38 protein-coding genes and 3 pseudogenes are annotated in these 43,358 nt (G+C 42.9%); 13 read left to right on the top strand and 28 right to left on the bottom strand.

Annotated features, from left to right (window positions below; genetic code table 11):
* Positions 1-174: 174 nt before the first annotated feature.
* The gene (aceA, locus tag AC1TPC_RS25595; protein ID WP_482069556.1) at positions 175-1,461 is read right to left on the bottom strand and encodes an isocitrate lyase; all 1,287 of its coding nucleotides are present in this window, start codon (positions 1,459-1,461) and stop codon (positions 175-177) included.
* Between the two features lie 580 nt (positions 1,462-2,041).
* Between aceA and AC1TPC_RS25590 the strand changes: the two genes are divergently transcribed.
* Positions 2,042-2,983 carry a serine O-acetyltransferase gene (locus AC1TPC_RS25590; RefSeq protein ID WP_482069555.1) on the top strand — a complete coding sequence of 314 codons (942 nt, stop codon included), beginning with the start codon at positions 2,042-2,044 and terminating at the stop codon, positions 2,981-2,983.
* Positions 2,984-3,077: 94 nt separating this feature from the next.
* Here the strand turns inward: AC1TPC_RS25590 and AC1TPC_RS25585 are convergent, their stop codons facing one another.
* The 6 genes from AC1TPC_RS25585 to zwf form a co-directional block, all read right to left on the bottom strand.
* On the bottom strand, positions 3,078-3,671 hold the full coding sequence (locus AC1TPC_RS25585; protein ID WP_482069554.1) for a TetR/AcrR family transcriptional regulator: 594 nt from the start codon (positions 3,669-3,671) through the stop codon (positions 3,078-3,080).
* Positions 3,672-3,710: 39 nt separating this feature from the next.
* Positions 3,711-4,190, bottom strand: a complete 480-nt coding sequence (locus AC1TPC_RS25580) for a DoxX family protein (protein WP_482069553.1) — start codon at positions 4,188-4,190, stop codon at positions 3,711-3,713.
* A gap of 195 nt (positions 4,191-4,385) precedes the next feature.
* Positions 4,386-5,795, bottom strand: a complete 1,410-nt coding sequence (gene gndA, locus AC1TPC_RS25575) for an NADP-dependent phosphogluconate dehydrogenase (RefSeq protein WP_482069552.1) — start codon at positions 5,793-5,795, stop codon at positions 4,386-4,388.
* A gap of 93 nt (positions 5,796-5,888) precedes the next feature.
* On the bottom strand, positions 5,889-6,551 hold the full coding sequence (fsa, locus tag AC1TPC_RS25570) for a fructose-6-phosphate aldolase (protein WP_482069551.1): 663 nt from the start codon (positions 6,549-6,551) through the stop codon (positions 5,889-5,891).
* A gap of 20 nt (positions 6,552-6,571) precedes the next feature.
* Entirely contained in the window at positions 6,572-8,566 is a 1,995-nt protein-coding gene (gene tkt, locus AC1TPC_RS25565) for a transketolase (protein WP_482069561.1), read from the bottom strand.
* The gene (zwf, locus tag AC1TPC_RS25560; protein WP_482069550.1) at positions 8,550-10,076 is read right to left on the bottom strand and encodes a glucose-6-phosphate dehydrogenase; all 1,527 of its coding nucleotides are present in this window, start codon (positions 10,074-10,076) and stop codon (positions 8,550-8,552) included. Before zwf ends, tkt begins: the two co-directional genes overlap by 17 nt.
* A 187-nt stretch (positions 10,077-10,263) precedes the next feature.
* Between zwf and AC1TPC_RS25555 the strand changes: the two genes are divergently transcribed.
* Positions 10,264-11,145, top strand: a complete 882-nt coding sequence (locus tag AC1TPC_RS25555) for a LysR family transcriptional regulator (protein ID WP_482069549.1) — start codon at positions 10,264-10,266, stop codon at positions 11,143-11,145.
* Between the two features lie 186 nt (positions 11,146-11,331).
* Positions 11,332-11,976, top strand: coding sequence for a transmembrane-type terpene cyclase (locus tag AC1TPC_RS25550; protein ID WP_482069548.1), 645 nt, complete (start codon positions 11,332-11,334; stop codon positions 11,974-11,976).
* A 72-nt stretch (positions 11,977-12,048) separates the two neighbouring features.
* On the opposite strand, the gene AC1TPC_RS25545 is transcribed toward AC1TPC_RS25550, so the two are convergent.
* The 4 genes from AC1TPC_RS25545 to AC1TPC_RS25530 all read right to left on the bottom strand — a co-directional run bounded on the left by AC1TPC_RS25545 (position 12,049) and on the right by AC1TPC_RS25530 (position 15,498).
* Positions 12,049-12,318: a DUF1292 domain-containing protein gene (locus AC1TPC_RS25545; RefSeq protein ID WP_482069547.1), complete on the bottom strand. Its 270-nt coding sequence runs from the start codon at positions 12,316-12,318 to the stop codon at positions 12,049-12,051.
* Positions 12,319-12,544: 226 nt separating this feature from the next.
* On the bottom strand, positions 12,545-13,531 hold the full coding sequence (locus AC1TPC_RS25540) for a cell wall hydrolase (protein ID WP_482069546.1): 987 nt from the start codon (positions 13,529-13,531) through the stop codon (positions 12,545-12,547).
* Positions 13,532-13,664: 133 nt separating this feature from the next.
* Positions 13,665-14,591: an NAD(P)-dependent alcohol dehydrogenase gene (locus AC1TPC_RS25535; protein ID WP_482069545.1), complete on the bottom strand. Its 927-nt coding sequence runs from the start codon at positions 14,589-14,591 to the stop codon at positions 13,665-13,667.
* Positions 14,592-14,760: 169 nt separating this feature from the next.
* Complete coding sequence (locus AC1TPC_RS25530) at positions 14,761-15,498, bottom strand: SDR family oxidoreductase (protein WP_482069544.1); 738 nt, start codon at positions 15,496-15,498, stop codon at positions 14,761-14,763.
* A 310-nt stretch (positions 15,499-15,808) separates the two neighbouring features.
* Here AC1TPC_RS25530 and AC1TPC_RS25525 point away from each other — a divergent pair, with 310 nt between their 5' ends.
* The 3 genes from AC1TPC_RS25525 to AC1TPC_RS25515 all read left to right on the top strand — a co-directional run bounded on the left by AC1TPC_RS25525 (position 15,809) and on the right by AC1TPC_RS25515 (position 19,412).
* Positions 15,809-16,729, top strand: a complete 921-nt coding sequence (locus AC1TPC_RS25525; protein WP_482069560.1) for an AraC family transcriptional regulator — start codon at positions 15,809-15,811, stop codon at positions 16,727-16,729.
* Between the two features lie 180 nt (positions 16,730-16,909).
* Complete coding sequence (locus AC1TPC_RS25520; protein WP_482069543.1) at positions 16,910-17,557, top strand: transcriptional regulator; 648 nt, start codon at positions 16,910-16,912, stop codon at positions 17,555-17,557.
* A gap of 394 nt (positions 17,558-17,951) precedes the next feature.
* Complete coding sequence (locus AC1TPC_RS25515; RefSeq protein WP_482069542.1) at positions 17,952-19,412, top strand: MFS transporter; 1,461 nt, start codon at positions 17,952-17,954, stop codon at positions 19,410-19,412.
* Positions 19,413-19,529: 117 nt separating this feature from the next.
* On the opposite strand, the gene AC1TPC_RS25510 is transcribed toward AC1TPC_RS25515, so the two are convergent.
* The 6 genes and pseudogenes from AC1TPC_RS25510 to AC1TPC_RS25485 form a co-directional block, all read right to left on the bottom strand.
* Positions 19,530-20,153, bottom strand: coding sequence for a hypothetical protein (locus AC1TPC_RS25510; protein WP_482069541.1), 624 nt, complete (start codon positions 20,151-20,153; stop codon positions 19,530-19,532).
* Positions 20,154-20,342: 189 nt separating this feature from the next.
* Positions 20,343-20,987 (bottom strand): formylglycine-generating enzyme family protein, encoded by a 645-nt coding sequence (locus AC1TPC_RS25505; protein ID WP_482069559.1) that lies wholly within the window; start codon positions 20,985-20,987, stop codon positions 20,343-20,345.
* A 59-nt stretch (positions 20,988-21,046) separates the two neighbouring features.
* Complete coding sequence (locus AC1TPC_RS25500; protein WP_482069540.1) at positions 21,047-21,415, bottom strand: DUF4180 domain-containing protein; 369 nt, start codon at positions 21,413-21,415, stop codon at positions 21,047-21,049.
* 17 nt (positions 21,416-21,432) lie between these two features.
* Positions 21,433-21,528, bottom strand: a pseudogene (locus tag AC1TPC_RS25495) (TetR/AcrR family transcriptional regulator); the annotation flags it as partial.
* A 13-nt stretch (positions 21,529-21,541) separates the two neighbouring features.
* Positions 21,542-21,748: pseudogene (locus AC1TPC_RS25490) on the bottom strand (response regulator); the annotation flags it as partial.
* A 206-nt stretch (positions 21,749-21,954) separates the two neighbouring features.
* Entirely contained in the window at positions 21,955-22,611 is a 657-nt protein-coding gene (locus AC1TPC_RS25485) for a DUF4386 domain-containing protein (protein ID WP_482069539.1), read from the bottom strand.
* 239 nt (positions 22,612-22,850) lie between these two features.
* Here AC1TPC_RS25485 and AC1TPC_RS25480 point away from each other — a divergent pair, with 239 nt between their 5' ends.
* Positions 22,851-23,468 (top strand): TetR/AcrR family transcriptional regulator, encoded by a 618-nt coding sequence (locus AC1TPC_RS25480; RefSeq protein ID WP_482069538.1) that lies wholly within the window; start codon positions 22,851-22,853, stop codon positions 23,466-23,468.
* A gap of 47 nt (positions 23,469-23,515) precedes the next feature.
* Positions 23,516-25,873 (top strand): MMPL family transporter, encoded by a 2,358-nt coding sequence (locus tag AC1TPC_RS25475; RefSeq protein ID WP_482069537.1) that lies wholly within the window; start codon positions 23,516-23,518, stop codon positions 25,871-25,873.
* Between the two features lie 99 nt (positions 25,874-25,972).
* Here AC1TPC_RS25475 and AC1TPC_RS25470 read toward each other — a convergent pair whose 3' ends face one another.
* The 3 genes from AC1TPC_RS25470 to AC1TPC_RS25460 form a co-directional block, all read right to left on the bottom strand.
* Positions 25,973-27,097: an NAD(P)/FAD-dependent oxidoreductase gene (locus AC1TPC_RS25470; RefSeq protein WP_482069558.1), complete on the bottom strand. Its 1,125-nt coding sequence runs from the start codon at positions 27,095-27,097 to the stop codon at positions 25,973-25,975.
* A 93-nt stretch (positions 27,098-27,190) separates the two neighbouring features.
* Positions 27,191-27,985: an SDR family NAD(P)-dependent oxidoreductase gene (locus tag AC1TPC_RS25465; RefSeq protein ID WP_482069536.1), complete on the bottom strand. Its 795-nt coding sequence runs from the start codon at positions 27,983-27,985 to the stop codon at positions 27,191-27,193.
* A gap of 162 nt (positions 27,986-28,147) precedes the next feature.
* Positions 28,148-29,197 (bottom strand): helix-turn-helix transcriptional regulator, encoded by a 1,050-nt coding sequence (locus tag AC1TPC_RS25460; protein WP_482069535.1) that lies wholly within the window; start codon positions 29,195-29,197, stop codon positions 28,148-28,150.
* Positions 29,198-29,562: 365 nt separating this feature from the next.
* On the opposite strand from AC1TPC_RS25460, the gene AC1TPC_RS25455 reads away from it, so the two are divergent.
* The gene (locus tag AC1TPC_RS25455; RefSeq protein WP_482069534.1) at positions 29,563-30,144 is read left to right on the top strand and encodes a TetR/AcrR family transcriptional regulator; all 582 of its coding nucleotides are present in this window, start codon (positions 29,563-29,565) and stop codon (positions 30,142-30,144) included.
* A 24-nt stretch (positions 30,145-30,168) separates the two neighbouring features.
* Positions 30,169-31,371, top strand: a complete 1,203-nt coding sequence (locus tag AC1TPC_RS25450; protein ID WP_482069533.1) for an MFS transporter — start codon at positions 30,169-30,171, stop codon at positions 31,369-31,371.
* Positions 31,372-31,849: 478 nt separating this feature from the next.
* On the opposite strand, the gene AC1TPC_RS25445 is transcribed toward AC1TPC_RS25450, so the two are convergent.
* From AC1TPC_RS25445 to AC1TPC_RS25435, 3 genes are all read right to left on the bottom strand, one after another.
* A complete protein-coding gene (locus AC1TPC_RS25445; RefSeq protein ID WP_482069532.1) occupies positions 31,850-32,083 on the bottom strand; it encodes a hypothetical protein in 234 nt (77 codons plus the stop codon).
* Positions 32,084-32,249: 166 nt separating this feature from the next.
* Positions 32,250-32,531: a DUF6602 domain-containing protein gene (locus AC1TPC_RS25440; RefSeq protein ID WP_482069557.1), complete on the bottom strand. Its 282-nt coding sequence runs from the start codon at positions 32,529-32,531 to the stop codon at positions 32,250-32,252.
* A gap of 42 nt (positions 32,532-32,573) precedes the next feature.
* Positions 32,574-36,737 (bottom strand): NACHT domain-containing protein, encoded by a 4,164-nt coding sequence (locus tag AC1TPC_RS25435; protein WP_482069531.1) that lies wholly within the window; start codon positions 36,735-36,737, stop codon positions 32,574-32,576.
* Between the two features lie 612 nt (positions 36,738-37,349).
* Between AC1TPC_RS25435 and AC1TPC_RS25430 the strand changes: the two genes are divergently transcribed.
* Genes AC1TPC_RS25430 through AC1TPC_RS25420 form a run of 3 tightly spaced genes read left to right on the top strand, consistent with a single transcriptional unit; the run spans position 37,350 to position 39,215 of the window.
* Positions 37,350-38,204, top strand: a complete 855-nt coding sequence (locus tag AC1TPC_RS25430) for an ABC transporter ATP-binding protein (protein WP_482069530.1) — start codon at positions 37,350-37,352, stop codon at positions 38,202-38,204.
* Positions 38,197-38,850: an ABC-2 transporter permease gene (locus AC1TPC_RS25425; protein WP_482069529.1), complete on the top strand. Its 654-nt coding sequence runs from the start codon at positions 38,197-38,199 to the stop codon at positions 38,848-38,850. The genes AC1TPC_RS25430 and AC1TPC_RS25425 overlap by 8 nt, the downstream gene beginning before the upstream one ends.
* Complete coding sequence (locus AC1TPC_RS25420; RefSeq protein ID WP_482069528.1) at positions 38,850-39,215, top strand: GntR family transcriptional regulator; 366 nt, start codon at positions 38,850-38,852, stop codon at positions 39,213-39,215. The genes AC1TPC_RS25425 and AC1TPC_RS25420 overlap by 1 nt, the downstream gene beginning before the upstream one ends.
* A 109-nt stretch (positions 39,216-39,324) precedes the next feature.
* Here AC1TPC_RS25420 and AC1TPC_RS25415 read toward each other — a convergent pair whose 3' ends face one another.
* The 5 genes and pseudogenes from AC1TPC_RS25415 to AC1TPC_RS25395 all read right to left on the bottom strand — a co-directional run.
* Positions 39,325-40,050, bottom strand: a complete 726-nt coding sequence (locus AC1TPC_RS25415) for a hypothetical protein (protein WP_482069527.1) — start codon at positions 40,048-40,050, stop codon at positions 39,325-39,327.
* Positions 40,051-40,324: 274 nt separating this feature from the next.
* Complete coding sequence (locus AC1TPC_RS25410; RefSeq protein WP_482069526.1) at positions 40,325-41,032, bottom strand: hypothetical protein; 708 nt, start codon at positions 41,030-41,032, stop codon at positions 40,325-40,327.
* Positions 41,033-41,543: 511 nt separating this feature from the next.
* A complete protein-coding gene (locus AC1TPC_RS25405; RefSeq protein WP_482069525.1) occupies positions 41,544-41,912 on the bottom strand; it encodes a DoxX family protein in 369 nt (122 codons plus the stop codon).
* Positions 41,913-42,150: 238 nt separating this feature from the next.
* Positions 42,151-42,696, bottom strand: coding sequence for a DUF4256 domain-containing protein (locus AC1TPC_RS25400; RefSeq protein ID WP_482069524.1), 546 nt, complete (start codon positions 42,694-42,696; stop codon positions 42,151-42,153).
* Between the two features lie 271 nt (positions 42,697-42,967).
* Positions 42,968-43,198, bottom strand: a pseudogene (locus tag AC1TPC_RS25395) (hypothetical protein); the annotation flags it as partial.
* Between the last annotated feature and the right edge of the window lie 160 nt (positions 43,199-43,358).

Here is a 43,358-nt window from a genome sequence, read left to right as displayed (position 1 = left end):
TAGTGAGTGCCTCTTTTCGTATGTGGGTTTAGTTCTTGCCGGAACGTTTCCCAGTATACTAGAGGCGCTTTTTTCTTTCAAAGCTCAAATTACTTCATTACAGGAATGGCTCCTTTTCCGTTTAACATTTGGGAAGATTGAGTATTAGCAACTGAATTACTAACAACTGAATTACTAGTAACTGAATTGATCCTGCTCCGTAGAACCTGTCAAAGCTTTCGTTGTTGAGGTGCCGCCTGAAATAACTTGCGTTACTTCATCAAAATATCCTGTGCCTACTTCCCTCTGGTGGCGAGTAGCCTCGTAACCGTCCGCTTCGATGGCAAATTCCGCTTGCTGAAGCTCGGAGTATGCAGACATCCCGCGTTCTTTATAGCTCTTCGCCAACGTGAACATACTATGGTTCAGCGCATGGAATCCAGCCAGGGTAACGAATTGGAACTTGTAGCCAAGTTGGCCTAATTGCTTCTGAAACGAAGCGATTTCCTCATCGCTCAGCTTCTTCTTCCAGTTGAATGATGGCGAACAATTATAAGCAAGCGGCTTGCCTGGGAATCTCTTATGGATCGCTTTCGCAAAACGCTCTGCTTCCTCCATATTAGGCTCCGAGGTTTCACACCAGATCATATCGGCATAAGGAGCATAAGCGAGACCTCTTGAGATGGCTTGATCCAATCCATCCTTAACATAGAAGAATCCTTCCGGCGTACGTTCACCCGTTAAGAACGGTTGATCATTCTCATCAACATCGCTCGTCAGCAAGCGCGCTGCATTGGCATCCGTTCTTGCAATCAATACCGTGTCTACTCCCATAACGTCTGCTGCAAGTCTAGCCGCCAACAGATTGCGAATCGCTTGCTGCGTCGGCAGGAGCACTTTCCCACCCAAGTGGCCGCACTTCTTCTCCGACGAGAGCTGATCTTCCAGATGGACAGCCGAGGCGCCAGCTTCGATCATCGCTTTCATCAGTTCAAATACATTTAAAGGACCACCGAAACCTGCTTCTGCATCGGCAACGATCGGTGCGAAGAAATCAATATCGCTCTTGCCTTCGGAGTGCTGGATTTGATCCGCCCTCTGCAAAGCTTGGTTAATACGTTTTACAACGTTAGGAACACTATTGGCCGGGTACAAGCTCTGGTCCGGATACATGTGGCCCGACAGATTCGCATCGGCAGCAACCTGCCAGCCGCTGAGATAAATCGCCTTCAAGCCTGCTTTAACTTGCTGTACCGCTTGATTTCCTGTTAGTGCGCCTAATGCGTGAACGTAATCCTCCTCCTGAATCAGCTCCCAAAACCGCTGCGCCCCGCGTTTGGCCAAAGTATGCTCCACCAGAACCGACCCGCGAATCCGAAGCACTTCCTCCGGCTTATAGGTACGAACAACACCCTCGTATCTTTTGGACTTCCAGTTTTCGAGCAATACTTGAACATCGTTGTTTGTCTGTTGCTGATTCATAAATATACCCCTCTCGGATGTTTGAATGTTTTCACTTAGAAATGAATGCGCTTACTTATTACACTTTCTCCAAACAGCCATTTCCTCCGCATCTGGTGCATGGGGTAATTTTCAACCCCTTGCACTTCACGCAATCCCGATCTTCCTCAAGATGCGAACTAGAACAACACATGCAATCAAGCTCTCCATTTCCGTTACATGTCGGACAATCCATTTGAAGCCCCTCCTTTGTGTTATATAACAATTAGTTGTTTATGTTGTTCATTATATAACTAAATAGGCTGTTATACAACAATTATTTTTTTGGCTATTTTAGTTATATAACAAAACGAAATGATTTCGATCTTGGGGTTGGAATTGTGATACGGTTTTGCATTTTTATAAGCTGGAAATTCCCCGGAATGATATATTTCTTGACAGAATATTGGTCTATAAATATAATTTAATTATTTTTTAAACCTATAAGAATAGTTTGTTATAATGATGAGAGATCATGCGCTTAGCACTGAGCGGATCTCTGTCCGCTCTGATCAGCCGCTACTATAGCATTTAAAGGATAACCGTTGAGGAGGAAGTACTAATGAGCAAAAATTTTCACAATCACATCAATAGCCTCGTCTCTGCGATTGCTTCCAGTCATCGAGAGGTTCCGCTGACGATATCACTGGACTCCCATCCACTTCCCAACGCAGATACCATTGTCGAAATCATCCATTTACTTAGAGAACTGCTGTTTCCCGGATACTTCGGCAAGCAAAACATCAGCAATGAAACAATGGAATATCGCATTGGCGATGTGCTGATTGAGATCCATGAAAAGATGTCGGAGCAAATCGGCCGTGTTTTAAGGCATCCGATCAACAAAAACAGAACTAACGTCGATATTGAACAAGAGACGGAGAGAATCGTTTACGAATTTCTAAGTACAATCCCGGAGCTGCGGAATGTACTTGCAACTGATGTGCAAGCTGCCTTTGACGGAGATCCTTCGGCTAACCATACGGATGAGATTATCTTCTCGTATCCCGGAATTTTCGCTGTGAGCATTTACCGATTGGCGCATGAGTTGTATTTATTGTCCGTTCCTCTCATACCGCGTATGATGACCGAATACGCCCATGGCGTTACGGGGATCGATATTCATGCTGGAGCAGCCATCGGCTCCTGGTTTTTTATTGATCATGGTACAGGGGTAGTGATCGGGGAGACGACAGTCATTGGGGACAGGGTGAAAATCTATCACGGCGTTACGCTTGGCGCGCTCTCTACACGAGGCGGACAGTTGCTGAACGGTGTGAAGCGACATCCTACGCTAGAGGAAGATGTGACAGTATACTCCGGCGCTTCTATACTTGGTGGAGATACGATTATCGGCAAAGGCGTCGTGATTGGCAGCAATGTCTTTATCTCAAAGCCAGTTCCAGCAGGAGCAAAAGTTACCGTAAAAAATCCCGAGCTCGTCATCAAGGGCCGCGCTCCGCAAGAATTTAATCAGGAGCCGTTTAACGACTGGGCCATCTGATCTTACTAAACCTATAAATCGAAAGTACGGCAGAACCTGAATATAATCAAAAAAAAAGAGCCTCTAGAAGTCGCTTCTAGGGCTCGATTTGCGTTTATTGGATTTTCAGCATACCGACCATAAATGAAGATAAATCTTGGGCAGTACATGCAATGGATGTAATAGGAAAGGAAGAGCGGGCACGCAGCCCAAGCGTTAGCAAAACGAACATTTCAGCTGTTTTGGCCGCATCAACCGATTCTAGAATAACACCGTGCTGCTGGCCGCTCTTAATCCATTGCTTGGATAAATACACGGAGCGCTCATAAAAGTTTTTCAGCACCTCCGCAACCGCAGGCTCATCCTGCTTGCCAAACAAATACATGAGAACCTTGTTCGTCACGTCCTGCTCGTCTTCCAGCTTCGCAACGTTTTCTGAAATTTTTTGCATCGGTCCGTCGAACGTTTTTGGAACCTGCTCCACTTCGTTCATAAATTTCTTGTTGGTCTCTTCGAGCTGTTCTTGCAGCACCCAGGCAAAAATTTCATTTTTACTCTTAACATAATGGAAAATAGCTCCCTTGGATAATCCCGATTTATCCATAATGTCTTTCATGGTGACTTCGTGACAGCCTTTTCCCGTTAACAGCTCTTTGGTTGCTTCAAGCAATTGCCGTATCGTTTGTGCCCTGCGTTCCTCTTGCTTCAAAATAATTCCTCCATCATCATCATACCGAATTATGACTAATTATATCTCTTTTGCTCTTCGTTGTATGGTTGTGCGACGGCGCATATGGAATATCAAGACTGCGATAGTCGCTGACAAGAAGACTAGCTGCATAAGCGTGCGCGGCACCAAAGTGTCTGCCGATTTATCCGCTATGCCAGCGAGCGCAGCATACACATTCGCCGGGAACATTGCGATGAGCAAGGCGGTTAGACCACCGGCTGCCCAAGGGGCAGTCCTCTGGTGCAGCAGTCCCGCAGCGCCAGCAAGCTCCAATATACCCGTAATGGTGACGATTAAGCCGGGACTAGGCAGCGCTGGCGGAACCATGCTGATGAGGTCCGCGCGCATAAAGACGAAGTGGACGACACCGGTCAATACAAACATAGCCGCTAGCCCGCCCCGCAATGCAACCGACCAATGACGCAACCGGCGCACCCCAGCGGCTCCAGCAACAAGAATCGCCAGCGTGACGGCAACAAGAACAATAAGTGGCTCCATTCGTGATCCCTCCTGCATTTCACTATTTATATGTTTATAATATATACCGACTAACGGTTTGTAAATAGGTGAAATTGAAAAGCACTCCTATATACGATAATGAAAGTTCGAAACTTCATTATCATTCATAAGAGTGCTGTGTTTGATGTTACATTAATCGACCAGATGAAATGATTGCATTAAAAAGGTTACTCGTTATTTCATCCATTGGAAATGAAAGCTGCCTTGTTGGTCAAGCCGCTCGAAAGTATGCGCTCCAAAATAATCCCTTTGCGCTTGCAGCAGGTTAGCCGGCAGCCTTTCAGAGCGATAGCTGTCATAATAAGCTAAAGCGGAAGAAAAAGCAGGAACCGGAATTCCCCTCGTTACAGCAATAGCTATTACATTTCTCCATGCTTCTTGGTAGCTTTCAACTACGCCTCTGAAATAATCGTCCAAGAACAGGTTTTTCAGAGCAGGATCCCGATCATAAGCATCCTTAATATTTTGCAGGAAGCCGGCGCGAATAATACAGCCTCCGCGGAATATCATCGCAATGCTGCCATAGTTCAATCCCCATTTGTACTCGTCGGAAGCGGCTCTCATCTGTGCAAAGCCTTGCGCATACGATGCGATTTTGCTCGTGTACAAAGCTTTGCGAACGGCCTCGATAAACGCCTTAGGATCGCCATCATAGCAAGGTGCCTCAGGGCCATTCAACCGCTTGCTTGCTGCCACGCGTTCTTCTTTCATGGCGGAGATAAACCGTGCAAACACGGATTCCGTAATAATGGACAATGGAACTCCCAAATCGAGTGCGCTTTGACTGGTCCATTTCCCGGTACCCTTTTGTCCAGCCGAATCAAGGATTACATCCACCATCGGCTTGCCTGTATCCGGATCTGTCTTGCCGAAAATGTCAGCCGTTATTTCGATTAAGTAACTATCCAGCTCGCCGTTGTTCCATTCCGTGAATATGTCATGCAGCTCGCTTGTATTTAAATGCAGTACATCCTTGAGCAAATGATACGCTTCGCCAATGAGCTGCATGTCGCCGTACTCGATGCCGTTGTGCACCATTTTAACATAATGACCGGCGCCGTCTTCACCGATGTAAGTGGAGCAAGCATCGCCGTTAACTTTGGCTGAAATTGCAGTCAAGATTGGCTCTACCAGCTCATAAGCGTCCTTTTGTCCGCCTGGCATAATGGAAGGACCATTCAGCGCTCCCTCTTCGCCGCCCGAAATACCGGCGCCGATAAAGCGGAAGCCTTTCGCTTGCAGATCTTTATTTCTTCTTTGCGTATCGGGGAAATGCGCGTTTCCGCCGTCAATGAGAATATCTCCTTGACTGAGGTAAGGCAAGAGCTGATTAATCGTATCGTCAGTCGGCTGTCCCGCTTTTACCATAATCAATATTTTACGCGGCGTCTCAAGCGCTTGGACAAACTCCTCGACACTGAAGGTGCCTGCGAAGTTTTTACCTGGCGCTTCCGCCAAAAGCTCGTTCGTTTTCTCAGGTGAACGATTATATATAGCAACCGAGAACCCCTTGCTTTCCATGTTCAAGGCAAGATTTTTGCCCATGACGGCTAAGCCGACCACGCCAATTTGCTGTTTTTGCATCGTATATACCTCCCTGATTATCGAGCAGAATGCGGAAAGCGATTGCCGGTGCCATAACCGTCACTATGCAATCCGCATTCTATGAATCCATTCTTAAAGTGTTTTTTTCCAATCGGCTGCGAATTTCTCCATCCCTTGATCCGTCAATGGATGCTTCGATATTTGTTCGATAACCGTAAACGGAATCGTTGCGATATGCGCGCCTGCCATCGCAACGCGAGTGACGTGATCCGGGTGGCGGACAGAAGCAGCGATAATTTGCGCGTCCAGGTTATGAATGCGGAATAATTCGGCTACCTTCACGATTAGTTGGACGCCATCCTCCGAGATGTCGTCCAAGCGGCCCAGAAACGGGGAGACATAGGTAGCGCCTGCACGAGCAGCAAGGAGCGCTTGGTTCACCGTGAAGATCAACGTAACATTTGTTTTTACGCCTTTTTTGGTTAAATAACGGCAAGCCTCTAAGCCTGCAAGCGTCATTGGAAGCTTGATCGTGATGTTTTTGTCATGGTTATTGATTTTGATCAACTCATTCGCTTGCGCGATCATTTCTTCTGCTGTAATCGCATCAGGCGTAACTTCAGCGGATACGGATTCAACTTCAGGCACCTCTCGCAAAATTTCTGCAATGCGGTCCTCGAACTTCACTCCTTCTTTGGCAACCAAAGATGGGTTCGTCGTTACGCCGGATAAAACGCCAATTTTGTACGCTTTTTTAATGTCTTCCACATTTGCCGTATCGATAAAAAATTTCATAATGTTCAACCTCCATTTTTTTAATTGCTGAGCAATTCTTTAGTCAGGCGAACCACATTATTTACTGAAAAACCGAAATACTCCATAACTTCATTGCCGGGTCCTGAAGCGCCGAACGTATCGATGGACAATACTTTTCCGGTTGGTCCCATGTAACGCTCCCAGCCAAGCGATATTCCGGCTTCAATAGCCATCCGCTTCGTGACGGAAGCAGGAAGGACAGTCTCCTTGTACGCTTCGGATTGCCGGTCGAACAGCTCTCTGCTCGGCATCGCAACTACGCGTACAGACAGGTTTTCCCGCTCCAGCTCCGCTTTGGCGCTAACCGCCAGAGAAACTTCTGATCCCGTTCCGATAAGGATCACATCCGGCTGATCGTTCGTTTCCGTCAGCACATAAGCTCCTTTGGCCACCCCGTCAACATTTGCTTTCGTCGCTTCATAAACGGGTAGGTTTTGGCGGCTCAGGACAAGCGCTACCGGGCCTTGTTTTTGCTGCAGCGCATACGCCCATGCGTTTGCCGTTTCATTGGCATCCGTTGGCCGGATGACCGTAAGTCCCGGAATCGTCCGAAGAGCTGCGAGGTGCTCGACTGGCTCATGAGTCGGGCCATCTTCCCCAACGGCAATCGAATCATGGGTAAAGACATAAATGACAGGCAGCTTTTGCAGAGCAGCCAAACGAATCGACGGTCGCAAATAATCGCTAAATACGAAGAAAGTGCTGACGAACGGTTTTACGCCGCCATGCAGTGCCATGCCGTTGCCGGCTGCGCCCATCGCATGCTCGCGAACGCCAAAGTAGATGTTGCGTCCCGCATAAGACTCCACCGCAAAGGTTTGCTCTCCGCTAATATCCGTCATCGTAGAATGCGATAAATCGGCGCTGCCTCCAAAAATCGATGGAACGGATTTGATGTAGTGATTGATTGCTGCACCGCTTGCTATACGGGTAGAAACGGTTTTGGACGCGTCAAACGTAAGGATGTCTTCCGCTTCAAACAAAACAGACCCGTCGATAACCTGCTCGAGCTCCTCGCCAAGCGAAGGATGCTGCGCTTTATAGGAAGCTAACAATCTGTTCCATTCTTCTTCTTTTGCCCCGCCTTTATGCTTAAGCTGTTCAAAGTGGGTTTTGACTTCATTTGGAACGGCAAACTCTTCCTCGTACTGCCAGCCATAAACCTCCTTGGTTGCCTTTGCCTCTTCCTTGCCAAGCGGATTGCCATGCGCTTTATTCGTTCCCGCTACCTTCTTGCTTCCATAGCCGATAATCGTCCGAATTTCGATAAGGGTTGGCTGCGAATCGTTTTGCTTAGCTGCTTCGATCGCTTTCGTAATTTGAGCTGCGTCGTTGCCGTCCTCGACTCTTATATATTGCCACTGAGCCGATTCCGCCCTTTTTTGCATATTTTCCCCAAAAGAAAGGCTCAGCTCTCCATCCAGCGAAATATCGTTGGAATCATACAATACAACTAATTTGCCCAGCTTCATATGACCCGCCATGGACATTGCCTCGTACGCGACGCCTTCCATCAAACATCCGTCTCCAACAAGAGCGTACGTATAATGATCGATTACCGGGAAACCGCTTTGGTTGAATTTCGAAGCAAGATGAGCTTCGGCCATAGCCATTCCGACAGCCATAGCAAGACCTTGACCTAAAGGTCCTGTCGTTGCTTCTACGCCATCCGTATGACCAAATTCAGGATGCCCTGGCGTTTTGCTGTTCAGCTTGCGAAACTGTTTTAAATCTTCAATCGACACGTTATATCCTGACAAATGCAGGAGACTATAAAGTAAAGCCGAGCCATGCCCCGCAGAGAGAACGAAGCGGTCGCGGTTAAACCATTTGGCGTGAGCCGGATTATGATTAAGCAGTTTGGACCAAAGGGCATAAGCCATTGGCGCAGCACCCATTGGCAAGCCTGGATGGCCTGAATTAGCGCTGTTTATGGCATCAATAGACAAAGTTCGGATCGTATCAATAGCTAGCTGGTCAATGGTTTGTGTGATAGGCATATTGTTCTCCTTTTATCGTTTCTATTTCTTGCTCTGGCTTGGAATCGAACCACCAATGATAGCCGTCTCTCGCGAGCAGTTCATCGGACTCGGCAGGACCGTAAGTGCCGGCAGCATAAAGGTGAAGCGGAACAAGATTTTCTTCAAAAGCGTGCAAGATCGGTTGAACCCATTTCCAGGACAATTCAACTTCATCCCAGTGCGCAAAGAACGTTGGGTCTCCGTGCAAAGCGTCGTACAGCAAATTTTCATAGGCTTCGGGCACATCATTGCGACTTGTGTGAAAATCGATTTGAATCGGTTTGAACTCCCCTTTTTGCTGCGGGTCCCTTGTATTTAATTGCAGCGTAATGCCTTCGTTTGGACTGATTTCAAATACCAACAGATTAGGAATTTGACTTTCGTCATTAGCCCGAGAATGCTGCTTTAAAGGTTCTTTGAATTCGATAACGATTCGCGTAGATTTCTCCATCATTCTTTTGCCGGTTCGAATATAAAAAGGGACGTCACGCCAAAACACATCGTCGATCTGAAGTCTAGCGGCTATAAATGTATCATTCATTGATGTTTGCGCAATACTTGGTTCGGAAGTATAACCGATAACGGGCTTTCCTTGGATCGTTCCCGCTTTGTACTGGCCGCGGATAACGCTCGCTTTCACATCCTCTTTTTGCAGCGGCTCGAGGGATTCCATCACCAGTTTCTTTTTAAAGCGCACATCCTCGGAGCTGCTGTTTTTCGGAAGGTGAATGGCCAGCATCATAAGCAGCTGCAGCATATGATTTTGGAACATATCTCTAACAGCACCTACATGATCGTAATAGCCCGCTCTTTCTTCAACGCCGACCGTTTCGTTTGCCGTTATCTGCACGTTGGCAATGTAACGATTGGACCATAAGGCCTGAAGAACCGGATTCGTCTGCTGCAATACTTCAAGCTTCTGTACCATCGGTTTGCCAAGATAATGATCGATGCGAAAAATTTCATGCTCCGCAAAAGCTTTGCTCAGCTTTTGATTCAAATCCCGGGCAGATTGCAAATCATGGCCAAACGGTTTCTCGATCATCAGCCGTTTCCAGCCATTCGCGGAACCTAGGCCGCTTTCTTTGATGTTTGCTGCTATCGTTTCAAAAAATTCAGGTCCAACGGATAAATAAAACATTCGGTTAGGCACGAGGTCCAGCTCTTGCTCCCTTTGTTCAACCAGTTGCAGAAGCTTCAAGTAATCCTCTTTATGTCCTACATCCAAAACGCTGTAACGGAATGCGCTTATAAAGCTTTTCACTAATGCAGGATTGCTCGCCTCGCGTCTAGAGAAGGTGCGAAGAGACTGCTCGACATTTGCCTGAAATGCTTCATCAGATAGCTCTCTTCTTCCAAGACCAATGACTGCGAATGATTGCGGCAGCTTTTGGTCAACAAATAAATTAAACAAGGCAGGGTAAATTTTTCTTTTGGCTAAATCCCCAGTTGCTCCAAACAAGACAAGCGTTGTTGCGTCCATTTTTATTTCTCCTTCCAGCATCGTTTCTCTCGGTATCCTTTGGGCATAGACCATGGCGATAGCGGCTGTAACAGCAATGCTTTCACCGTTGCCTCACCCTTATGCTCTGGTTTCTTTTTCTTAATTCCACTATAATACGAATATCACCTATACAAGTAATTAATATATTTCACAGGAGCTATAGACCATGTCTATGAACAATTATGAGCTGTATAAGGTTTTTTATTGGGCTGCCAAGACAGGCAGCTTAACTCAAGCTTCCAAATTTTTGTATATCACCCAACCGAGCGTCAGCCATGCCATCAAGCAGCTTGAAGAAAGCTTTGGCATCACGTTGTTTTACCGGAATTCCAAAGGCGTTGCTCTAACACAGGAAGGCGCCATCCTCTATTCCTATATTGAAAAGTCTCAAATCTTAATCTCGCTCGCAGAAGAAAAGCTGGCTGCACTAAAAAATCTCGACAGCGGCGAGCTTCGGATCGGCGGAAGCGATTCGCTGTTCAAGCATTATTTGCTGCCTTACTTAGAGGAATTTCATCAGAGCTTTCCCGGCGTCAAGCTTCAACTCATTCATGGAACGACGCCTGAAATCATTGCATTCTTAAAAGAGGGAAAAATCGATTTAGGCGTCGTTCGAATGCCTATCGTCGATCCGCAGCTTGAAGTCAAGGAAGGCATCCAGCTGCAGGATTGCTTTGTAGCGGGGGCCCGCTATGCCGAGCTTAAGGACACGGTGCTGTCGCTTGAGCTGCTGCTCCAATACCCCGTCATCCTATTTTCGCGCAATAGCCGGGCACGCATGGCCATTACGGAATTATTCCAAGGCTACAGCCTGGAGCTCAAACCTGAAATCGAGGTCGGAAGCGTAGATCTTCTCATCGAGTTTGCGCGGAAAGGACTCGGAATCTCTTATGTTACTAGAGAATTTGTTTCCAAGGAGCTGGATGATGGCTCCCTCTTCGAGATTCAATTAGACGTGGAGCTGCCGCCTTCTCAGGTAGGAACGATGATTATGCGCAACATGCCGCTTTCCAGTGCGGCAAGTCATTTTATTGAGCGTATTAGATAGCAACTAATCATGCGGCAATACAAAAATGGTTGAGCAGACGACAAGTCGGCTCAACCATTTCTTTTGTATTTAGTGCAGTCCACCGCTATTCTGCCTAAGGTCTACATAAATGGCTTGTTTCATATACATAGACAACCTATATTCATGTCCAACGACTATTTTCTGAAAGGATGCGAATGCCGCCGTATGGAAAATCTGTTGCCGCTAAACGTACAATTTTTGCTGCTGATTGGGGTAACCCTATTTTGGACTATCGTCTATATTCTCGTTATTTATAAAGGGTTTAAGGATAAGTCCTGCGGAATGCCCCTTGCCTGCATATGTGCAAACGTTACATGGGAGTTTCTATTTACGTTTATTATGCCGTTCCATCCGCTTCAGCAAGTCGTAACCTTCATATGGTTCTTATTGGACTGTATCATTCTGTATCAATATCTCATTTATTCCAAAGGTTTATATTCAAAAAGCACGCTTTATACCTCCGTCTTCTCCTTGCTCGTTATCGCTTTGCTGCTTCATTACGGAATGGCGGTGGAATTCCATGATAAAATGGGGGTTTATTCAGCCTTCGGCATCAACCTGATGATGTCTGTTCTCTTCATAAGAATGCTGCTGATCAAGGACCTTCGAGGCCAATCTTTATCTATTGCTTATTTCAAAATGATAGGTACCGTATGCGCTTCCGTCTTCTGCTTCATGCTTTATCCGCAATCCTTGTTATTGATGATTATGTATGTGTTGATCTTTATACTGGACATCGCGTACATTTTGCTCGTTTACAACCATTCAACTCAAGTAATAATAGTCGCTTCGGGTTCGGAATTCCGTTAACACAACGAGGCTGCCATTTAAATAATGTCAGCCTCATCCTAAAGTTTATTGCGCTATATTGCATTCTTCTCCTTATCTTTCCTCTAAAGCTGCTTCAAAAGCCGAAGAAACTTTTTCAAATTCCTCATCTTTTTCGATCACCGAAAGCTCATCATTCTCATTGACTTGCAGGAAGAAAACATCTATATCCTCTTTTTCATTCTCTCCAACCTCAAGCTCGTCCAAGTATGCGACTGCTATATAATGTTGGTTCTCCAAATCTAGTGAACCCAATACCTCAACCTCTTGTTCAACTCCCTCATCGTCCACTAACGTGAGAACTTCACCGTTTTCAATCTCCATATTAACCCTCCCTAAATCATATTATTTCTGAAGTATTGTTCCACAAAGCATTAAAAAAATTCATTAATTATCAATCCTATATCTTAGTGCCGGAGAAGCAGCCGATTAGCATTAGAGTCATGATCCACATTTTGATATCCCACTTCTATATGTATATATATGCGCGCGAGGCCACTCAAAAAAAAAAAAAAAAAACCGCTATGGCCAATGGCCATAACGGACTTTCCTATTTCGCAAAACTATGATGGCCGATCGTCGTAATGACGTCCAGGCTGGACCAAAACGATCCTTTGGAAACCTCGGGATTGAAGAAGTAAACAGCGTTCCCGACGTTATTTTTTCCATTTAAGGCATCCTTAGCCGCGCGCAGAACGCTTGCGTTAGGTTTGCTTTTGTCAAGAGTACCATTATGGGCCGGAGGAAACTGCTTCCCTGAATAAATTACGTCGCGTACCGAATCCGGGAAGCTTGCACTTTTCACTCTATTCAATATTACGTTCGCTAAGCCAAGCTGCCCCTCATAGGATTCATATCCGGCTTCAACCATAGTAATTTTGGCGAGCAGCATGAGGTCCGATTGCGTGAACGGTTCTGCTGCTTTATCGTAAATCGTAGGTATAACGACCTTAAGCTTCGTTCCCGGTTTGATCACCGCTTTGCTGTCCAGTCCGTTTCGCTTCAATAGCTCAGTCTTGGTGCCGCCAAATTCCTTGCTGATGTGATCCAATCCGTACTCTTCCGTTATGACGGCTGGCTGTACCATTACTAGCTCGACAACATCTAGCTCCGTATTCAAATTCACGTTTGCATGCAGCAATTCCGCCAATTGGCGCATAGGAGCATACAGCCTGCCCTCTGTTAGTAAAGGTACCGTTTCAAGCTGGTAGCGTGCTTCATTGAAATAAACAACCGGCACTCCATTTCCCAGCACGATCGAATCGCCCAATACGGTATGTATCGTTACTTCTTCATTGACGTTATCCCAGCTTGACTTCGCGCCAAACATTTCAGCTATGCGAGCTACAGGCGCGTACAATCTTCCATCCTGCATAAAAAAAGGGTCTTTCATCTTTACGGTTTCGCCATTAAGCTTTATCTTCATATTATTAGCTTCCCCAGCGGATACGGTGGACATTGGTCCGATATAAAGCAGTAGCAATCCTAAAACCATTGCCATAATAAGCCTTCTAACTGGCTTGTTTTCTCTGATCATACGTACCTCCCAGCACTTGAAGTTGGTGTAATCTGCCAACGTTAAGCTTCTGGGCAAAATTATATCACAGCTTAATAGGTCTTTAGGATTAACATTTTCACAGAATTGAACGAGAATGACAAAATAGTGCGTGTTAGACTTTGTTACCTTGCACCACAGTAATGACTACATTTCCTCTTTTGTGCCCTTTCTCTACGTATCTGTGAGCTTCAGGAATTTGTTCCAGCGTATAGCGCCGATCAATAACTGACTTTAATTTTCCTGCTTCAATAAGCTCTTTGAGAAAATTTAAATCTCCAGTAAGCACCTTTGCTATTCCCTGCCCTTCAACGGACACAAATTTCCCGTTCGCAGTCAGTGCTTTCTTGCAAGCTGATTTCGAAATTTTCCCAACTGCATCAAAGATGAGATCATAATGCTCTCCATTTTGCGTAAAATCCTCTTTCGTGTAATCGATTGCCTTATCGGCTCCCAGCGATTTCACCAGCTCAAAATTTGCGGAACTGCATACCCCGGTAACCTCTGCCCCATAATACTTGGCAAGCTGTACCGCGGAAGTTCCTACCGCTCCAGAAGCTCCATAGATAAGAACCTTTTGTCCGTTTTGGATATGAGCTTTTCTAAAAAAGTGCAAGGCTGTCGTTCCGCCAAAAGGAACGGCAGCTGCTTCCTCATAGGTCACATTAGCCGGTTTTATGGCCATAAATCCGGTTTCAGGCTGACAGGTGTACTCGGCATAACAACCAAAATTCATTTCTGTTATTGCAAAAACCTGATCACCCTTTTTAAATCGTTTTACATTTTTGCCTACTGCTTCGATTTCTCCGGATAACTCTACCCCAAGTATAGGCTTTCTCGGTTTTCTGATTCCTAAAAATAATCGCATGGGGATCCAGAACAAGAGAGGGCTGTTGAAACCACGAACTCTACAGTCACCTGATGTTACTGTCGTCGCATGAACTTTTACCAGTACCTCATTGTCTTTGGGAGCAGCTTTTTCTACCTCTTTGAGTTGAAGAACATCCGGTGATCCATACTTTGTGCATACAATCGCTTTCATGCGCTTCCTCCATACCTCAATTTGGCATTAGTATAACGCATCACGGGTTTGACATCTAGATCCTAAAGTGTTGTTTTGAGCATACTTTAGGCAATTGTAACGCTGCTTCAAAAAAAAAACCGTTTACCCCGTAATGGAATGGGTAAACGATTGATTGGCTATTTAATGTTTAAGCAAGACTTGCCGTTGGCCTTACAATGATTTCATTCACATCCACATCGGCTGGCTGCTCAATAGCGTATAACATTGCGCGAGCAATAGCTGACGCTGGAATTGAAATTCGCCTAAACTCCTTCATGACCTGCCTTGCTTCATCATTTGTGATACTCTCTGCAAGCTCAGATTCCGTAACACCCGGTGATACTAGCGTCACGCGAATATCACCTCCCACCTCTTGGCGCAAGCCTTCAGAGATGGCGCGTACAGCATACTTCGTAGCACAGTACACTGCTGCAGTTGGAGATACTGAATATGCGCCAATAGAACCCATGTTAATAAACTGACCAAACCCTTGTTTCTTCATAATTGGAAGGCCAGCAGCAATGCCATGTAGAACGCCTCGAATATTTACATCGATCATGCGATCCCATTCTTCAACGTTGAGAGCATCCAAGGGCGAAAGAGGCATAATGCCGGCATTATTAATCACGACATCGAGACGTCCGAAACGGCTTTGCGCAAAGTCAATAAATGACTCCATTTGTTCATGCTTGGTCACATCCAAGGTTTTATATTCAACTGAACCTCCTTCTGAGCGAAGCGAGGATGCAAGGGCCTCCAATTTTTCTGTTCGTCTTGCGCCAATGACGAGATGAGCACCATTTTGAGCGAGCAGACGCGCAGCAGCCTCACCAATACCGCTGCTTCCTCCTGTAATGACTACAACTTTACCTTTAATGTTAGACATTATATTCTCTCCTTTGATTATCTTATTATTTCCAACTTTACTTGACTGTTTCTGCAACCATTAGGATAATAAATTGGAATGAATGGTCTGAATGGCTTACATTCGTTTCTCTCGAAACAGGATCATACCAGCATGGTAGAGAACCCCTTCTCGGAAATCTCCCTCGCATAGATTTTTTCTTTTATTTGAGTCACATTCATTATGTAACAATTAGAATTTCAGGAGATAGCATAATTGCACATAATTATTGCCTAATCCTCCAAATAGCCATAAAATGAAGCAATCAGAGGTCAGAAATGGAGGAGTTATGATGACAAGTGAAATGAGGCAGGAAGAAGAGGTGATGAAGCAGCAAAAGGAATTGGCACTGCTCATAGACCGTTTTACTAAAAATGACGGCACTTACTCGACAGCCATTCCTTCCATGCATTTCATTCGAGTGTCCAAACAATCAGAACCTATACATTCGATCCATAAACCAGCATTGTGTATTGTAGCGAATGGATCGAAGCTGGTTATGCTGGCTGAGGAATGCTATCAATATGATCCAGCTTCTTACCTTGTCGTCTCCGTTGATTTGCCTATTTCCGGACAAGTCATTCAAGCGACTTCAGATTCCCCTTACTTGTGTCTCCGGCTTGATTTTGAACCGGATCAAATTTTTGACATCATCAGAGAGTCCAATCAAGCATGGGACAAAAAAGGCGACTCCGGTCGCGGATTGTTTATAAGTAAAACAAAGCTCTCGCTTCTTGAGGCCGTATTGAGGCTCGTTCGCCTATTGGAAACGCCGCAGGATATTCCCGTACTTGCACCTTTGGTCATACGTGAAATTTTTTACCGGATCCTAAAAGATGAACATGGCGATTCCGTCAAACAGTTCGCCCAAATGGGCAGCCGTGCACAACGTATCGCGAAAGTCATTGATCTAATCAAGTATGATTTCGTCAAGCCGCTGCGTATCGACCAATTAGCAATGGCAGTAAACATGAGTCCTTCATCCCTACATCATCATTTCAAGGACATTACGGCCATGAGCCCTTTGCAGTATCAAAAACAGATCCGATTGCAGGAAGCTCGCCGTCTACTGCTTTCTGAGACTATGGACGCTGCCGATGCTGGATTCCAAGTTGGCTATGAAAGTCCATCTCATTTTAGCCGCGAATATGCTCGAATGTTCGGCCTTCCCCCTATGAGCGATATCAAACGTCTCCGCGACTCCTTAACTTAACTACTTCTATTTGACTAATTGTTGATTTGAATTGTACGATATTTAAATAAGTAATGTTGAGGTCGTGAAGAACACGCCGCTTCCATGCAATGGACTTCCTAATCATGTAATAGGGGGGGATTGTATAGGGGCGGCTTTTTCTTTTCTTTTCTCATTTAAAAATTCAAGAGGAAAATCCCAATGTCGCGGTTTGAGCAGCAATATGAGGAATGGATACAGGAAAATCTTTGCCATGAAAAAAATCCTAGAAGACTTGAACTCCTTCATAAAGGACTGGGGCACGGAACGGTCGAGTTTCTACGGTCTGTTTGGTTTCCTGCTGTCGGAAATTTTAACTGCTTGTATCCAGAGTGGGAAGTACGTGATTTCAGCAATGGCTATCGTTATTTGGATCTTGCCTACATGCCTGGCGGCGCCAAAGGCGGAATAGAAATTCAGGGTTACGGGCCTCATGCGCGAGATCTTGATGTGAGAAGATTTAAGGATTTATGTCGACGTCATTGCCTGTTGTCATTAGATGGGTGGACATTTATCCCAATTGCTTATCTGTCTATCGTCGATGAACCAACACAATGCCAGCAGCTAATCCTGTCTTTTATCGGAAAGTTTGTCGCTTCGGACGTCCCATCAACACTGTCTTGGCTTGAGGCCGAAACCGTTCGGTTTGCGCGTCGGCTTTTGCGGCCCATCACTCCACTAGAACTCACCAATCATCTAAGAATAAGTGATCGACATACAAGACGTATATTGCATGAGCTAGTAAAATTACAAATACTAGACATAGCTAGCGGCCAGGAACGGGCTCGCACTTTTAAGCTACGGTTGTAATTCCAAAATGGTTAATAAGCACAAACGTTACCCATCTTTTCGCGGACACAGAATCCGTTGATAGTAAATTCAAATTGGAAAATAAACTCAAAGCGTTATCCATCAGAATTTTCCGGACACAGAATCCGTTATTTGCTCAGTTCTGCTGTTTTTCTACATACTTTCGGACTCAGAATCCGTTATTCACTCAAAATAACGTAAGTTGGTCCCGATTAAACGGACGGATCTCCTGTCCGCTAAATTCACTTATTTAGACACAAAAAGCAGAGTAAAATAACCCGTTTCGAAGACCTATGCTTCCCATTCCAATTCATCCTATTTTACTCGCCTCATAAAGTGTTAGAATAGAGTAATCAGTTAGGTTAAATCACATAATGAATTAGGAGCATATCAATTGCGGAAACATCCAATCTACTTATTGCGTATTACAGGTCTTTTTGATGGTATTTCATTATTAGTACTGCTTGGCATAGCCATGCCCTTGAAATATATTTGGGGGATAGAAAAGGCAGTAACGATTGTAGGAAGCATACACGGCGGGATTTTCAGTTTATATGCACTAGCTATCCTTTATGCTGCCATTCGCGTACAGTGGAATCTTCTCTGGTCGGCAGCAGCACTAACCGCAGCTTTTATACCGTTTGGCAACTTTTTGCTGGATTGGAAGCTGAAGAAGGCACAAGCCAACTATCGTGTAAAGCCTTTCAACTATGCCCTGCTCGTGTACAGCATCGTGTTCTTTTCTTTTTTTGATTTATTCTCACAGCTGCCGGTCATGAGTACTTTTGCAACGTCCATTGGCGCCAGCTCGTTTCTCGTAGGCTTTGTCATTGGGCTGTATTCGCTATCCAATACGATTGGCAATATTATATCTGGCATTATGACTGATAAGGTCGGGCCTTTCAAAATACTTATGGTCGGATTGCTGCTATCAAGCAGTGCTCTGCTGCTTTATCATTTCGTCGAGCAGCCCTTATTTTTGATAATCGTTCGAATCATTCATGGATTTGTCGCAGGTTTAATTGTCCCAGCTGCTTTTACCTTCTCTGCGAATACGACGATAAATGATCAGCAAGGAAAAAAAGTCGCCTTCACCGGCACATTTGTGGGACTAGCCGCTATTATTGGCCCAGCTTTCAGCGGTATCATGGCTAGCAAAACCTCCGTGCCATTCGTTTTTACATGCGTAGCTATAATGGGGTTTTTACTAGCCATCCTGTCTGCCATTTTTCTAAGCAAGTACAAATTATCGAAGAAAGAGAAGGACGCTGCTGTCGTTCAATCATCAAGGTCGATCTTCAATGCGGGTGTGTTAAAAGCTTACGGCGGCGCTTTTTTCTTAATGTTCTCACAAGGCGTCATCGCTTATTTGTTACCTTTGCATGTTCAAACGCTTGGATATGATTCGAGATTAAGCGGCACCTTAATGAGCACCTTCGGGATCATTGCCGTTCTCATATTTGTACTGCCTACTAATCGGATATTCGATCGTGTCGCCTCAACAAGAACGATGGCGATTGGAATTGGTTTAATGGGATCAAGCCAGTTGCTGATTAGCCAATCAACGACAACATTAGCGCTTTACTTCGTTTTAGGACTATATGGGGTGGGATTTGCCTTCTTGTTCCCATCTATTAATACGATGCTCATAAAAGCTACGCCAGCGGAGCTGCGGGGTAAAGCCTATGGTTACTTCTACGCCTTCTTCTCTCTAGGTGTTGTTGCCGGATCTTCCGTGTTAGGCTGGCTGCCCTTCAACATAAACGAAGGGTTTATATTCACAGGAATTATCCTGCTGCTGTTTGCTGCTTTCGTAGCTCTCAACAAGCAAAGAGAGCAAGCTTTGAATCCGTAGTGGTGCGAACAAGCTGCTCTGGGAATTAATCTAGGAATGCTTTCCTGTCGTTTAAACAAAACAGCCACGTCCTATGGACGTGGCTGTTTTATGTCGCTTTTTAAGGTGGCTTGAAAATTATTCCATACCATGTTCATTTCGAATGTCGTACAAGCCTTGAATCAGCAGCTCCCCAGGATCCCGGTTCAACTGCAAATAGGTTAACAATAAATGCAAAGGAATCGCGCATACGTTATTTCCATCAGTAATCGTTGGAAATCCGGCTTCAAAGACCGGACCGTGTTGTTCATTCCAAGCTAGACCCGCATGGACCTGCTCCGGAGCAAACTCTTCATTTACTGCTTTTATACATTGCGGTACGAGTATTTTGTCTATAATCGCTTTTGCCTCGTCTTCGCTTGAAGCCGGTTTTGGGAGAGCTTTCCCACCCTGAATCTCCATAAGATCAACGAAGAAAGAAGACATCCACAGTGCAGGATCATTGCCCGATTGGAATCTGGCGATCAACTCGCGCAGAAAAAAACCGCAGGAATATACACTATCCATTTCATCCTTCACATGAAATACAAAAACAGGGCCGTACCCTTCGAAATTCAACACTTGTCCTTCAACATCGTTAAAATGCATTTTTAAAGCTACGAGACCGTTATGGTGAACAGCTTTTATAAGCTCAGCCCATTGCTCCTCAGACATAGCGGCTTCTCTGCTGTTTGTTTCCTCATTTGTTGTCTCATTGTTCATTTTCATAGTCCCCCTGTCTCTTAACATACCACCATTTAGTTAAGCAGGCTATTTTACGTGCTTATCGCACCGCAAGCTTTCTGCAAATCTATTGTGGATTACTAGAATAGTTTACATCTATTATAGGCATGTGTCTGTCAGAGTAGCAATCACCATACTGTAGCAAATCGTTTTCGATTTCTCAGTACCCTACAATGACCTAGCAAGACGAAAGCCGAGATCATCAATTCGAAACGTTGGGTGACTTCGGCGACGGCACGTCGCTCCGCAGCCCCTAGCCTCTTCCGCCCAGCTTCCACCGCGAAAAACTCTATAGGAGCCGTATACGTTAACATCGTATAGATCCCAGCACCATTCCCAAACATTTCCCAACATATCATAAAGCCCCCATGCATTCGGCAGCTTTTTTCCAACCTCATGGATTAAGCCCTCTGCGTTTTCATTATACCAAGCTATTTCATCAAGCTCGCCATACCGATAGCCAGCCGTTCCAGCTTTACATGCGTACTGCCACTCCGCTTCTGTAGGAAGACGATAGCCATCCGCTTCCCAATTACAGATGACATTCTCGCCATCCTTCTCTATCGAGTAGCATTCCTTAAGTCCCGACTGCTGAGATAGCAAATTACAAAATGTGATCGCATCAATCCATGAGACATCCACAACCGGGGTCTGAGATTCGTCATGAGGTCCAACTGTCTTTTGCAAAATCGAGTCGTATAATTCTTTCGTGACAGGAACCGGAGCAAGCAAAAAAGAGTTCAACTCTACCGTCCATGCAGTCTTTATTCGATCGTCCCTTAATTCAATTTGTCCTGCAGCCATTTTCACCATTGGATACTCAGCATGACTATGCTGTACATTTGACACCTATCTCCCTCCCGTTCCAGCTTCTACTTCAACATGCTTAGCTTTTTAATGGCTTGTTGTTCGGACGGCAAGAAAAAGAAATCGTTCCCGCTATTACATTCATAGATGAAATCTTGAAAGCTTTGGCTTGGATATGCAGAAAAATCCCCAACAAAAGCAACCTTCACACGGTAAGTAATGAACTTCTGAAGGATTTCGCCTGCAAGCCGTGTTTTCAAATCAAAAAAGCTTTCGCTTAGCAGGGACTTGTTTATCACGATACGATCACAGCCTGCTTCATAATGTACGGTTGCCATAAGATCCAAGGCTGACTGCACATCCTCAATCAATATCTCGCTGCCGCTCACCACAGCAATACTTCCCCCACCCACTTCTACCTTCGTTATATTCATAATCATCCTCCGTATACTCATCCTCTATCGGTAAACCTTTCCACATAATCCTCACCAATGTATCGGTTATCCTCGCCATTTATTGGCGGAATGTTCGCTACTCGAAAGAAGCTCCTGCGTCTTCCTCGCAATCTTGCTTAATTCCAAACCATTCATCATAGGCATTTTTACATCCGTAATGAGAATATCTATCGATTTCCTATTTAGAATGCCTTCGGTCATTAGACCGTTCTCTGCTTCCAGTACTTTGAAAGGAAATTTGTATTGTGCGATTAAATTTTTTATGCCTTCCCGTTCGATCTGTTCATCGTCAACAATAAGAACATTAAACATGTTTACATCTCCTCTGTTGAAATGATTTCTAAAGTGCAGTTCATTATAGCACAACTTTAGAAAGGGCTTTCAATAGTAAAAAAGCGACATGCAACTAGCTAAACTTCTCACATTTCTGCAAATGACATTAATAAAAAAAAACCCTTGATTATCCAGGGTTTTGGCAGCTAGCATCGGTGGAGCTTCGGGGGATCGGACCACTGACCTCACTTCATCTTAAATCCTTTGGTGATCAGCCATATTGGAAAAACAATTTCAAATATCGCCCCTGGAATAAACAGAATGAATCCGAAGTCCAACCCAATAATCGATATACAACTGCTTGCAAACAACGCTATATAACCGATAATGCCCAAAAAAGACAATGCTCGCGGAACCAGCTTCGTTCGATACATCAAATAACAGAACATCACGCTTCCCAAGCTAAGCACTAGCATCGCCAGCTCAAAAGCCATTTCTTGTCCTCTCACAGCTAAATTTCCTATAGTAAGAAAATAAGAGTCACCTACGGCGCCTTCAGCGATATATTGTTCACTACATGCAAGGAGTATTAGCGGGCAGATGAGACTAACGATGAGCAGCGTGGACTCTATGATCCTCGAGCCAAAGTATCCAAGAGCAATAGATTCGTTATGCTGCTTCAAAATTGGAAACATTAGTATGGCTATGCCAACCACTGCAGCGGAGTTGATTAACTCTAGAAACAATCCAATAATCACTTTTAATCTGTCTGGATAGAGTTCAGAGAGGAATGTCGGTTGGTTTAAAACAGTGCCTATAAGCATGCTTCCAACCATGAACGCAGCTGTTGCTAATAGAAATAATACGCCTACTACCCTTGCAGTACCTTTGTTAGATTTCATGTCCTTCCCCTTTTCGAATGCATAATTTACATGCAGTATATCCACAACGGAGAAAGACGTATAGACACTTAAGTGTTCTCGTGCGTATACACACTTCGATTGCAACTTGATCAACGCCACAATTCCGCAACAACTTGCCTATTGTGCATCTTTGCCCATTGGGCAATAATATTAATATGGATTTATTTTAGAAGAAACCTTCCAGTCTATCTGAAATGAGGTGAACGTTTAGGCGTTATATGATGAACAAACAAAGCCTGCGCCATATCAAAAGGGAAGCAACCGCGAATGCGCTTGCCGATGCAGCGTTCTCTCTTGCTCTGGAAAGGGGAATGGACGGCTTCGTCGTCGAAGATGTCGTGCAGCGCGCCGGTTACTCAAGAAGAACGTTCGCGAACCACTACTCCTGCAAGGAAGAAGCGGTTGCGGCTGCGGCTATTATTTTTAAAGGCGCCGATGAAGTTGAGAATTGGATCGCAAGCATAAACGAGGACATTTCTCCGACCGACATCCTGTATCAATTGATGAAGATGCAGCTGACAGCAGAACATATCTATAAATTGCGACAGCTTGTATCGCTCTCGAAGCAGTTTCCGTCACTTGAGCCACACCTCCTTAGCGGAATGCATCGTTTGCAAATATCCGCCCAGGAGACATTGAGCGAGTTATCACATGGACTTTATCCCGAGGGGTATACTCACCTTCTCACCGGCGCTGTTTATGGAGCCGTGCTGCCAGTATTGGACGGCAGCTTGAACGTACTGCTTCCAGGTCAATCAGCAAACGAAAGCCCAGATGCCATAACGTTCGATCATTATTTAGACACCATGTTCGGTTACTTGCGAAACGGATTCTAGTTCCTTGCCTCACGTTATTTCTATTTGCAAAGGAGAAACATTAACGTATGTCAACATTTCTGTACAAATTGGGCAAATCGGCCTATACCAGACCATGGTATTTCATTATAAGTTGGATCGCGATTCTCGGAGTCGTGCTCGCCATACTTGGGGTCAATGGAATACATGTCACTTCCGATATGAAAATTGAGGGCACGGAATCGCAGAAGGTGTTAGACCAGTTGTCTGAAGAACTGCCGGAGGCTTCGGGCGGACAAGCCAGCATCGTATTTACGGTACCAAAGGGCGAACGTCTGGATTCACCTGAGCGTTTGATCTCCATAAGCGATGCCGTTAATGATGTATACAGTCTTGACTATGTCATTAACCCCGCCGAATTGGCTGCGAAAGCCGGCGCTTCGATGTCTGGCAACACTCAAGGGAATGAAGCTGCACAAGGTAGTGCATCTGAACAAGGGAACGGATCACCCCAAGCATCCACAGGCGAAATACCCCCATACGGCCCTCTGATGGTGAACGGTGTTCCGGTACCTGGCGTAATGCTTGCATCTGACGGCAGCGTCGCCCTGTTCCAATTCCAATTCACCGTTCAGCAAATGTCGCTGCCCGAATCGGTCCCCGATTCCGTAATCGATGCTGTCATGGCCGTGGAGCAGACGGGTATTACCGCATTACCTAGCGACTCGCTATCGACCAAGCCTTCAATTGGTTCGACTGAAGCAATCGGTATTGCCGTCGCCGCCGTAGTTCTTTTCATGACGCTCGGTTCGGTAGTTGCAGCAGGCTTGCCGCTTCTGACCGCTCTAATGGGAGTTGGCATAAGCGTAGGAGGGGCTTTTGCCTTCTCGAAAGTGTTCCATATGACCGATCTCACGCCTGTTCTGGCGCTTATGGTCGGGCTGGCCGTCGGTATCGACTACTCCCTGTTCATCGTGAACCGTCAGCGCCGTATGATTCTCGATCAGGGACTAACCGCTAAGGAAGCCGCGAGCAGAGCGGTCGGCACCGCCGGGAGCGCCGTATTTTTCGCAGGCTTGACCGTTATCATTGCTTTGTGCGGCATGCTTGTAATTGGGATTGGCTTTTTGTCCGCGATGGCGCTTGTTGCTGCTTTGGCCGTCCTCGTCAACGTTCTGGTTGCCCTAACCCTGCTGCCGGCTCTGCTCGGTCTGCTAGGTGAACGCATCTGCTCGGCAAAAGCGCGCACGAAGAGCAGTCTCCAAACGAATAAAAATTCTCAAGGATTCGCACACCGCTGGGTAACTGGCGTATCGAAGGGCCGTTGGCTTATTATTGTTGGCGTTATTGTTATACTTGGCGCAGCGGCGCTCCCGGTCGCAAAGATGGAAATGGGCATTCCTTCGGGTGCCACGGCGAACTTGGACACCGCATCAAGACAGAGCTACGACGCCATTTCAAACGGTTTCGGCGAGGGCTTCAATGGCCCGCTGCTTCTGGTCGCCAAAGCTAAAGGCGCTTCAGACAAAATGACACCTGAAACGCTAAATCAACTTATTCAGGATCTCGGACAGCATAAGAACGTTTCACTCGTGACACCTATGGGCGTAAACAAAACCGGGGATATGGCGATTATTAGCCTCATCCCGAAAACAGGGCCGACGGACACCGAAACCAAAAACCTGGTGCATGAGATTCGTGCCTCCGATTCGGGCATGGCGACGACGTCTGATGTCACGATTGGCGTTACTGGTTTCACCGCGATCAACATCGATATGTCGTCGAAGCTGGCAGAGGTATTCCCGCTCTACGTCGGCATTATAGTCATCCTCTCGCTAATTATTTTGCTGCTCGTATTTAGATCAATCATCGTTCCGCTCAAAGCTACGGTCGGCTTTCTTCTCAGCGTGCTCGCTACGTTCGGGATTACTACGGCCGTGTTCCAATGGGGATGGCTTCACTCCCTCTTCGGCTTTGATACCGGCGGTCCGTTGCTCAGCTTTATGCCGATTATGGTTACCGGCATTCTTTACGGGCTGGCGATGGATTATCAGGTCTTCCTTGTCAGCTCCATGCGCGAGGCTTACGTCCATGGTCATCGTGGAAAGGAGAGCGTCGTTCACGGATACAATCAAGCCAGCCGCGTTGTTGTAGCTGCAGCCGTGATTATGGTTTCCGTCTTCGCCGGCTTTATTTTCGCTCATGATATTATGATCAAACAGATCGGTTTTGCGCTGGCGATCGGTATCCTAATTGACGCCTTCATCGTCCGCATGGCGCTCGTCCCAGCAGTTATGGCGGTCTTCGGGGATAAAGCTTGGTGGCTGCCGAAATGGTTGGACCGCATGCTGCCGAACCTGGATGTCGAAGGCGATAAGCTCCTTGCAGAGCTGAAGGAGAAGGAAGGCTCTGCCGACATCATCGTTAAACCACGTAAGGCATACTAATTTCATTTCACGCAAACTTGTTTAGTCGTAGAAAAAGAAGGCCAACCAGATCATGTGGTTGGCCTTCTTTTCATATATGATCCCGAAATGGGCAACATGTCAGCTAATGGCTTTACGAATGTCATAATCGGTTAGATCGATATCTAATTCCATTCCTAGTGCTAACTTGGCCATCTGGACTCCGATATAAGGTCCCATCGTCAACCCGGAGGCACCAAGTCCGTTTACTGCAAGAAGTCCTTTCCAATCTGGAATGGCGCCTATGACTGGAAGAAAATCGGCTGTATAAGGGCGAAAGCCCACCCTTACTTCCTGGAACGTGCTATCTGCCAGACCAGGTGCAAATGTAAGACATTTGCTTAAAATTTCGTGCATTCCACCAGGTGTGATCCTCGTATCGTAGCCTTCGATATTATTTTCATGAGTCGCCCCTATCACGATTTTCTGCTGTTCAAAGGCGATCAGATATTGATCGGAAGGCGGCATAACGACCGGCCAGCTGCCCGTATTTTGTTTGGTGTCTGCAACCTGCAAGTGCATAATTTGTGCTTTTTGATAGCTTACTTGAAAATCAATGCCTAAAGGCTGCAGCAACGGCCCAGCCCAAGCTCCTGCACAAACGATAACGATGTCAGCCGAGTAACGATTTGCCCCAACCGCAACACCCGTTACACGGTTGGATTGAAATTCAAGCTTGGCATCTCCATATATAAGCTCAGCCCCGTTTCTTTGTGCAGATCGAAGCAAAGCATCACGCAGCGCCCGGCCATCGACACGGGCTGCCCCGCTAATATGAATGGAAGAATATCCTTCCACGATCAGAGGGAAGAGCTCACGGGTTCTATGTTCATCAAGCCGGGTAATCTCACCGATTTCACTCGCGTCTTCTTTACGCTTGTAAGCTCGCTCTTCCATTTTGCCGATCTTCTCCGGATCCGTATGTATGCTGAGAGCCCCGACCTTGGCATAGCCGGTTTCGCTTTCCCCTTCGCTCTCAAGCTCTTCTATTAGCATAGGGTAATAACGCGCTCCGGCTTTCGCAAGCCGATACCAAGCCTTATTGCGCCGCTGCGACAGCCAGGGACAAATAATGCCGGCAGCTGCATATGTAGCCTGGCCTTCATCTTTCCGATCGATGATGAGGACATCTGCTCCCTGCTTAGCCAATTGGTACGCCGTTGATGCTCCAGCAATTCCCGCTCCAATGACAATTGCCTTCATGATGATTTCACTCCTTTCTATAATCGCTCTTCTCATTATAACGAGATCCCTAAACATAATGGATAAAGGCGAAATTGCACCTCAACTCTAATAAATTTAAAAAATAGTCGGAACCATTCCCCCATCCATACGGATCGGAGAACCTCTAAATGCGGTTGCATAAGGACTACATACAAATGTAGTGAGTCTACCTATTTCAATAGGCTTGATAAATCGCTGTAATTCAGATTGAGGCAGGTTTGTAGTCATAAATTTTTTCTCTTTTTCTGAAAAAGTCATATTTTCATTAGGGTACATACCCTCAATGATTTGATGCACATTTTCAGAGAGTGTTGGCCCTGGCAGGATCGTATTGACTGTAACTTCTGTTCCTATTGTTAATTTAGATAAGCTTTTTGACAATGATAACAGCATTGATTTAGTCATACCATACTGAGGCATTTGTCCTGAAGGCATAATGGCTTCCTCACTTGCAATAAAAATAATGCGGCCAAAATCATTTTTCAACATTTTAGGCAAATAAAATTTACATAATCCATTCGCAGCAAGAACATTAGTCCGGAAATATTTTTCCCATACCTCATCGTCAACGTCCTCATATCGCATAATTTCATATATCCCCATATTGTTAACTAAAATATCAATTTGGGGGAATTTCTCAAATAAAGCTTCTCTTTGCCCAATATCCACAATATCGGCTGTAGCATTTTGAGGAGAGGTAGCCGGGAAATTTAACTTTATTTCATTTACAGTTCGTTCTACTTCTTCATCATTTCGTCCATTAATTAATACATGAACACCTTCTTTGGCAAGTTCTATGGCAATTGCTTTTCCAATACCTTTCGTTGATCCTGTAACTAAAGCGGTTTTATTATTTAATCCCATATCCACGTTACATTTCTCCTTTTAATCTAGCTGTTCTCCGGATAGCGATTATATTACCTTGTCAGGATCGTTCAGTAACTAGCATATTGCGCCAAAGTTCTTGTAGAACACGCCAAATGATAGAACTCAGTAAATACGAGCTCTCTGTAGAATTGGTTAGGCTCACTATTAATGAATAGTCGGCATTCCTTGCCGTCCTTCAGATATCGCGCTTGCACCTAAATGTTCAGAACGCCAATTTGAAGGCGTATCACCTTCCCAAAGGCGGAAGGCACGGTAGAACGAGTTCTGGTCTTCATATCCAATCAAGAAAGCCACTTCTTTAATTTCTAGCGAAGGGTCTGCCAAGTACTCTATTGCCTGCTCGTGTTTAGCTTGCGTCAACAGCTGCTTGAAGCTTGTGTTTTCGTCAGTAAGCCGGCGCTGCAAGGTTCGATCGCTCATACGAAGCTCCTTTGCGACAGCCTGAATGTCGGGGCGCCCTCCTGTGAGGCTCCGTTTCATGATCCATTTGACCTTCTCGGAGATTGAGCGGCTATGCTTCTGTTCATCCAACGATCGGTCTAGAGCAGGAGTCAGGATCTCCAGCAATTCCTCGTTATACGATTCGAATGGGCGGTCCAGATCTCTTCGATGCAGCGTCAACCGGTTGCATTTTGCACCAATCTTGATACGGCAGCCGAAGTAAGCTTCAAGAGCCTGTACATCGCCCATTGCGTGCGCAAATTCGACGTACTGCGCCTTCAAAGGTTGACCCGTGCCCCGGCGTCCAAGCTCCAGAAGAAATGCAAGCGTGATACCTACCAGCAGCGGCGGACCGGGTTGCTCCGTATGCAGCCATTCCAGCTCGATTGTACAGTGCTCTCCCTCCTCGGTGATACGTAAGCTTTCGGGGGGACACAGTTGTTTGTAACGAGCCATTCGGTTTAAAGCATCACGGTAGTCACGAGCATGGTAAGTCGCTAACACGGTCGGTGGGTACTTCGCTGTTTCAAAGGCGGTCGCAAGCTTGATGATTGCTTTGGCAGTGTCACCAATGAGATCGGAATAAGCCTGCCAGATCGCAAAATATTGGGCGGTGGTGACTACCGGTTCAGTAATAATGGTGAGCGGCAGTTGTGCTTTGCGAGCTACGTCGCGGGCGGCAATCCCTAATTCATGTAATCCTGCCCAAAATCCTGGCGGGATTTTAATATGGTCAGAGGTATGAGACTTCATATATATGGGCCTCCTTTAGCAGCTTGCCTATTCATTAGCTTTGGTTGTAATTGGGTTTTCTGCCTTGTTGATGGGAGAGCTATTATAGTACCTTCCCAATATCGCTCTGTAACTAGCAGAAAGTGTCATTGGTGAGTTACGGCGAATTTTAAGTACACATAAGAATACTCTTAAGTCCGTTAAAGTGTCTATATTAACTAAAAAAAACAGCCACAATAGCCAGCTGCCTTTATGTCAATAATATAGATGAGAGTAGCCAAACACAAACTCTCGACCTAAATCACTGAAAGGAATTTACATTTGCATTAAAAAATTAAATTTGATAATATAACTGACGAACGTTCGTTAATACTGAGGTGATTATATTGAAAAGTAAAGAAATTAAAGACATAGCTGTTAAATTTTTCACTATACATGGGTATGAGGGAGCATCTTTGTCTCAAATTGCCGAGAATGTCGGTATGAAAAAACAATCACTCTATGCTCATTTCAAAGGAAAAGATGATCTATTTCTACAAGTTTTACAAGATGCCAAAGAGACAGAAATCTCATCGAAACTCAAATATTTGAGTAAAGTGGATACCCAAAATCCTAAAGCAGATTTATTTGGATATCTTCAATTGGTCATTGATTTGTTTCAACAGAGCGAGCAGCTAAAGTTTTGGTTGCGTATGTCTTTTTATCCACCTCAACATCTGGCAACAGCGATTAATGAGGAAGTAATGGATACGGAATTGAAGATTCAAACCGTACTAGAAAGCAAATTTCAAGCTTGGGTCGATGCCAAAGTCATCATGTCAGATGCAGCATCTATCCCTACTCTTGCTTTCTTAGGTGTAGTTGATTCAATCATGTTAGAGCTTGCATATGGGAATAATGAAAAACGTTTAAATGATAAATTAAATGCCTCTTGGACTGTATTTTGGAGAGGTATTTCACAGTTATGATTTTGCAGAGAGAGGTATCGCTTCATGAAGAAACCATTGAAAGAACAAAAAACAGTCTTGCTCATTCTATTAAGTAATATATTCATTGTTTTTCTAGGAGTCGGACTAATCGTCCCTGTTATGCCATCCTTTATGAATATTATGCATTTATCAGGCCAAACGATGGGCTATCTAATGGCGGCCTTTGCATTCGCACAATTACTCACCTCTCCCTTCACTGGACGATGGATTGACACTTATGGCAGAAAAAAAATGATCGTTATCGGCTTATTCCTCTTCAGTGTATCCGAGTTGATCTTTGGTTTAGGTACACATGTATCCGTTCTTTATGTATCCAGAATTTTAGGAGGCATTAGCGGTGCATTTATTATGCCAGCTGTAACAGCCTTTGTTGCTGATATTACCTCAGTAGAGGAAAGGCCCAAAGCAATGGGCTATGTTTCTGCCGCCATTAGTATCGGATTTATCATTGGCCCAGGTATCGGAGGTTTTATTGCTGAGATGGGTGTGCGTGCCCCGTTCTATTTTGCTGCTGGCTTCGCATTAATAACTTGTATTTCATCCCTATTTATTTTAAAAGAGCCGCTAACCAAACAGGAGCTTCTGGAAATCACTCAGCTAAAAAAAGATACGAGCTTTGCAAGTGACCTCAAACGATCACTTCATCCATTATACTTTATAGCCTTTATTATTGTGTTTGTACTGGCCTTTGGTTTATCAGCATATGAAACTGTATTTAGTCTGTATTCTGATCATAAATTTGGTTTCACTCCACGAGATATTGCTGCCATTATTACCATAAGTTCCATTTTCGGGGTTGTCGTTCAGATCTTTATGTTTGGTAAAATGGTAGATAAACTCGGAGAAAAGAAACTCATCCAGATATGCTTAATTGCAGGCGTTGTATTAGCGGTAGCATCCACGATGATCTCAAGCTTTTTAGCCATTTTGCTAATAACTAGCTTCATCTTTCTCGCATTTGACTTGCTGCGACCAGCATTAACGACCTATTTGTCAAAAACTGCCGAAAAAGAACAAGGATTTGTCGCAGGAATGAACTCGACCTATACAAGCTTGGGGAATATCGTCGGGCCCGCGTTAGGCGGTATATTATTTGATGTAAACATTAACTATCCGTATCTCTTTGCTGCTGTCATTATGTTTATTGGTCTTATCATTACAATGATGTGGAAAGAAAAACAATCAGCAAGCAGCTTGGCAAAATAATACGAAGAACATTCTCGATTCTGGAGAACCCCATAAATTCGTAGTAAAAGTAAAGGTAATGGTAATGGTACGGTTAACAACGCAAAGCAGCTCACTCACTAATAAGGAACGACCTGTATGAATAGGTTTCGAATGAACAGCATGTTCATTCGAAACGGGGAAACAAGGTGATGGAGGTCTAATCCACCTCCATTCTTCGCTATGCACACCGTAAACAAAAGAGAAAAAGGATGTCTTTGAAAAAGAAGTGGGTTTCTCTACAATCTGAAAACCTCTTTCTATAAAGTGATTTGAGTTTATGATTTGGTGGTGCCTAGGTGAATTACCCCCTGATCGCATGAGTCAGTTTCACTACCCAAAATCAGAGTCGGCACTACTTCACATTCAACCTCGAGTGCGAAAATCTGACATATTAATTGAATACGATCCCGTTTACTGAGTCGAATAGTTCACCACTAACTTTATAGATTGCCCATTATTAATCTAATTTTATTCGCTCTACTAGATGCGCCTCTTTTCCATCTGGAATAGGATAAAAGAAAGCTTGTAATTCATTCGGTAGCTTTTTAATATATTGACCGGTCATCATTCTGAGAATCCTTTTTTGTAAATTCGAAAGAAGATAAGAAAAGGCCAGCCCCTCTTTCATATTATAGATACTATAGTGAGAAGGTTCTCCATTACATTCACTGTAGCCCATTTCTTGACTCATGCCATTGATCCATAATTTTATAAAATACTTATTCCCCAGTGCAATATGATTGACACATGAGTGCAATCTATGAGAATTTATTTGATTAAAGTGTTGTTTTTCTAATAATGGCTTGAAGTCAAATTCATTTAGTTTTTGAATATATGAACTTATCTTTTTCCTGCTGTTAAACGAAAGACTCCATTGAACAATCCCCCGGTTCGATGTTAGTTTTCACTTCTAAAATACCAATAACATTTTCAGGAACAGCAATGATGAAATCTCCTTCAGAGAACAATAAGGGATATGACTGGTCGTAAATAATAGTATCGATTTGGGACGTTATAGCATCTTGATTTCGAATAAAACCAGTACCTACCGAAATGTTTTTGTGTAGAACACGTTTTAAATAATTTCTTATAATGATCTCCTTATATCGTCCTTCTTCTCCCCAATTCGCATCAACAATTAAGTGCCTAACTCTTTTTTCATAAGCCGATTGTTTAACCCCCTATAAACCAGCATTAACTACAATCGATCGCACGTTATAAGCCAGGTCACTTAACTCTCTTGTTTGGTTATCCAAAGCCTCACGAGTTTTTTCAATTCCTGTTTTGGGTATTTTCTTTTTACGTGTATCTTCATCATCCCAGTGTTCTCCTTCAAACCATCCAACTAAGTAAATCCCATATTCACATTTTCCTTCTTTCATATATCGGTGAGCAAGTTGTCGCCTCATCGAAGTCATAAGATCTTTATTCCAATTGGCCTTTACTTCAATAATAACTGTCAACACTTGTATTGATTTGCTTGTTCGATCGGTAACTACTGCGTTGACGTATATATCAGTTCGTTCTCCTGGTGTATCACCAAAACCATTTCGAATCTCGACTTCACGGTTAATAATGATCCCTCTACCAACGAGATCATCGTCTAGCTTTTGTTTAATAAAATCCGAAAATTCATTTTCCGTGCAAGGTCGATATTTTTTATTACCAAGATCATTCCAAAGCCAGCGAACTTCTGGAGTAATTCCACTAAGCCTTTTTTGTATTCTTAATAATGATTCCAATAATAATTCGACCAACTGATCACCGTTGTGTACTAACCTGTTGTACTGGCCGTTAACCAGTTCTAGTAATTGGCGTGGGGATATTGGCGACCAAAGGCGTTTACGTGTATTATCCTGTGCATCTAATAAAATCCACTTAAGCCATCTATGATGTGGAAACTCCCTAATTATCCGTTTTATTTGAAAACATGCTTCCTCTGTTCCTCTATTTGTAAGTTGCCGCAACAGCCCATCTCGAAATTCTGCCAGATTTTCGCGCGGACCAACCCAGTGAGCCATTACTTCATCATCATAATTAGGATCTTCTTCAAACGGAAATAGCTTTAATAGTTTAATATAAAGAGAAGCTTGAGTGATTTCGGATAGATTGTTAATTTTCATTTTTCCTTCCCAATCATCTGTGCTTTTAAGAAATACAGCTTTTACAAATTCCAAATAAGAAATGGATTTATGTGAGAGTGAAATAATATCATCCCAACCACTTGGAGAAAAGATACACAGTGCGCATCCAGCATTAATTGCATTCTCTCTATTTTCTTCTTTGAGAAAAAAATGTGGCATTAAAAAAGATTTTGCAAAAGTTAATGTTTCGCTTGAATTGTCATGTTTCAATAACGCATAGATTATTTGTTTAAATGCTTGATCTTTTAGTTTAATATCGTGAAGCTTTTCAATAATAGCTCTTACAAGATAAACATCCCAACAATATACCATTTTATCAATTACAAATGCATATGAATTTCTTTCGTTTTCTTTATCAATTAATATCAACAAATCAGAAATGACTTGTTCTTTAGCATAGTGATATGCAAGCCCTATTAACTCATTACGAATTTCATCTTCACCTTGTTCTGATGATGCCCATTGTTCAAGCAAAACAGGTGACCAGTTTTCCCATCTTTCTTTACTCAATGTTTCTAAAAAGGGATACTCATCTGAATAAATTAACCTTAGTGCCTTATAACCGGCCATTGCGGGCCTGTGATAAGTAGTGGTTCCCAGCCATTGTGATTTTAAAGAGCTTTTAACAGAAACGTAATTTTTAGCAGCAGAAAGTGTCCGCTCTTTTGTTAGTTCATCTATGAGATTCCAAGCAGGGTATACTTTCAAGTTTGGCTCAGTCTCGGCGTGCCTAGAATCATCATCTATGGAAAATTCAAAGACCAACCGCCACCAAGCATCCAAATTCCCTGACTCAAACTCATCTAGCCTTTTCTGAATTCTTTGCGTTAGCGGTGGAATTTCCCTTGTTTTCTTTTCATCACTGCAATGTAACCGTGCTTGCATTTCCGCATACTGTAACTTTAACTTCTCAGCTTGTTCGGATTCCAGAACAACACTCTGAAACCACGGCGTAAATTTCTCATCTAAATATCTATTATCTCTCATAGCCTTAAAAACAATCTCAACTTCTGAGGTATTTAAGCCGTTAAACGCTCCTGATATAATTTCAACCCATTTTTTCGCTTTTATTTCCGATTGTTCTAGTAATAGTTGTTCAACCAACCACGGGAAATCTGCTGCAGTTACAAATCGTAGATATGAATAAATAAAATTTTCATCATGTACTTCATCCAATAATCCATTTAGAAGCAGTCGTCTTTTATAATCATCACTCTGTATTTCTGTTATATAGGACAAATGATCATAACATTTCAGACGTAAAACGACATACCGAATAAACTTTGTCCGAACCTCTTCCTGATCAAGTTTCTGCCAAGCCTGATTCATCACGAGATGGACTAATTCCTTTATTGTATAGTCTAAATGCTGATGGTTAGCAAATTGAATAGCCCATTCCAAGGCATAGATAGTGTTTACCTCATTTAATCTTTCCTCCATATTCCGTAAAAAGATACGATATGCCCCTGTATAATTTCTTCGCTTGGGCAATGTGAGATACTGAAAAAGTTCCCTGTCTGTTAGAAGTTCCGGCCATAGTGCCGTTAATGCGGCTCCCTTCAACTGGTCATCGCTGTCTTCACCTGCCTCACCTCGAGCTAGTGGCAATAATTCGACCAGCCTTTCTTTACTGCATAGTCCAATAAGCGCATAACCAGCCTTCTCACGAATTGTACTGTCCTCGGTCACATCCAAAGTAATTAAAATTAGCTCATCTGTTAGCTGATGTAGTTTGCAAGCCTCAGCCATTTTAATCGCAACCCTGCGAACTAAAAATCCTTTTGTCCGATCTACTATATACGGTCGTACTTGCTGTTCCATATGTGCATGTTTGAGTTTATGAAATCGACTTTGCAATTCGTAGTTACTGTCAACAATTTGTTCTTGATCGAACTGAATTAATATTTCTGCGACCAACAATGTCTTGTTTTCTGTAGACAAACTCTCTACATCACTACGTAGAATTACTTCAGGCTCAATTTTTATTATTGTTTTAAACACTTCGGGCTTTAATGATGACAGCCAGGCTGAAACTTCATGTAACTGGGGTACCAATTTCTCTTCGGGATCACTTGGATGAAAAATAATACTTTTTATTTGAGCAAGAGACAAACCGCTTTCACATACAAACAAAGCAGCTAAAAATTCAGCGAATGTTTGGTGAGCCCAGCCCATTCTATTAGGTCCGCGGGAGGTAAAAAGTCCTGTCGATAGCGCTTCCTCAACATCAAGTCGCTGTATATTTAATATTTCTTCACTCTCTTGAGCACAGATCTGTTTTATTGTCATATCCTCGTCAGGGATATCTCCATAGTCAATCCCAGTCCATACTGCATATTTATTTGAGAATATAGTTAGGGCGGCAATGCGACTTGCTAGCTTAAGACGCTCACTGGCACCAAGTCTTTCCCCCTTCTGTGAACTATTTCTATGTAAATTTATTTCTTCACATAGCAATTCGCAGCCTTTTAGATATAATTCCTTTTGACTATCGGGGAAGACACCATATTTTCTAAACTGATTCAGTAACAGTTTCAACGTAATTGGTTTAATAGCAAATGGAACAACTTCCTTTTGTATAACATCAACAATAAATTTGTTTGCGTCTACGCCATTGACCAGTGCTGCATAATGAACATCTTTCTGTCTAAGCGGTGTCAACTCAAAGATCCCTACATTATCAGGTTCATATAAATCACACAACTCATATTCCAATGCTGAAGGCCATTCAGCAGTGCGACAAGCAATTCGCAAAAAAAGGCGATCTAAATTGCGATATTTTAACTCGTCAGCCAATATGGCAGCTGCATAATCGACTCTTAAAAGGCATTCATCCAAACTATCTAAAAATAAAGTGAGCTTCTTTACTCCTTTTTCCCACTGAAGAAAATTGGGATGTTCGAATATCGCTCGAACTATTCGATCCTCTGTTCCGCACGAACGCAAATCAACATGAATAAATAAATTATCCGAATTTAAAGATTTCAATATATTAGAAAAAGCTTCTGTTTTTCCAATTCCAGGTTCACCTAAAAAAACTAAACATTTAGTAGGTTCGATATCTTCATATGAAACAACATTGGGATTTAATATCCTCCCAAATTCCATTTCAGGATCTCTTAAAAACCCGTCCCCATCTAAGTGGAAAAATTCCGTCCTTGGGCACCAGTATCTTTTCCATTGATAATTTAAAGGCTTCATGTTCACTCACCTCGAGCTATTAGTTAAGATTACTGAGTGTACTTATTATACTATATTTTTACATTCTTTCGCCTACGATTGTGTTACTTAGAAACCATGTGTGACTTGAATTCTAAGCTATTTCTTTCGAGTAGATATGAAATAATCTAAAAATTTAACTGTTCAATAATCTCAAACCTTCAATCTGGGAAATCCTTACAACGCCCCAACCTATATATGCCCGCGAACTGAACCCGATATGTTTACCTGAGCTGATGGGAGAGTGTGATAAAGGGCTCTAACAACCTTAATGAAGGTTACGGTGCAACAATTCGTCTTTTGGGATGAAATTGCTCTAAAATAAGGGTAGCCAGCTAAATAAACCGTCTACGTAATCAGTTCCGCTCACGCTTCCCATGGATAGCTAGTGTTGATAGTTCCATGATTGTAACCAACGATGCTTCCGTTTGGGGGGATTCTTAAATATTGAGAGCCGGATTCGTTCCCCATAAGCCCGTACAGGAAGCAACCTTTTGAGTAAATATGGATTTGATAAAAATAATTGACATAAGATTTGTCTCAATGATATATTGTGTATGCACAACATACACAATTTAAAAGGAGGTTGGCTATATGCTTGCGTTAGAAATTAAAAATTTAAATAAAAAATATGAGCATTTTCATTTGAAAAACATATCATTTCAGCTGGAAAAGGGTTATATTATGGGATTTATCGGAGCCAACGGTGCGGGAAAAACAACCACAATAAAATCAATTTTAAATTTGATTCGTATGGATAGCGGCGAGATCCGTATTTTGGGCAAAGAGATGATCGAACACGAAGTCGAATTGAAGCAAGAAATTGGCTTTGCATTTGGAGGCATCGATTTCTATACTCGAAGCAAAATTAAGACGCTAACTAACGTAATCAAAAAGTTCTATCATCATTGGGATGATGAAGCCTACTTCAATTATTTGAAAAGATTTAATTTGAATGAAAACAAAAAAATAGCTGAATTATCAACCGGAATGAGAGTAAAATACAGCTTGGCCCTTGCCTTGTCACACGGTGCAAAGCTTCTTATTCTTGATGAGCCGACAAGCGGACTTGATCCGGTTGCAAGAGACAATCTGCTAGATATTTTTCAGGAACTGGTGGAAGATGGAGAAATCAGCATCCTGTTTTCGACTCATATCACAACCGACTTGGAAAAATGCGCAGATTATATTACTTTTATCGATAACGGACAAATTATCAACAGCTCTGAGAAAGAACAATTTATTGATACGTATCGCTTAGTGAATGGGAAAGAAGAGCAATTGTATTTAATAAAAGACCAGTTAATTGCCTACAAAATGAATTCATTTGGCTTTACAGGCTTGATCCATGCTAGAGACTTTGATCCATCTTTGGATATAAAGTCAACCGTGCCTAATCTTGAAGAGATCATGATCTATTTCTCGAAAAAGGAGAATATGTATGTTTAACTTACTGGTGAAAGAATTAAAGCTCGGCGTAAATCCTTTCTTTTATATCCTGCCCTTCTTGACAGGCGCCTTAATGCTAATCCCCGCATGGTTATATTTCCTTGTCATCCTTTACTTTTGTTTTCTCACGTTACCGAATATGTTTGCAGGGTATAAAACGCAGAATGATTTGATATTTACAAGCATGCTGCCAGTAACAAAAAAAGACATTGTAAAAGCAAAGATATCCGTTATTGTTATCCTGGAATTACTGCACATTGTTGTTGCAATGATATATGGCATGATTAGTATTCGCTTATACCCAAATCTGACCTACTACTTCTTCGAACCAACATTAGGTTTTTGGGGATTATGTTTCGTCATGGTTGCGATCTTCAATATGATCTTTATATCCATGTATTATAAGACAGCCTATAAATACGGCGCAGCAGCGATTGTTTCCATTACAGCAGCAATTCTGTTTGCTGTAGGCGCAGAATGGCTCGGAATACAAAATTCGTTCGTGTTTAAGCTTTTCAAAGGAACGGGTGCTGAACATTTGGCAACGCAATTATCCATCCTGGTCATGGGCATCGTGATATTTGCGATTTTTACGATTATCGCTTATCATATTGCCATCAAAAGGTTTGAGAAAGTGGAAATATAATGAACATTGCGATTTCGAATACCTCTGATAAACCCATTTATCAGCAGCTTTTTGAACAAATCAGCGCACAAATCCTCAAGGGCGAACTAGAAAATGGGTATAGTTTGCCACCCATACGACAAGCGGCCACGGAGCTTCGAGTTAGTATTATTACTGTAAAAAAAGCGTGGGAAGAACTCGAACGACTTGGTTTGATATACACCGTAACCGGCAAAGGATGTTTTATCGCCGAACTCTCGTCCGACGAGATGCTTCAAAAACGCAATGAAATGATCTTGAAGCAGATGGTTATTGACACTTCCTATTACAAATCGTTTGGCCTCACAATAGAAGAGGTTTTTGAGCTTTTGAAGGAAGCTTATTGAAAATGTAGATATGAACAGACAACCACGTCCAGAGGACGTGGTTGATTTGTTTTATTGGTGGAGCTTGGGGGGCACGTACTAACTTGCTTATCCCACATCCTTCTCTCTATTACTTTTTTAGTCTTCTCTCATATTCAGCTTCTACTGTATCAATATTAAATTCTCCCTCGGATGGCGAAATATTCTCAAAATATTCATCTACATCAAAAGTTATATCTACATTAAGGTGTTGAATCCGGACGTGTCTCATTACATAATGATTTGATTTTAATTCATTCAGTAATCCATAGAGCATATTAGCCTCATTTGCAATGTCTTTCTCCTCCACCTTACTTTGTGTAGTGACTATAATTGAATAAGATAACTTTGCCTGATTGTTGGAGCGCAGCTCGTTGTAACTCAGATACTGGTCTCTCATTGAAACATTACCTACGTGTACTGTCGGGATCGTACCAGCGTTTTGCCCATAAAATTGCTGTATAATGGGCAAAAGGTTCTTCTCAGCATCTTCATTTAAAATACTTAAGTAATATGAAGTGAAATATTGAAGTCCATCTAGATCTTTATCTGTCGATATTGAAAATATTGCTTCTTTATTTCTGTTTAAATATCCCTCAACTACAATGGGTCCTCCATATATTTTCACATAGTACATATCTGTCACCGTTATTTCATCATGTAGAACACTTTCCATCACTTCTTCTGCCTTTTTCATAAATACCTTTTCTTCTTCACTATAATTACTAGTAAATAACCGGGTTATCCCCACTATGATTACCACAATAATGACCGCCGAAAGAATAAAATAAGAACTTATTTTAAATGTTCTTTTCATACATTCAACCTCTCGAGTTTATTCATTACTCATTTATTTTTATGGCACACCGACAATTTTAAATTAGCTACTTTTCAATTGAATTTGTGATGATGACAAAGATTCACATAATCTTCGTCATCAATAAACGCTGGATTAACGAACACCTGTACAAGCTAGAAGTACCCCGCTGGATCCGTAAAAATAAGGGTTTTCCTACTTCTGTCATACAGATCATTCTGCTTAAATAACCATACGTTAAGTCTTTTACGCTCATTGAACATCCTTCTATCTATTACTTTTTTAGTCTTCTCTCATATTCAGCTTTAATCGTGTCAATATTAAGTTCATTCTCGGATTGCAAAATATTCTCAAAATATACACTCACATTTGGGTAATCTATCTGTACGTGTCGAACTAAATATTTATTTAATTTAAATTCATTCAATAATCCATAAAGTTTATTAGCCTCATTTACAATGTCTTTCTCCTCAACCTTTCTTTTAGTAGTAACTCTAATAAAATAAGATAACTCTGCCTGATTGCTGGAAAGCAGCTCGTTGTAACTCAGAAACGCTTCACTCATTGAAAGATTGCCTACGTATACCGTTGGGTTGGAACCAGCATTTTGCCCATAAAATTGCTGTATAATGGGCAAAAGGTTCTTCTTAGCATCTTTATTTAAAATACTAAAGTAATATGTCGTGATATTTTGAAGTCCATCTAGATCTTTATCTGTCGATTTTGAAAATATTGCTTCTTTATTTCTGTTTAAATATCCCTCAATTACAATGGGTCCTCCATATATTTTCACATAGTACATATCTGTCACCGTTATTTCTTCATGCAGAACATTTTCCATCACTTCTTCTGCTTTTTTCATAAATACCTTTTCTTCTTCACTATAATTACTAGTAAATAACCGGGTTATCCCCACTATGATTACCACAATAATGACCGCCGAAAGAATAAAATAAGAACTTATTTTAAATGTTCTTTTCATACATTCAACCTCTCGAGTTTATTCATTACTCATTTATTTTTCTGGCAAACCGACAATTTTAAGTTAGCTACTTTCCAAATGAGTATGTGAGGATGACGAAGATTCACATAATCTTCGTCATCAATAAACTTTGATTACACCTTAGAGACAGACACCATTACGGAAAATATATCATTAGTTCAAATAGACTATCTTACAATCTTACTACAAATTATTTCATTTCCCCTTATTTTTTCCTACTCACGTCAGTAACGGTGGGCAAGGGAAGAAGCGGATTCGACTTATGTAGCCGATCCTTATAAATTTTGTCCCCATTTTCGTCCGCAAGACCAAATTTACGTGATATATTTTGATTAAAGTTTTTGTATAAAACAACAAAAAACCCTTGCCACGCAAGGGTTTAATCATTTTAAGTTTGGTGAAGAAGCCTATGGAGGTTCGACTCCCTGACCTCATCGTTGCCAGCGATTCGATCTCCCACCGTTAGGTATTTCCTACCATAGATATGAACTTACCCAAAAAGATGAGGCAGTTCGTCTGCATATAATAATACTACAGCAATAGCTATTACGAGATTCAATAAGGCCGGTATCACTTTTCCGATCGCATGTCTGACTCTGAGGTGCGAGAGGCACGCCAATAACATCATAATGACTATTAATATGCCAGCCCATGCGGCAACCCCCGGATACCAGTAACCGATAATGAGTCCTACGCATCCAACAATTTGAACGTAGCCCGTAATGACGCGGAACCATTGAGGAAGTTTAATCGAATCAAATAGTTCAACTTGATGCTTGGCTCCTGCAATCTTGCTTCCGCCAAAAAAGGCCATGGAAAAAAGCAGCCAACTTTGAAGTACGATGGTTAGTATATGCATTTGAACCCACTCCTTAATAGTTTATTATTATCCGACACCGATCAGTGTCCTAATTCATAATATAACACCATTAGGTGTCCTGTAAAGCATTTATTTTCTAAAAAACAGAAAACCACGTCCTATGGACGTGGTTGATATGTTTATTTTGGTGGAGCTTTCGGGTTTCGAACTCCCGACCTTATCGAGTGTGTAACCGACCAACTCGTGCTCCCGCCCCACTTCGTTCTCTGTGCAAAATTTAGACCCTGAGCGAGCCACGGAACCCCCTGGCGGCATAGTAAGATTCCGCACCGTTATGGTATACGAAGACATTGCCGTAGCGGAAATCAGCAAAGATGGCACCACCAAGTTTTCTAATCTCAGAAGGTGTTATCACCCAGCTCGATGTTTTCGTATCGAATTTCCCAAGCTTCTGCAGCCCCCGATATTGTTCTTCCGTTAAAAGCTCAATGCCCATGGCAGCTGCCATATCAATAGCGCTATTTCCCGGTTTATGTTCTTTCCTTGACTCCAGCGCTTCACGATCGTAACAAACACTTCTGCGGCCTTTAGGACTTTCTGCTGAACAATCATAAAAAATGTATTCGTCCGTCTTATTATCATGACCAACAACATCCGGCTCTCCGCCAGTTATTTCCATTTCATTGAGTGACCACAGTTTTTCAGAATTAGCTTCCAGCTTCGCTTGTACTTTAGACCATTCAAGACCTTCATGGCGGATCATGTTTTTCTCAAAACGGGCTTTTAATACACTAAATAGTTCTTCACGTTGTTCTGGCGACAAAGGAACACCCCTCTTAAATTTTCGATTAGCTGACAGTCATAGAGTCATTCTAACTTTATTCACTAGTCTTTTCAATCGCTGAACGCGATGATCGACAATCATCAATCATATCCTTGAAAACGGATCTTTGATCAATTGTCTGACAAAGATAACTCGAAGATGACTTTTAGCGGTAGATTCAGACGCCGTACTCCTCCGCATTCGCTCCGTCCGAGCGGACTGAATCCCTGACCTCTTCGCTGCCAGAGAAGCGCTCCTCCAACATTTTCTATTATTCAATACTTTTTAATGATTCAATCATATTTATTTTGGATACTTTCCTCCTAAGCAGTAAGTTAGACAACATTGTTAGTAAGAATGAAAGAACAACAGATATCAGAATGATAGTAATACTTAGTTTATTTGGGATTTGTTGATGGGTACTAGACAGCGCCTTGATAATAAATGTAAAAACATAGTCGCTTATAGGTAAAGCTACAATTACGGCAAACGTGGTTAATATGAACCTGAATCCGTGACATAAATTTATGAAAATCGTAGATTACAAGAGATTTTAGGAGTAAAATTGAGATAACAGCGTGTTTTCTGCTGATATCTAATTGCACCTATGGGGTGAACTCCTATGACAACGAAATTTACACTTGAAACTTCCAGTGATTATT

Source organism: Paenibacillus sp. Y280, assembly GCF_056786335.1.
This window is presented reverse-complemented; position numbering and strand designations above follow the sequence as displayed.

Coding starts and splice junctions, on each gene's coding strand:
- aceA (WP_482069556.1), bottom strand. CDS start 1,461: ATGAATCAGCAACAGACAAACAACGATGTTCAAGTATTGCTCGAAAAC.
- AC1TPC_RS25590 (WP_482069555.1), top strand. CDS start 2,042: ATGAGCAAAAATTTTCACAATCACATCAATAGCCTCGTCTCTGCGATT.
- AC1TPC_RS25580 (WP_482069553.1), bottom strand. CDS start 4,190: ATGGAGCCACTTATTGTTCTTGTTGCCGTCACGCTGGCGATTCTTGTT.
- gndA (WP_482069552.1), bottom strand. CDS start 5,795: ATGCAAAAACAGCAAATTGGCGTGGTCGGCTTAGCCGTCATGGGCAAA.
- fsa (WP_482069551.1), bottom strand. CDS start 6,551: ATGAAATTTTTTATCGATACGGCAAATGTGGAAGACATTAAAAAAGCG.
- zwf (WP_482069550.1), bottom strand. CDS start 10,076: ATGGACGCAACAACGCTTGTCTTGTTTGGAGCAACTGGGGATTTAGCC.
- AC1TPC_RS25555 (WP_482069549.1), top strand. CDS start 10,264: ATGTCTATGAACAATTATGAGCTGTATAAGGTTTTTTATTGGGCTGCC.
- AC1TPC_RS25550 (WP_482069548.1), top strand. CDS start 11,332: ATGGAAAATCTGTTGCCGCTAAACGTACAATTTTTGCTGCTGATTGGG.
- AC1TPC_RS25545 (WP_482069547.1), bottom strand. CDS start 12,318: ATGGAGATTGAAAACGGTGAAGTTCTCACGTTAGTGGACGATGAGGGA.
- AC1TPC_RS25540 (WP_482069546.1), bottom strand. CDS start 13,531: ATGATCAGAGAAAACAAGCCAGTTAGAAGGCTTATTATGGCAATGGTT.
- AC1TPC_RS25535 (WP_482069545.1), bottom strand. CDS start 14,591: ATGAAAGCGATTGTATGCACAAAGTATGGATCACCGGATGTTCTTCAA.
- AC1TPC_RS25530 (WP_482069544.1), bottom strand. CDS start 15,498: ATGTCTAACATTAAAGGTAAAGTTGTAGTCATTACAGGAGGAAGCAGC.
- AC1TPC_RS25525 (WP_482069560.1), top strand. CDS start 15,809: ATGACAAGTGAAATGAGGCAGGAAGAAGAGGTGATGAAGCAGCAAAAG.
- AC1TPC_RS25520 (WP_482069543.1), top strand. CDS start 16,910: ATGTCGCGGTTTGAGCAGCAATATGAGGAATGGATACAGGAAAATCTT.
- AC1TPC_RS25510 (WP_482069541.1), bottom strand. CDS start 20,153: ATGAACAATGAGACAACAAATGAGGAAACAAACAGCAGAGAAGCCGCT.
- AC1TPC_RS25505 (WP_482069559.1), bottom strand. CDS start 20,987: ATGGTGAAAATGGCTGCAGGACAAATTGAATTAAGGGACGATCGAATA.
- AC1TPC_RS25500 (WP_482069540.1), bottom strand. CDS start 21,415: ATGAATATAACGAAGGTAGAAGTGGGTGGGGGAAGTATTGCTGTGGTG.
- AC1TPC_RS25485 (WP_482069539.1), bottom strand. CDS start 22,611: ATGAAATCTAACAAAGGTACTGCAAGGGTAGTAGGCGTATTATTTCTA.
- AC1TPC_RS25480 (WP_482069538.1), top strand. CDS start 22,851: ATGATGAACAAACAAAGCCTGCGCCATATCAAAAGGGAAGCAACCGCG.
- AC1TPC_RS25475 (WP_482069537.1), top strand. CDS start 23,516: ATGTCAACATTTCTGTACAAATTGGGCAAATCGGCCTATACCAGACCA.
- AC1TPC_RS25460 (WP_482069535.1), bottom strand. CDS start 29,197: ATGAAGTCTCATACCTCTGACCATATTAAAATCCCGCCAGGATTTTGG.
- AC1TPC_RS25450 (WP_482069533.1), top strand. CDS start 30,169: ATGAAGAAACCATTGAAAGAACAAAAAACAGTCTTGCTCATTCTATTA.
- AC1TPC_RS25445 (WP_482069532.1), bottom strand. CDS start 32,083: ATGAGTCAAGAAATGGGCTACAGTGAATGTAATGGAGAACCTTCTCAC.
- AC1TPC_RS25435 (WP_482069531.1), bottom strand. CDS start 36,737: ATGAAGCCTTTAAATTATCAATGGAAAAGATACTGGTGCCCAAGGACG.
- AC1TPC_RS25430 (WP_482069530.1), top strand. CDS start 37,350: ATGCTTGCGTTAGAAATTAAAAATTTAAATAAAAAATATGAGCATTTT.
- AC1TPC_RS25425 (WP_482069529.1), top strand. CDS start 38,197: ATGTTTAACTTACTGGTGAAAGAATTAAAGCTCGGCGTAAATCCTTTC.
- AC1TPC_RS25420 (WP_482069528.1), top strand. CDS start 38,850: ATGAACATTGCGATTTCGAATACCTCTGATAAACCCATTTATCAGCAG.
- AC1TPC_RS25415 (WP_482069527.1), bottom strand. CDS start 40,050: ATGAAAAGAACATTTAAAATAAGTTCTTATTTTATTCTTTCGGCGGTC.
- AC1TPC_RS25410 (WP_482069526.1), bottom strand. CDS start 41,032: ATGAAAAGAACATTTAAAATAAGTTCTTATTTTATTCTTTCGGCGGTC.
- AC1TPC_RS25405 (WP_482069525.1), bottom strand. CDS start 41,912: ATGCATATACTAACCATCGTACTTCAAAGTTGGCTGCTTTTTTCCATG.